A 41,663-nucleotide genomic window follows, 5' to 3' on the forward strand; every position below is an offset into this window, starting at 1 on the left:
GGGCAGGGTTCCATTCGACCTGGCGGTCGATTCCGAACAAAGGCACGGTCGACCCGGGACCGATATCGACCGGCACCACGGCCTTGCCGACCTGTTCGACCAGCCAATCCTGCTGTTCGCTCGCCCAGCGCAGCGCCTTGGCGGCGCTGCCGCGGCGCGGCAGGGTGAGGCGCAGTTCGGCGCGCGCGGCATCGAAAACGAGGCGATAGCGGCGCGAGCGGGCGTGGTGGACAAGGCGCACCGGCCAGGCGTCATCGCCGACGAAAATCAACGGCGCTTCGGTCGTCGGCGGCGCGGCGAATTTAAACAACACGTTCGACAAGATGATTTTCCAGCGGACCCGCCACCTGTTCGCCGACGGTCCAGCCGACGATCGACTGGCCTGCACGGTGGACGGCATCGCGGTCGCCGCTGACGAGATAATGCCAGTCGGGAAGCGGCCGGTCCTCGGCGCGCAAGCGATAGGCGCAAGTTTGCGGCAGCCACTCGATCGTGTCGAGCTTGCCCTTGGTCAGCGTCAGGCAGTCGGGGACATGGCGCCGGCGGTGTTTATAGTCGCCGCAGCGCGCGGTTTTCAGGTCGAGCAGCCGGCACGCGACATTGGTCGGATAGATGCGGCCGGTATCTTCATCCTCGATCTTGTGCAGGCAGCATTTGCCGCAGCCGTCGCACAAGGCCTCCCATTCACCGGCGTCGAGGCTGGCCAGCGGGGCTTCCCAGAAATGGCGCGGCGCGGTCACTTCACCCATTTCGCAAGGTCGGCGACGACCTTGTCGGGGACACCCTCGTCAGCTTCGGTCGAGGGATCGTCGAGCGGCAGCAAGGCCAACGGCTTGCCCGCTGGGTCCATCAGGAAGGCGAGCTGGGTGTGCGCCATCAGATAGCGATCGGGCGCCGACCCCTCGACCTTGTTATACGACACCACATAGGCCTTGGCGGCCGCCGCGATCTGGTCGGGGGTGCCGGTCAGGCCGAGCAGGCGCGGATGGTAGCGCGCCACAAACGGCTTCAGCGCCGCCGGGGTGTCGCGCGCCGGGTCGATGGTGATGAACATCGGCACGATATTCGCGCCGCGCGCCGGGTCGGTCTTTTCGAATTGCGCAAGCCCGAGCATCAGTTTCTGGATATCGACGGGGCAGATGTCGGGACAGAAGCTATAACCGAAATAGACGAGGCGATATTGGCCCGCGAAATCGCTGTCGCGGACCGTCTTGCCATCCTGGTCGGTGAGGGTGAAGGGGCCGCCGATCCGCGCGCCTTCGAGCGGGGGCCGCGCATCGGGGGCCGGGCCCGCCGGACCGCCGCAGCCGGCCAGCATCGCGCTCGCGCACAGGAGCAGACTTGCGCGAAGCAGCTTTTCGCCCATATTCATGCTATTCATCATGGCGCCAGCCTTGCTGGGCTAGGCGCCGAAAATCAACCTTTGTCGTCATCGCCTGTCCAAACGGGCGGATGGCGATCCGTCCACAGGGTCCCGCCACATGTTTCGTCGTGCCGCTTTTCGTCTCGCCTCGCTTTCGCTGGCCGCCACCGTCGTCGCGCTGGCGGTGGTGCCCGCCGTACAGGCGCAGTTCCGCGGCAGCTTTGCCTTTCTGCAGGCGGTCGACGGGCGCGACGGGGCCAAGGCGACCGATGCGCTCAAGGACGACCCGACGCTGATCAACGCCCGGCATCCCGACACCGGCGAAACCGCGCTGATCATCGTCACCAAGCGCCGCGATGCGGTGTGGGTGCGCTTCATGCTCGACAAGGACGCCGACCCGTCGATCGGCGACAAGCAGGGCATGACGCCGCTGATGCACGCCGCGCTGATCAATTTCACCGAGGCCGCCGACGAGTTGCTGAAGTATAAGGCGCCGGTCGACCAGACCAACCGCCGCGGCGAAACCGCGCTGATCCTGGCGGTGCAGGCGAAAAATGCCGCGATGGTGCGGCTGCTGGTGCGCAGCGGCGCCAATCCCGACAAGGCCGACCATATCGCAGGCATGTCGGCGCGCGCCTATGCCCAGCGCGACGACCGCAGCGGGCAGTTGCTGGCGCTGCTCGACGTCAAGGCCGACAAGCCGCTGCGCGACACGGGCGCGGTGTTCGGACCCAAGTGACGGTATCGCACCCTGGCGTAATGTGATCTCGATATTGACAATCACACCGTGATGTGATTTTGGTGCGACATGTCCACACAACTCATCGAGCGCCTCCGCGCCATCGTCGATGACGGCGCCATGTCCCGGTCGGGACTCGCACGCGCCGCCGGTCTTCACGCCAACAGCCTGCGCGACCTCGACTCGCCGGGGTGGAACCCCACCGCCGACACGTTGCGCAAGCTGGAACACTGGCTCGCGCATGGCAGCGACCTGTCGCCGATGGCGACTCCCGAAGAGATTATCGCCGAGGCGCGCAACGGTCGCATGTTCATCCTGGTCGACGATGAAGACCGCGAGAATGAGGGCGACCTGGTCATCCCCGCCCAGATGGCGACCCCTGACGCGGTCAATTTCATGGCGACCCACGGCCGCGGGCTGATCTGCCTGACGCTGACCAAGGCGCGCATCGACCAGCTCGGGCTCGAACTGATGAGCCGCCAGAACGGCACCCGCCACGAAACCGCCTTCACCACCTCGGTCGAGGCGCGCGAAGGCGTCACCACGGGCATTTCGGCCGCCGACCGCGCGCGCACCGTGTCGGTCGCGATCGACGCCTCCAAGGGCCGCGACGATATCGTCACCCCCGGCCATGTCTTTCCGCTGATCGCGCGCGACGGCGGGGTGCTCGTCCGCGCCGGCCACACCGAGGCGTCGGTCGATATCGCGCGGCTCGCCGGGCTCAACCCGTCGGGGGTGATCTGCGAGATTATGAACGACGACGGGTCGATGGCGCGGCTCGACGACCTGGTGCCCTTCGCGCGGCGGCACGGGCTGAAGATCGGCACGATCGCCGACCTGATCGCCTATCGCCACCGCAACGACCGGCTGGTCGAATGCGTGTCCGACGAGCCGTTCGAATCGGACTACGGCGGTGACTGGCGGCTCAAATCCTATCGCAACAAGATCGACGGCAGCATCAACATGGTGCTGCAAAAGGGCGCGGTCGACCCCGCCGGGGTGACGCTGGTGCGGATGCATCCGGTATCCCTGCTCGACGACCTGATGGGGCGGCCGGGCGCTAAAAAGCGCCGACTGCAGCGTTCGATGGATGCGATCGGCGAGGCTGGTTCGGGGGTCATCGTGATGCTGATGCGGCCGCTGCCCGGATCGGCCGAGGCCGATGCGACGCCGGCGCCGTCGGGCGGCATGGACCTGCGCACTTACGGCATCGGCGCGCAGATCCTGGCCGACCTTGGCGTCCATGCGATGGAATTGCTGACGCCGTCGCACAATAATCTGGTCGGGCTGGAGGGCTATGGGCTTTCCGTGATCGGCGAACGGTCCATTCCCGGGGAGGTTGCATAATGGCGCATGTCTTGATCGTCGAAGCCCGTTTTTATAGCCAGCTCAACGACATGCTGCTCGACGGCGTGCGCTCGGCGCTCGAGTCCGACGGGCATAGCCATGAAACGGTGACCGTGCCCGGCGCATTGGAAGTGCCCGCAGCGATTTCGCTCGCCGCCGACAGCGGGCGCTATGACGCCTTTGTCGCGCTCGGCGTGGTGATCCGCGGCGAAACCTATCATTTCGAGGTGGTGTCGAACGAGAGCGCGCGCGGCATCATGGCGCTGACCCTCGACGGCCTGGCGATCGGCAACGGCATATTGACCGTCGAAAATGAAGAACAGGCGCTTGCGCGCGCCGACAAGACGCGCAAGGATAAGGGCGGCGAGGCGGCGAAGGCCGCGATCGCCATGCTGGCCTTGAAGGAACAATTCGGCATTGGTTGATCGCCCGCCCCCCAGCCGATATTCCGTCGTCGAGCGCGGCGGCCGACTGGTGGTGATCGACAAGGAAACCGGCCAGACCCCGCCGACCGCCGCCGAACGCATGGACGTCCATGACCGCGCGCTGGGGGTCGAACCGATCCGTCCCGAACGATCGCGCGCCGCCCCCGACATATCGGCGGCAGCCCGCGCCGAATCGGGCTTGAGCGCCCGCCCCGCCCCGGCGCAGCCAGCAGCGCCCAAACCGGCGCCTGCCAAGGCGGCGGCCGCCGATCCGGGCAAGGCGCGGATGGCGGCCGCGATCGCCGAGATGCAGAAGCGGCCGTGGACGAAAGCGGCCAGCGACCGGCCGGCACCCAAGGCCGGCCCGGCCCCCGCGCGCATCCCCGATCGGCCGGCCCCCGCCGCCCGCGGGCGCAAGACGATCGTCACCGGCAAATGGTGGGACAGCAAGGGCCCGCGCACCATCGAGCTGGGCCCCAAGGGTCAGCAGGTACTGAGCAGCGGGTTCGTGACCTTGTTCTTCGTCGTGCTGATCGCGGCGATCGTGACGATGTTCATCGAGCCGATCATCCTGTTCGTCGGCGCCTTCCTGCTGTTCCGTTTCGGCGGCAACATATTGGGACCGATCGGCGCCGGCATCGTCGACAAGGCGGTTGCCGAGCGAAACTAGCCAGAAAATCCTCCCCCTGGCGCGGCCATGGGGAGGATCCTGGAACCGTCTTACGCTACCTGCAGCGCCGGATAGTCGATATAGCCCTCGGGTCCCGGGGCGTACCAGGTCTGCGGATTGTCCGCCGCCCATTCAGCGCCGTCGCGGATCCGCTCGACGAGGTCGGGGTTGCCGATATAGGGACGTCCGAAAGCGATCGCATCGGCGAGGCCGCTGGCGAGCGCGGCTTCGGCGAGGTCGACATTATAATCGCTGTTGAGGATCAGCGGCCCCTTGAACGCGGCGCGGATTGCGGGTGACTGTTTGGGCACGTCGGTGTTGCCGAAGGTGCCGTCGGGGCCGGGCTCGCGCAGTTCGAGGAAACCGATGCCGAGCGCATCGAGCGCCGATGCGGCGGCGGTGAACAGCGGCGCGGGGTTGCTGTCGTCGACGCCCTGCGAATTGCCGTTGGGCGACAGGCGGACCGACACGCGCCCGGCGCCCCAGACGGCGATCAGCGCCTCGGTGACTTCGCGCAGCAGGCGGATGCGGTTTTCGACCGGCCCGCCATAATCATCGTCGCGCAGGTTCGCATTGTCGCGCAGGAACTGGTCGATCAGATAGCCGTTGGCGCCGTGGAGCTGGACGCCGTCGAAGCCGGCCTTTTTCGCATTTTCGGCAGCCTTCGCATAATCGGCGATCAGACGCGGAATCTCGGCCAGCTCGAGCGGGCGCGCCACTTCGAGGTCGCGGCGGCCGACCGGGGTATGCGCGCGGCCTTCGCCCTGCGTCGCCGAGGCCGACACGGGCGGCTTGCCGTCGTTGAACACCGAATGGACGAGGCGGCCCATATGCCAGAGCTGCGCGACGATGCGGCCGCCGGCTTCGTGGACGGCGTCGGTCACCGGCTTCCAGCCTTCGACCTGCGCGTCGGTCCACAGGCCGGGCGCTGCGGGCCAGCCAAGGCCTTCCTGAGAAATGCCGGTCGCTTCCGAAATGATCAGCCCCGCCGAGGCGCGCTGGCGATAATATTCGCGCGCCAGTTCGTTCGGCACAAAGCCGGGACCGGCGCGGCCGCGGGTGAGCGGCGCCATGATGATGCGGTTCGGCGCCTCGATGGCGCCCAGCTTGATCGGATCGAACAGCAATACGGACATGGGTTTCTCCTCGGTATCTTTTGGGGAAAACTTTTTTAGAGCGACGCCCTTATGGGCCATCGCTATGGGCAGCGAAGCTATGGACGGACGGCGACCGACGCAAGCATCGTAGCAAAAGAAAATCTAACGACGAGGCAAGGGTGAACGACGCAGGCAGAGCAGAGACGCCGGGACGCTGGGCCTTTGCCGCGCTGCTCGCCGGCAATATCGCGCTGTCGATCGGCGCGATGCTCGTGCGGCTCGCCGACACCGGGCCCACCGCCTCGGCCTTCTGGCGGATGATGCTGGCCGCACCGGTGCTGCTGTTTCTCGCCTGGCGCGAAACCGGCGGGCGCCTGCCGCCTCGCCCCGCGATGCTGATCGCCGCCGCAGCGGGCATTTTTTTCGCGTTCGACCTCGCCGCCTGGCATATCGGAATCCTGCAGACCAAGGTCGCCAACGCGACCCTGTTCGGCAATTGCGCCAGCCTGCTGCTGGTGATCTGGGGCATTTTCCTGACCCGCACCCTCCCGCGCGGGTGGCAGGCGCTGGCGATCGCGCTCGCCTTTGCCGGGTCGGCGCTGCTCATGGGGCAAAGTTACGAACTGTCGCCCGATTATCTGGTCGGCGACCTGCTCAGCCTGCTCGCCGGGGTCCTCTACACCGGTTATGTCATCCTGATGCAGCGAGTGCGCGGGACGATCGGGCCGTGGTCGGCGCTGTCGATCGCGTCGCTGGTCTGCCCGCCGATCCTGCTCACCACCGCGCTGGTGCTGGGCGAGACGGTGATGCCGCAGAACTGGACGCCACTGATCCTGCTCGCGCTGACCAGCCAGATCATCGGCCAGGGGCTGATGATCTGGTCGTTGCCGCGCTTCACCCCACTCGTCATCGGGCTGACGCTGCTGATCCAGCCGGCCATCGCCGCGCTCGCCGGGTGGCTGATGTTCGGCGAACTGCTGGGGCCGGTCGACCTGCTCGGCGGATTGATGGTCGGCGCGGCGCTGGTGCTGATTAGGTTGCCGAGCCGCCGCGCGCAGCCTATCTGATCCTGATGGCCTCGATCCTGCCCGACGACCCCACCCTCGAAGAGATTCGCGCCGCGCTCGCGCCGCTGATCGCGCAGGGCGCCGCCTTCGACGGGTTCGGCGACGCGGCGCTGGTCGATGCCGCAACCCGCGTCCGCATCGACGTCGATGTCGCGCGGCTCGCCTTTCCGGGCGGCGGGCGCGACATGGTCGATGCGTGGTTCGGCTTCATCGATGCGCAAATGGCCGTCAAATGGCCGGCCGAGACACTCGCGGCGCTGAAGATTCGCGAACGGATCATGACTTTGGTCGAGGCGCGGATCGACCTGCTGGCGCCGAATCGCGAGGCGCTGCGCCGCGCGCTGGCGCTGCTCGCGCTGCCGACCAACATGCCCTTTGCCGCCAAGCTCGGCTGGCGCGCCGCCGACCTGATGTGGCAGCTCGCGGGCGACACGGCGACCGATTACAATCATTACAGCAAGCGCGCGATCCTCGGCAGCGTCTATGGCGCGACGATGGCGGTGTTTTTGAACGACGAAAGCGACGGCCACGCCGACACCCGCGCCTTCCTGTCGCGGCGGATCGACCAGGTGATGCGCTTCGAAGGCTGGAAACATCGCCGCGCCGCGAGCAAGATCGAACGCCCGAGCCTGGCGCGCTTTGTCGGGCGGCTGCGTTACCCGGGGCGATAAATAGCTGGCGCTTCGTTGTTGGTATTGATAATCGCTCGCAAATGAACGCTTTGCTCGATAGCGCGCCGCTGGGCGTTGCGGTGCGGATCGCCGGGATCGACTGGACCGCGATGTCCGAGGACGAAGGCCGGCGGCTGCGCGAATTCGGGTTGATGGAGGGGGTCGAGATCACCCCCCTGCATCGCGGCAGCCTGTTCTCACGCGATCCGCTCGCGCTGGCGGTCGGGCGGATGCAGGTGATCATCCGCGCGCGGCAGGCGGCGATGATCGCGGTCGAAGCCGTCGCGAGCGAGCCCAGGTCCGCATGACCGGCGCCATCCCCACCATCGCGCTGACCGGCAATCCCAACGCCGGCAAATCGAGCCTGTTCAACGCGCTGACCGGCGCACGGCAGAAGATCGCCAATTATCCGGGGGTGACCGTCGAGCGCAAGGCGGGACATGCGAGCTTTGCCGATGGGCGGCCGATGTCGCTGATCGACCTGCCCGGCACCTATAGCCTGATCCCCGCGAGCCCCGACGAGGCGGTCACCCGCGACGTGATCCTTGGGCGTCAGGACGGCGAGCGCCAGCCCGATGCGCTGGTCATCGTGCTCGATGCCGCGAACCTCGACAATCATCTGTGCTTCGCGCTCGAACTGATCGCGCTCGGGCTGCCGACGGTGGTCGCGCTCAACATGCTCGACCTCGCGACCCGCGACGGATTGACGCTCGACCCCGCGCGGCTGGCGGAGGAACTGGGCGTGCCGGTGGTGCCGACGGTCGCGGTGCGCAAGCGCGGGCTGGCCGAATTGCTGGCGGCGGTCGACGAAACGATCCGGACAGCGGGGCCCGTCGCGCCGATCTCAAAGATCCCGACTCCCAGCGACGCCGCGTTGCACCGCCGCGCGCGCGCGATTTCGCGCGCCGCGACGCTGTCCGAAACCCCGGTGCGCCGCTGGACTGCACGCGTCGATGCGGTGGTGCTGCATCCGGTCGCGGGCTTCGCCATACTGCTCGCGCTGATGTTCATCATGTTCCAGGCGGTCTATGCCGCCGCCGAGGCACCGGCAGACTTCCTCGAAGGCGGGATCGGCGTGCTGCAGCAATGGGTAGTGGCGACCTTCCCCGAAAATTTCCTGCGCGACCTGGTCGTCGAGGGGTTGCTTGCCGGCGTCGGCGCGGTCGTCGTCTTCCTGCCGCAAATCCTGATTCTCTTCCTGTTCATCCTGCTGCTCGAAGCGTCGGGTTATATGACGCGCGCGGCCTTCCTGATGGACGGGCTGATGGCCAAGGTCGGCCTGTCGGGGCGCGGCTTCATCCCGCTGTTGTCGAGCTTCGCCTGTGCGGTGCCCGGCATCATGGCGACGCGCGCGATCCCCGACGAGAAGGACCGGCTGACGACGATCCTGATCGCGCCACTGATGACCTGTTCGGCGCGCCTTCCCGTCTATGCGCTGATCATCGCCGCCTTCATCCCCGATCGCGCGGTCGGCGGAACACCCGTGGGGCTGCAGGGGCTCGTGCTCTTCGGCCTCTATCTGTCGGGAATCCTCGGCGCGCTCGTCGTCGCCTATGTCCTGCGGCGGACCGTGGCCAAAGGCCGCGCGGCGGGCTTTATGATGGAAATGCCGCGGTACCAGATGCCGCAGTGGCGCGACATCGCGCTTGGCCTGTGGCAGCGCGCGTGGATCTTCCTGCGCCGCGCCGGCACGATCATCGCGATGACCACCGTCATCCTGTGGCTTTTGCTGAGCTTTCCCAAAGCGCCGACCGGTGAAAGCCAGGTCGAATATAGCGTCGCCGGGCGGATCGCGAGCGGGCTGGAGGTCGTCGTCGCGCCGATCGGGTTCAACCATGATATCGCGCTCGCACTGATCCCCGCGATGGCGGCGCGCGAGGTCGCGGTGTCGGCGATGGCGACCGCCAATGCGATCGACGCCAATGGCGACGAGGACGCGATGGCGCAAACGCTGGGCGAACGGTTGCAGGGCAAATGGTCGCTCGCCACCGCGCTCGCCTTCCTCGCCTGGTTCGTGTTTGCGCCGCAGTGCATTTCGACGATCGCGATCACCCGCCGCGAGACCAATGGTTGGAAATGGCCGCTCTTCATGGTTGGCTATTTGTTCCTACTCGCCTATGCCGCAGCAGGTATCACTTATTGGACGGCCGTCGCCTTCGGACTCGGCTGATCCTTCCACATTCTGAGCGGGAGCGGAGCGGCGATGGCTGGCAGCGTCAACAAGGTTATTTTGATCGGCAATCTGGGCGCGGACCCCGAAATCAAGTCGTTCCAGAACGGCGGCAAGATCGCCAATATCCGCATCGCGACCAGCGAACAGTGGAAGGACCGGATGTCGGGCGAGCGCAAGGAGCGCACCGAATGGCACAATGTCGTCATCAACGGCGAAGGCTTGGTCGGCGTGGTCGAGCGCTATCTGAAAAAAGGCTCGAAGGTTTATATCGAAGGCTCGCTGCGCACCCGCAAATGGCAGGATCGCGACGGCAATGACCGTTATACGACCGAGGTCACGGTGGCGGGCATGGGCGGCACGCTGACCATGCTCGACGGCGCGCCGGGCGGCGGCGGGTCGCGCGGCGGCGGCGGCGGCGACTGGGGCGGCGATTCGGGTGGCAGCTCGGGCGGCGGCTGGAACCAGGGCGGCGGCGGTTCGAGCGGTGGCTCGGGTGGCTTCGGCGGCGGTTCGGGCGGCGGTGGCGGCGGACGCCCGCCGTTCGACGACGACCTGGACGACGACGTTCCGTTCTGAGCCCAGGCTGAGCCATGGCCAATGACCCGCTGATCGCCGCCGATGTCGCGCGCGGCGTGTGCCGGTTGTTTGCGCAGGCCGGGCTGGTCGCGATCCCCGAAGTGCCTTTGCCCAACGGGCGGCGCACCGACCTGACCGCGATCGACGCCAGGGGCCGGATCACCATCGTCGAGATCAAGGTCAGCCGCGCCGACCTGCACGGCGACGGCAAATGGCCCGATTATTGCGACTGGTGCGACCATTTTTACTGGGCGCTGGCGGCGGGGCTCGACCCCGCGATCCTCGATACGCCCGACTATCGCCCCGAGACGTCGGGGCTGATCGTCGCCGACCGCTATGGCGCGGCGGTGGTGCGCGAGGCGGTCAGCTGTGACCTCGCCCCCGCGCGGCGCAAGGCCGAACTGCTGCGCATCGGGCGGCTGGCGATGCGGCGGTCGATGATCGCGAGCGATCCCGAACTGGGGCTGGGTTGGGGCGAGGGTTAGAGCGGCTCAGTGCGTTCGTAGAAGTGAACCCAGGCGAAGCCAGCCGCCGAGAAGCCGCCCCACAGAATCAGACCAACGGCGAACCCCGACCCCATCACCAGCGGCGCGGCCACCAGCACAAGACCGAGCACCGTCGACATCAGGGCGGCGCGCAGATAGTTTCGGCGCGGACGTACCGTGCGTGTTTCGACATATTGGACCGCAAAGCCCAAAGCGACGAGGGTCGGGATCAGCGCGAGCGAAAAGACGTCAAAGCCCTGACGGAGCAAATGTACGGCGGCGACGACAGCGACGGTTAGCCAAATCAACTGTCGTATGCGCGACAGCGCCGGGCGCGAAGAGCCCTCCACGCTCATCCGCGCGCCTGCATCCGCGCGAGGTAGCGCGCGAGAATATCGATTTCGAGATTGACCGGCCGCCCGGCCGCCGCCTCGTCGAGCGTCGTCATCGCGCGGGTGTGGGGGATGATGTTGAGGGTGAAATGGGCGCTGCCGTCGGCCTGGTCGGTCACCTCGTTGACGGTCAGCGACACGCCCTCGACGGTGATCGAGCCCTTGGCGGCGATATGCGGCGCGAGGCTGGCGGGGGCGGCGATGACGAGGCCCCAGCTGTCGCCGACCGGGGTGACCGAGACAATCTGCCCCACGGCATCGACATGGCCGGTGACGATATGGCCGCCGAGTTCGTCGCCGACCTTCAGCGCGCGTTCGAGGTTGAGGCGGCGGCCCGCTTCCCACATGCCAGCTGCGGTGCGCGCGATGGTTTCGGCGCTGGCATCGATCGCGAACCAGTCGCCGTCGGCATCGCGTCCCTTGTCGACGACGGTCAGGCAGGCGCCCGAACAGGCGATCGAAGCGCCGAGGTCGATCGTGTCGGTGTCATAATCGGTGCCGATGACGAGCCGGATATCGCCGCGATCCTCGCGCGCGCGGACGGTGCCGATGTCGGTGATGATGCCGGTGAACATGGGGTCTAAAGTCCTTCTCTGACCCGCTCGTAGACGTCGAGCCGGTCGCTGCCAAGCAGGCGGCTGTCGGCCAGGCGCCAGCGGCCATGGGCATCGGCGAGATCGGCAAGCCCGATGTCGCCGAGCGCGGCGCGGCCCGCGCCGATCACGATCGGGGCGCGATAGAGCAGCAGCCGGTCGACGCGGTCGGCGGCCAAAAACGCGGAGGCCGCCCCGGCGCCGCCCTCGACCAGCAGCAAATCGACGCCGACGATCGATTCGGGCGAGGCGATGGCGGTCCAGCCGGCGGGCGCGACGCCGTGCGTGAGCAGCAGGCGCTGCGGGCTTCGGTCTTCGAGACCGGGTAGCCGCACGTCGAGCGCCGGCGAATCGGCCTCGAGGGTGCCGCGTCCGACGAGGATGGCCTGATGGCGCGCGCGTTCGAGATGGCCGTGGGCGCGGGCGCGGGCGCCGGTGATCCAGCGGCTCGCCCCGTCGGCACGCGCGATACAGCCATCGAGCGAGGTCGCGAGCTTGAGGGTGACGAAGGGCCGGCCCTGGCCTTGCCGGGTCCACCACGGCGCCATCGCCGCCCGCGCTTCGGGCGCCAATATATTGAGGACGACCTCGATGCCCGCATCCCGCAGCCGCGCGATACCCTGGCCGTTGGTGCGCGCATCCGGATCCTGCGCCGCGATCACGACGCGCGCCACGCCCGCCGCGATCAGCGCGTCGGTGCAGCAGGGACCGCGTGGGCTGGCATGGGCGCAGGGTTCGAGGCTGACATAGGCGGTCGCGTCCCGCGCCGCGTCGCCCGCAGCAACCAGCGCCATCGCCTCGGCATGGGGACGGCCGCCCGCCTGGGTCCAGCCGCGCCCGACGACACGGCCCGCGTTGACGAGGATGCAGCCGACATTGGGATTGGGCGCCGAGGCCGGGCGTCCGCGCAGCGACAGCGCGATCGCCGCCGCCATCCAGTCGGCATCGGCGGGGCCGCTCCGCATGTCTAGCGGGCGGTCGGAGCGGGAGGTGCGGGGGTGGTCGGCTCCGCCTTGGGCCCGCGCGCGGCGCGGTCGGCGAGGGTCGAATGTTGGGGCGGTTCGGACTTTTTCACGATCGTGTCGGCCTCGGTGCCCAGCGTTTCGCGCGTTTCCTTGTCGGCCTCGCTCGAATCATAGTCGACCCCCATGCGGTCGGCGAGCTTCTGATATTCGGCGCGGCGCAGCGCGTTGGCGCGATTTACTTCCTTGGCGCGTTCGATCCAGCCGGCGCCGACCTCGTCGGCGGTGCGTCCGGCGGTCCAGCTTTCGAAATAGATGATCTGCGCCTTGGGCTCTTCGGTACGGACGATATTTTCGGCGATGCCGTAAAAGATCGCCAGCGTCGCCGCGATCGTCGCGACCCAGAAGGCCCAGCGATGCGGACGCGGGGCGCGGATATAGGCCCAGAAGTCGGAGACGCCGCCACGAACGTCCCAATTGTTCATCATCACTCTCATCACGCCAATTTAGGGGACGCGCGCGCAATTTGCGAGAGGATAGCGATGGCGGCTGTTTTTGGCGCTTCCGGCGTCCACCGGTGTCACGATTGCAAAAAATGCAATTGCGGATGCTCATTTCGCAGTTGCAACATTTTTTGTGCGCTGCAATATGAGCATGCCTTTTAGGCATCCTCTCCCAAAACTTTCACGGGCCACCTTCGGGTGGCCCTTTTTTTTGGCCTGGAACGGACCTTTTCTCGACTTTTCCAGTCGAGAAATGCGATTCGGTTCGAATCACCGGGAGCGAATCAGTCCTGCGCCGGCGTTCGCGATTCGAATCGCCGCACTTCGGCGATGAAGCTGCCCGGCAGCGCCGTCGGCTGCCCGCTGTCGCTATCGATATGCGCATAGCTGATTTCGATGTCGGTAAGCCGCTCCGAACCCCGAAAAATTCCGCAATGAAGCGTAAAGCTCGTACGCCCGAAGGCGCTGATTCGCGCGGCGATGGTAATCAGCTCGTCGAGCCGCGCGGGAGCATGATAGTCGATCTCGCAATGCGTCTCACGGATATCTGTACCATATTGGTGAAAATAGAGTCCCGGCTGCCCCTCGCCGAGCGCGCGGAAATATTCGGTCACCCCGATATCGGCGTAGGCGAGATAATGGGCGTTGAAGACGATATTCTGCCCGTCGATCTCGTTGAACCGCACGCGCACCGTCTCGGTCACGCGAAAATCGGCGAGCGGAACCTGTTCCATCAAAGCCTCAGGCCGCGAGCGCGGCGGGGGTGCGGTCGAGCGGCGCGCACGCCGATTCGAGCCAGGCCCGGTCATCGCCGTCCATGCCCGGCGCGAGCTTATCGAACACCTGGGCATGATAGGCGTCGAGCCAGTCGGCCTCAGCGGGCGACAGCAGCGCTGTGTCGACGAGATTCTGCGCGATCGGCGCGAAGGTGATCGTCTCGAACCCCAGCATATCCTCCTCGGCGCCATCGATGCTCTGCGGGGTGACGATGACGAGATTTTCGATGCGGATGCCGAAATGGCCGGCCTTGTAATAGCCGGGCTCGTTCGAGAGAATCATGCCCGCGTGCAGCGGTTCCTCGGTCCCCGCCTGCCCGCCGGCCGGCTTGGCGATGCGCTGCGGCCCTTCGTGCACCGCGAGATAGGCGCCGACGCCATGGCCGGTGCCATGCGCATAATCGACCCCGTCGGCCCAGAGATATTGGCGCGCGAGGATGTCGAGCTGGCTGCCGCGCGTGCCCTTGGGGAAGCGCGCCATGGCGAGCGCGATATGGCCCTTCAGCACCTGGGTGAAGCGGCGGCGCATTTCGGCGGTCGGCGTGCCGATCGCGATCGTGCGCGTGATGTCGGTAGTGCCGTCGGCATATTGCCCGCCCGAATCGACGAGGTAGAGCGTGCCGGTCTCGATCGCGCGGTTGGTGCTCTCGTCGACCTTGTAATGCGGCAGCGCGCCATTGGGGCCGGCCGCCGAGATGGTGTCGAAGCTCAAATCGACGAGCCCGCCATTCGCTTCGCGGAAGTCACGCAGCTTGGCGGCGGCGGCGAGTTCGTCGAGGCCGCCCTTCGGCGCGACATCCTCCATCCATTGCAGGAAGCGCGCAACCGCGACGCCGTCGCGGACATGCGCGGCGCGGGTGCCGCCCAGTTCGACTTCGTTCTTGATCGCCTTGGGCAGCACGGCGGGGTCGCGGTGGCGCTCGATCTTCGCGCCCGCCTTTTCGAGCGCGGTGAAGATCGCCGCAACTGCCGAGCCCGGATCGACCGCGACCTTCCTGTCCTTGAGCGCCGCGAGCGCCGCCTCGAAGGCGCTGCGATCATGGATACGGACGCTGTTGCCGAGGTGCGCGCGCACCGCGTCGGTCATCTTTTCGGGCGCGATGAACAGGTCGGCGGTGGCGTCGGCGTGGAGCAGCGCGAAGGCCAGCCCCACCGGCGTGTGGCTGACGTCCTGCCCCCGGATGTTGAAGGTCCAGGCGATCGAATCGAGCGCGGTCATCACGCTGGTGTCGAGGCCCTTGTCCTTGAGCCAGTCGGCGATGATCGCCCGCTTGTCGATCGCGCTCTTCCCGGCGAGCTTGACGTCATGCACCGCGACCGGCGCGTCGCTCGGCGCCGGCTGGTCGTCCCACACCGCATCGATCGGGTTGCCGTCGACCGCGACAAGGCTGGCGCCCTTGGCCGCGAGCGCCTTCGCGGTAGCGTTCGCCCAGTCGATACCGTGCAGCCAGGGGTCGTAACCGACCTTCTGCCCCGCGCTGATATTGGCGCCGAGCCATTCGGCGACGCTCGACTGCGGCACGCCGACATAGTCGAACAGCGCGCCATCGACCTGGTCGCGCACCTGCACCGTGTAACGGCCGTCGATGAACACCGCCGCCTTCGCCGGCAATACCGCCGCCGTCCCAGCCGAACCGCCGAAGCCGGTGAGCCACGCCATGCGCTGCGCATAGGCGCCGACATATTCGCTCATATGCTCGTCGCTGATCGGCACGACAAAACCGTCGAGACCGCGCGCGGCGAGGGTGGCGCGGACGCGGGCGAGCCGCTCGGCGTAGGGCAATCCGGGGACGGGGCTGGACATGGCGGCTTCCTTGTTCCTACATCGCGGCCGATCCGGCCCATCGGGGGCGGCACCGCGGAGTTTCCTGATGCGCGCTATTTGGATGGTTATGGCGGCAATTGCCACCCCGCTTGTCGCGGCCCCGGGCGCTTTCGCCGAAGAGAAAGAGACAGCATTGACCGACAAGACCCCTGCCCCGTCCGTCGCCCCCGTCGCGGACAAGCGACCGCACGAAATGACGCTGCACGGCAAGACGCTGTCCGATCCCTATCATTGGCTGAAGGATGACAGCTATCCGGTCGTCAATGACAAGGATGTGCTCGATTATGTGAAGGCGGAGAATGCCTATTTCGACGCCGCAATGAAGCCGCATGCGGCGCTGGTCGAAACCCTGTTCCAGGAGATGAAGGGCCGCATCAAGGAGGCCGATTCCTCCGTGCCGCAGAAGGACGGCGACTGGATTTACTGGGTCGAGTATGAGGAAGGCGCCGAGTATAAGAAATGGTACCGCAAGCCCGCCGCAGGCAATGGCGCGGCGGCGCTGATCCTCGACGAGGTCGCGATGGCGAAGGACAAGGAGTATTTCCGCCTCGCCGAGCTGTCGATCAGCCCGAACGGCAAGTTGATGGCCTATTCGTTCGACGACAATGGCTCCGAACGCTTCGAGTTGCGTATCCGCAACCTCGAAACCGGCGAGATGCTGCCCGACGTCATCCCCGGCACCCTGTCGTCGCTCGTCTGGACCTCGGGCAATGACGCGATCCTCTATGGCCTCGCCAACGAGAATTGGCGCACCGACAATGTCCGGCTGCACAAGCTGGGCACGCCGATCACGCAAGATAAATTGCTCTACAAGGAGCCCGACATCGGTTTCGGGGTCGGCATCGGGAAAACCGCCGCCGACAATTATATCGTCATCGCGACGGGCGACAACGAGACGAGCGAAGTCTATCTGCTCCCCGCCGACAATCCGGAGGCGCCGATGCAGCTTGTTTCGGCGCGGAAAAAGGGCCGCGAGTATAGCGTCGATGAACGCGACGGTACGCTCTATATCCACACCAACGACGAGCATCCCAATTTCCGCGTCGCCACCGCGAGCATCAAGACGCCGGACGCATGGAAGACGCTCATCCCCGGCAGCGATCACAGCTACATCACCGGTTTCTCGGTGTTCCGCGACTATTTCGTGATCGAGGCGCGCGAGGACGGGCTCGACCAGGTCGATGTCCGCACATATGACGCGCCGCTGACCCCGGGACGGATTCGGTTCCCCGCCGCCACCTATGTCGCGGGGCTCGGCGACAATCCCGAATATCATCAGGACAAGCTCCGCCTCGATTATGAATCGATGGTCACCCCCGACACCGTCTATGATTACGACCTTGCGAGCGGCAAGCTCGAGACGCTGAAGGTGCAGGAGATCCCGTCAGGTTATGACGCAACGCAATATGTAACCGAACGGGTTAGTCTGCCGAGCCGCGACGGCAAGACGATGATCCCCGCCTCGCTCGTCTACAAGAAAGGCACCAAGCTCGACGGCAGCGCGCCGATGCATCTCTATGCCTATGGCAGCTATGGTTATCGCGTCCCGCCGGGTTTCTCGACGACGCGGCTCAGCCTGGTCGATCGCGGCATGGTCTATGCGATCGCGCATGTCCGCGGCGGCGACGACCTCGGGCGCGAATGGTATCTGGAGGGCAAGACTGACCAGCGCAAAAACACCTTCAACGATTTCATCGACGTCGCGAAAGGTCTGATCGCCAAGAAATACACCAGCGCGGGCAAGATCTCCGTGGAAGGCCGCTCGGCCGGCGGACAGGTGATGGGGGTGATCTACAATGAGGCCCCTGAGCTTTGGGGCGCGGTGCTCGCGGGGGTGCCCTTTGTCGATGTGATCAACACGATGGTCGACGAAACGCTGCCGCTGACCCCCGGCGAATGGCCCGAATGGGGTAATCCGATCACCGACAAGGCCGCGTTCGACTATATGCTGAGCTACAGCCCCTATGATAATGTGACCGCCAAGGCCTATCCGCCGATGCTGGTGTCGGCGGGGCTCAACGACCCGCGCGTGACCTATTGGGAGCCGGCCAAATGGGTCGCGAAACTGCGCGCGACGCGGACCAACGACGCCACGTTGCTGCTGCGCACCAACATGGGCGCGGGCCACGCGGGCAAATCGGGCCGCTGGGGCGCGCTGCGCGAGGACGCCGAGGAGTTTGCCTTTGTGCTGACGCAGCTGGGGGTGGAGAAATAGCCTTCACACCTCTGTCGGCTCGGTCAGATCGCCTTGCCCAGTCGCAGCAACCAAGCCTTCGCCTGTTTTGGCTCGCCGGGTGCGTTGGAAGCGACGGGGCCGCGCGACGCCTCAAACTCTTCGTGCAACGAAAAGGGCTGCAACCCCAGCTGATCGCGAAGCACGTCGATTTCTTCGCCCCGATCGCGCAAGTCCGCGATTATCGGCGCCCACTTTTTCGCAGTCCAACGATCCCCATTATGACCGAATAGCCCCCAAGACCCTGAGGCGACGTCATGCAATGCTGCAAGCAGACGCTCTTCATACTCCGCCTCAAGCTCGGCGCGGCGTCCATCGAGACGCTCAAGGCGATCTGCCCGGCTCATGGGTTCAGGTAAGCCCGAGCGACCAACTCGCGCTCCAGCGTCGCCGCGTCGCGAAACACATGCCCCGCGATGCCCACCGATTCGGCGCCCGCGACATTCGCGGCGACATCGTCGATGAAGAAAGCCCCCGCCGGATCGATGCCGAATCGCTCGATCGCGAGGGCGTAAATCGCGGGGTCGGGCTTCATCATCTTCTCGGTGCCCGAGACGATGATATCGCGGAAGCGGTCGAAGACCGGCTGGGTCGGGCGGAAGCCGTGCCAGAAATCATGCCCGAAATTGGTGATCGCGAACAGCGGTACACCCGCAGCGTCGAGCCGCTCGACCAGTTCGAGGCTGCCCGGCACCGGGCCGGGGATCGATTCGTTGAAGCGTGTCGCATAGGCATGGATCAACGCGCTGTGCTGCGGATATTCGGCCTTCCGCTCGGCGACCATGTCGGCAATCGGGCGACCGGCGTCGTGCTGGAAATGCCAGCCGGGCGTGACGATATTTCCGACGAAATGGTCGAGCTCGGCCGGGTCGGCAATGAGCTTGGCGAACAGGTGCCGCAAATCCCATTCGAACAGGACGCGGCCGACGTCGAAGATGACGCAGCGGTCGATCATGCGGCGCCCGGACACGCGAAAGCGCCGCCGGAGGGGTCCGACGGCGTTACGCGGTTCAGCAAAAGCAAACGGGGCAAAATTGCCCCGCGCAGGGGCATCAGCCCTGGCGCGCCTTAAAGCGACGGTTGGTCTTGTTGATCACATAGGTCCGGCCGCGACGGCGGATCACGCGGTTGTCCCGGTGGCGGTCCTTCAGCGACTTCAGGCTGTTGCGAATCTTCATGGCTCTGATTTCCGTAAAACTTGGCGTTGCACGCGAAGCGGCGCAACTATGGGGATGAACGATAAAAGTCAACCGCCCTTGGCGCGGAAATCAGGCCGCGAGGCGGCGTTCCTGCAAAGCGCGTTCCCAGGCCAGCGCATGGGCGACGATCGTGTCGAGGTCGGCATGGCGCGGCTGCCAGCCGAGGATGCTGCGAATCGCGCCATTGTCCGCGATCAGCGCGTCGGGATCGCCCGCGCGGCGGTCGCCCATGCGGCGATCGATCTTGCGATTCGTGGCGCGGTCGACGGCATCGAGCACTTCGAGCACCGAAAAACCGCGGCCATAGCCGGCGTTGAGCCGGTGACTGACGTTGGGCGCGGCGATCAGCGCGTCGAGCGCGAGCAGATGCGCGGCGGCGAGGTCGCTGACATGGATATAGTCGCGCACCCCGGTGCCGTCGGGGGTCGCGAAGTCGGTGCCGAAGACGTCCACATGAGGGCGGCGGCCGAGCGCGGCCTCGACCGCGACCTTGATCAGATGCGTCGCGCCGGCGGTCGACTGGCCGCTGCGCGCCGTGGGATCGGCGCCCGCGACGTTGAAATAGCGCAGCGCGGCATAGTTGAAATCGTGCGCGGCGGCGACGTCGGCGAGCATCGCCTCGGTCATCAGTTTCGACATGCCATAGGGGTTGATCGGCCGCTGCGGCGCATCCTCGCGCACCGGGATGACGTCGGGAATCCCGTATGTCGCGGCGGTCGAGGAGAAGATGAAGTGGCGCACCCCGGCATGGACCGCCGTGTCGATCAAAGTGCGGCTGCGCGCGCTGTTATTGTCATAATATTTGAGCGGGTTGGTCACCGATTCGGGAACCACGACCGACCCCGCGAAATGCATGATCGCGCCGACGTCCTTTTCCGCGATGATCCGCGTCACCAGCGCCGCGTCGGCGACGTCGCCCTCATAAAAGGCCGCGCCCTTGGGCACTGCCCAGCGAAAACCGGTCACCAGATTATCGAGCACCGCGACGGACCAGCCGGCATCGAGCAGCGCCAGCACCGCATGGCTGCCGATATAACCGGCGCCGCCGGTCACGAGGACGGTGAAGGGATGGGCGGTGGCTGACGTCACGGGCTTTCGGCTCCTTTGGCCGGAAAGCTAGCCGCGACGTGGTTAGGATATGGTTAGCGGATGGTCAGCCGCCCCCGTTCCGTTCGTGTCGAGCGAAGTCGAGACACCTGCCGGAGCGCGTGCCTTCACGTATCTCGACTTCGCTCGATACGAACGGGTTTAGGGGTCAGTGCGCTGGATCAGCCCGCCAGCGCTTTCTGCCGCCGCCGTTGCACCGACGAGCCATAACCCATCGCCTCGCGATATTTCACCACCGTGCGGCGCGCGATGTCATGGCCCTCGGCCGACAATTTCTGCGCGATCGTCTCGTCGGAGAGGATCGCTTTGGCATCCTCGCCCTCGATCATCGCCTTGATCCGGCTCTTGATCGATTCGGACGATACCGCGCCGTCGCCCTCGGTCGCCGAAATGCCGCTCGAAAAGAAATATTTAAGCTCGAACAATCCGCGCGCACAGCTGAGGTACTTGTTACTCGTCACCCGGCTGACGGTCGATTCGTGCATGCCGATCTCCTCGGCGACCTGGCGCAGCGTCAGCGGGCGCATATGCGCGACGCCGTGCAGGAAAAAGCCCTCCTGTTGCTTGACGATCGCGCTGGCGACCTTGACGATCGTGCGCTGGCGCTGGTCGAGCGCGCGGACCAGCCAATTGGCCCCCGCAAGCTGTTCGGAGAGCCACGCCTTGCTCTTCGCCGCCGCGCCGGTCGCGAGTTCGGTGTAATAGCGACGGTTGACGAGCAGGCGCGGCAGCGTACCGCCGTTGATCTCGACCGCCCAGCCCTTCGCGACCTGCCGCACATAGAGGTCGGGGACGACCGCCTGCGTCGGCGAGCCGCCGAAGCGCAGCCCGGGCTTGGGATCGTAACCGCGCAATTCGCGAATCATGTCGGCGAGATCCTCGTCATCGACGCCGCAGATGCGCTTCAATTGCGGAAAGGCGCCCTTGGCGACGAGGTCGAGATGCGCGATCATCGTCGCCATCGCGGGGTCGTAGCGATCGGCCTCGCGCGCCTGGATCGCGATACATTCGGCAAGGTCGCGCCCGCCGACCCCCGAGGGGTCGAAGCATTGCACACCGCCGAGCACGGTTTCGACGAGCGCGAGCGGCACGCCGAGGCGCTGCGCGAGGTCGGCGAGGTCGGCGCGCAGATATCCCGCCTCGTCGATCATCGCGACCAGCTGCTCGGCGATGAGCGCCTCCAGCCCCGAGAAGCGCTCGCCGACCTGCGCCAGCAGATGCTCGTAGAGGCTGTCGGCCTCGCCGGCGAAGCTGTCGAAGTCGATGCCTTCGCTGTCGCCGGACAGGCCGACGCTGTCGCTCGCGCTGTCGTGGTGGAAGCTTTCGGCGCCGAGGTCGACGTCGAGATCGTCGGTCGCGCCGCTGTCGGACGATAAGGCCTGATCGGCGTCGAGCGTCGCAGCCTCGACCGGCACGGCGTCGCCCTCCGGCGTGTCATCACCGGCACCCTCGCTGTCGGGCGAGGCGGTGTCGAGCAAGGGATTGCCTTCGAGCGCCTCGGCCAGATAGGCGTCGAGTTCGAGGTTCGACAGCGCCAGCAGCTTGATCGCTTGCTGCAGCTGCGGCGTCATCACCAGCGATTGCGACTGGCGTAAATCGAGGCGCGGACCCAACGCCATCAGCGTGTCACCACATCACAGGGAGAAACCCTCGCCGAGGTAGAGGCGACGCACCTCGGGATCGGCGACGAGTTCGGCGGGCGAGCCGGCGAGCAGCACCTTGCCGTCGTAAATGATGCAGGCGCGGTCGACGAGGTCGAGCGTTTCGCGGACATTGTGATCGGTGATCAGCACCCCGATGCCGCGCGTCTTGAGGTCGGCGACAAGGTCGCGGATATCCGAAATCGACAAGGGGTCGATACCCGCGAAAGGTTCGTCGAGCAGCATGATGGACGGGTTTGCGGCAAGCGCGCGAGCGATTTCGGCGCGGCGGCGTTCGCCGCCCGACAGCGCCATCGCGGCGGCGCCGCGCAACCGGGTCAGGCCGAATTCGTCGAGCAGCTCCTCGAGCCGGCGTTCGCGCGCGAGCTTGTCGGGCTCGCTGAGTTCGAGCACCGCACTGATATTCTGTTCGACGGTCATGCCGCGAAAGATCGAGGTTTCCTGCGGCAGGTAGCCGAGGCCGAGGATCGCGCGGCGGTACATCGGCAGCGCGGTGATGTCGGCACCGTCGAGCATGATGCGCCCGGCGTCGGGCTTCACCAGCCCCATGATCGAATAGAAACAGGTGGTCTTGCCCGCGCCGTTCGGACCGAGCAGGCCGAGCACCTCGCCCTTCGCCACCGACAGCGAGACGTCGGAGAGGACGACGCGCTTGTCATAGCTTTTGGCGATCGACACGACCGCGAGCCCGTTGCCCGCCGCCGCTTCCTCCTGGACATGCGCCCGATGTTCGGAAACGCCATGGTCGCCGCTGGCCGGCGGGGACGCGAGGGAGGTGTCGTCGGTCATATCGTCGTCGCTGTCCGTTCAAAACTTGGGCTGCGTTACCCGAGGAGCGGCGCCAAGGTCAATCTGGCAAGATTTTTGCAGGGAGAGATATCGACGATCAGTGCCCCGCCTGCTCGCCGCGCACGACGCCCGACAATGCCAGCTGTTCGTCGATTGCCGCCATCAGCCGCTCGAGCGCGGCCTCGTCCTTCGCCTCGGCGCGCGCAACGAGCACATCCTGTGTGTTCGACGCGCGGAGCAGCCACCAGCCGTCATCGGTGAGCACGCGCGCGCCGTCGGTGCGGTCGACCTGTGCTCCCGATGCCGCAAGGCGAGCGAGAACCTCGTCCACAATGGCGAATTTGCGCACCTCGTCGACCTGGAAGCGCAGTTCGGGAGTGTTGACCATCGGCGCCATGCTGCCGCGCAATTCGGTTACGCTCTGCCCGAGCTTGGTCGCCGCCTCGATCAGCCGGATCGCCGCGTAAGGCGCGTCGTCATAACCATAATAGCGGTCGGCGAAGAAGATGTGGCCGCTCATCTCACCCGCGAGCGGGCTGCCGGTTTCCTTCATCTTCGCCTTGATCAGGCTATGGCCGGTCTTCCACATCATCGGCTGGCCACCCAATTCGGCGACGCGGTCGAACAAGGCCTGGCTGGCCTTGACGTCGGCGATCACCGTCGCACCCGGGATTTCTCGGAGTACCGCCGCGGCATAGATTTGCAACAGCTGGTCGCCCCAGATCACGCGGCCCTGACCGTCGATCGCGCCGATGCGGTCGCCATCTCCATCGAAAGCGACGCCGAAATCGAGGCTCCTTTCGGCGACGAGCTTGCGCAAGTCCGCCAGATTCTTTTCCTCGGTGGGATCGGGATGGTGGTTCGGGAAATGACCGTCGATGTCGGTAAACAGCAGGAAATGTTCGCCAGGAAGCCGCGCCGTCAATTTCTCGATGACGGTGCCCGCCGCGCCGTTGCCGGCGTCCCAGCCGATCCGGTACGCGCCGCCGGCGAAACCCTCGACCAGCCGGTCGACATAGGCGTCGACGATGTCGAGGCTCTGCGCCGATCCGTTGCCGCTGTCCCAGTCGCCCGCCGCCGCCATCGCACCGATGCCCGCGATGTCGGCGCCGTAAAAGGGACGCCCCTGAAACACCATTTTGAAGCCGTTATAATCGGGGGGATTGTGGCTGCCGGTTATCTGTATGCCGCCGTCCACCTCTTCGGTTGACGCCGCATAATAGAGCATCGGGGTCGGGCCGAGTCCGACGTTGAGCGCATCGATCCCGGCGGCGTTGATCCCTTCGATCAGCGCCTCAGCGAGCATCGGCGAGGACAGGCGGCCGTCATAGCCGACCGCAACCGACTTGCCGCCGGCGCGGCGGATCAAGGTCGCGAAGCTGCGGCCGATCGCATAGGCGTCGGCGGCCGACAGCGTGTCGCCGACGACGCCGCGGATATCATATTCGCGCAGCATCGTCGGATGAAAGGCATGGCTCGTGATGGCGGTCATGGGTCGCTCGCTTTCGGGGGAGAAGAGAGGTCAGGCGGCGGCGAAGAGATCGCCGTCGGGATGCAGCCGTTCGCGCGCCGGCAGGTTCAGTCCCGCCATCGCTTCGCGCAATTCCTGCCGCGCGACGACATGACCGATGCCCATGCCGCCGAGATGCGCCTTGTCGAGCAGGGTGAGACCAGCCGGGAACAGCTCGCGATAGATGACGCGCTCGCCGAGGCCCGGGATGACGCGGAAACCGACGCGGCGCGACAATTGGGTCAACGCTTCGCCGACGCGGCGCATATTGTGCGCGTCGACATGCTGGAGGCGGTTGCGCAGGATGATCCAGTCGATCGTGCGCCCGTCGGTCTTGGCGCGCGCCTTGCGCGTGTCCCAGATCAGCTCGGAATAGAAGCTCGGGCGGGTGACCTGAAACGTCTCCGGATCGACCTGCCCGATCAGGTCGAAGTCGATGAAGCTGTCGTTGATCGGGGTGACGAGCGTGTCGGCGCTGGTCGCCAGATGGCGTGCGAAGATATCGTCGCGGCCCGGCGTGTCGGCGACAAAATAGTCGGCGCCTTCGGACAGGCGCGCGACCTGCGCGTCGAGTTCCTCGATCGTCGATCCCTCGAACACCTCGAAATCGGGGATCGGCAGCGTGATCTCGCGGCGCTTTTCGGTCTGGACACGATTTTCCAGATAGCGGTGGAAGGTGCGCTGGCGCGGGTCGAGGTCGAGCCCCGCGACCTTCCAGCCCTGGCTCGCGAGCGCGACCGCGAAATGCACGGCGCAGGTCGATTTACCCGTCCCCCCCTTTTCATTGGCAAAGATGATGCGGTGCGGCGCGGGATGCGAAGCTTGGAGTGACATGGGGCGTTGCGAATTTCCTGTCGGCGGCGCATGGGGGCCGCATGGGGTGGCGTCTCAGCCGCCATTATCGGAGGCGGGGCAGCCGTGCAAATCATCCGTGACATCGCCACGCTGCATCGCGCCGTCGATGCCCTGAAACGAGACGGCAAGAGCGTCGCGCTGGTGCCAACGATGGGCGCGCTGCACGATGGCCATCTGTCGCTGGTCCGCATGGGCAAGCGCGTCGCCGACCATGTGATCGTGTCGATCTTCGTCAATCCGACGCAGTTCGGCCCGAACGAGGATTTCGCCGCCTATCCACGCGACGAGGCACGCGATGCCGCGTTGCTCGCGGACGAAGGCGTTGCGTTGCTGTGGGCGCCCTATGTGGCGGTGATGTATCCCGCCGGGCACAGCACGCATATCGAAGTTGCCGAACTCGGCGCCGATTATTGCGGCGCTGCCCGCCCCGGCCATTTCGACGGGGTCGCGACCGTCGTCGCCAAATTGTTCAACCAGGCGCGCGCCGATATCGCGATTTTCGGCGAGAAGGACTGGCAGCAGCTGGCGATCATTCGCCGCATGGCGCGCGACCTCGATTTCAAGCTCGACATATTGGGTGCGCCGATCGCGCGCGACACCGACGGGCTCGCGCTGTCGTCGCGCAACGCCTATCTGTCGGAGGCGCAGCGCGCGGCGGCGACCGCCTTGCCCACCGCGCTGAAAGCTGCAGCGGTGGCGATTGCCGGCGGCGCCGACGTCGGCGAAAGCCTCGCCGTCGCCGAGAAGGCGATCATCGCCGGCGGGTTCGACAGCATCGACTATGTCGCGCTCGCCGATGCCGACAGCCTGGAAAGGCTGAGCATTTTTCGTACCCCCGCGCGGCTGCTGGCGGCGGCACGAATCGGAAAAACCCGGCTGATCGACAATCTGGCGGTCGGTTGATAAACTCCGGAAACGTCGGATTTCTGACGGTTTCAGTCATAATCCCCGAAAAAGTCCGATCATCGTTAACGCTTTGTTGACCATGATCCGCAAGGTTGGCCCACGAAGCTTCCTGTGGGGGGAGGCGACAGGGGGTACTCATGGCCAACAGTCTGAAGTCCGCACAATATCTGATCGAAAGCCGGTTGCTCGATGCCGCGCGCGGCGACGCCAACGCCTATTTCGACCTGGGGATCGCCTTTTCGACCGGCACCGGCGGGGTCGATGTCGACCTGATCCAGGCGCATAAATGGTTCAACCTCGCGGCGCTCGGCGGCAACCGGGAAGGCCAGCAATGCCGCGCCGACCTGTCCGATGAAATGACCCGCGACGAAATCGCCGAAGCGCAGCGCCAGGCGCGCGCCTGGCTCGACGAAACCGCGCGCCGTCCGGCCGCACGGCGGTTTGCGGCCTGAACGGAGCATTTCCCGCAGCGGCGTGAATTTTGTTTCACGCGAAGACGCGAAGGCGCGAAGAAGTTGGCTCGGGGCCGACAGGCCCATTTCTCCATCACCGCGCAGTTTGTCGCGACGCTGAAGGAAGAAGGCCGCTTCGCGGCGAACACGACCTGTTCGCGCCTTCGCGTCTTCGCGTGAAATTCTTTCCAGGGCTGCGGTTCAATCCGCCCGCCTGAAGGGCATATGCCCCTCGAGCCAGTCCATTTCGGCTTCCTCGGCGCGGCGTTCCTGTTCCAGATAGTCGGCGACCGCGCGCCGGAAGCCCGGATCGGCGATAAAATGCGCCGACCAGGTCGCGACCGGCCCATAGCCGCGCGCCAGCTTGTGCCCGCCCTGCGCGCCCGCCTCGACCCGCGCGAGGCCGCGCGCGATCGCGATGTCGATCGCGCGATAATAGCAAAGCTCGAAATGGAGATAGGGGATGTCGGTGAGGCAGCCCCAGTAACGCCCATAGAGCGTATCGGCGCCGATGAAATGCATCGCGCCCGCGAGCGGCCGATCACCGTCATACGCAAGGACGAGGATGATATCGTCCGCCATCGTCGCGCCCATCAGGTCGAACGCTTCGCGCGTGAGGTAAGGCTGCCCCCATTTGCGCGCGCCGGTGTCCTGATAGAAGAGCCACATCGCATCCCAATGTTCGGGACGGATCGCAGCGCCGGTGAGATCCTCGATCCGCAAGCCTTCGACAGCGCGGGCGCGCTCCTTGCGCAACTGCTTGCGCTTCGCAGAGGTGAGCGTCGCGAGGAAATCGTCGAAGCTGGCGTAGCCGGCGTTGGCGAAATGAAACTGGATATCGCGGCGGACGAGCCAGCCGGCATCCTCGAACAGCCCCATCTGATCGGGCGCCACGAAAGTCGCGTGCGCCGACGACAGGCCGTTCTGCCGCACCACCGCCTCGGCGGCGCGGATCAGCAGGGCCGCGTCGTCCCGATCGGGCGCGAGCAGGCGCGGGCCGGGCACCGGGGTGAAGGGCGCGGCAATCTGGAGCTTGGGATAATAATCGCCGCCGGCGCGCGCCCAGGCGTCGGCCCACGCATGGTCGAAGACATATTCGCCCTGGCTGTGGGTCTTGAGATAGGCGGGCGCGGCGGCGAGCAGCGTCCCCGCTTCATCTTCGACGAGCAGCGGCGCGGCCTGCCAGCCGGTGCCCGGCCCGACGCTGTTCGATCGTTCGAGCAGGGACAGGAAGGCGTGGCCGACAAAGGGGTTGCCGCCATCGTGCAAGCCGTCCCACGCCGCAGCATCGATCGCATCGACACCGGTGCCGAGCGAGATGCTGCGCGCGGGCGGATCGGCCTCGGCCATCGGGTCCTTAGGCCGGCCGCACCGCGACGATCGCGTCGGCCTCGACCGCAGCGCCGAGCGGCAGCACGGCGACTCCGACGGCTGCCCGCGCATGGCGCCCGGCATCGCCGAACAGCGATTCGAACAGTTCGGACGCGCCGTTGGCGACCTTCGCCTGGTCGGTGAAATCGGTGGTCGAATTGACGAAGACGCCGAGCTTCACGACCTTTTCGATCCGCGACCAGTCGCCGTCCAGCGCGTTGCCGATCTGCGCGAGCAGCATCAGCGCGCAGCGCCGCGCCGCGTCATAGCCGCCGGCGACATCGACATCGGCGCCGAGGCGGCCGGTGACGACCTTGCCATCGTTGAACGGAAGCTGGCCGCTGACATAGAGTAGGCCGCCCTGCTCGACGACGGGCACATAGGCGGCGACCGGCGCGGCGGCCTTCGGAAGTTCGAGGCCGAGGGTGGCGAGTTTGGCGGCAATATCCATGAATTTGTCCTTATACGGCGACGGGTGCGGGAGCGGGAATATTTTCGGTGAGGCGCGCGAGGATCCAGTCCTGCGCCTCGGTCCAGTCATCGATGCGCGCATGGGCGTGTCTCGACGGCGCGATCTTGTCGGCGATCGCGGGTTCGCCGACGAGGTGGAGGCGCCATACGTCGGGCGCGACCTCCGCCACCGATGTGTGATGCCCGCCGAGGTCGTCGATGAACACCGCGACCGACGGCCGATATTCCTCGATCAGGCGGCGCACCGGTTCGCCCTTGCCGCCGCGGCTGCCGATGACAGGCGCGTGAAAGTCATGGAGCGCGAGCTGGTCGATACGGCGCTGCTGATGGTCGGGACCGACGTTGGTGAGCACGACGATGTCGGCGTGCCGCGCGATCTCCGCCATCGCGGCGAGCGCGCCGGGGATCGGCGTTTGGCGCGTCATTTCGGTGGTGAAAAAACCGTCGAGCAAAGGCCAGACCTCGGCGGCCTCCAGCGGCGTGCCGCATTCCTTGCGCTTCAGGGCCCCGGCGAAACTGGCGTCCTCGATGCGGAAGATCACGCCATGTTCCTGATCGACCCACTGGGCGAAGGGCACGACCATGTGCATCAGCACCTCGTCGCAGTCGGTGATGACGAGGGGGCGGTTCATGTTTCGATCCTTTCGTCGCCGGACAGGCGGTGGGCAGCGGCGGCGATCTCTTCGGGTTTCCGGTCGAGCCCCACCGCACAGGCGACAAGGTCGGCCTCATGCGCGGTCAGGAAGGACAGGATCGCGGCGAGCGTCGACCGTTCGCCGAGCGATTCGCGCAGCTCATGGGGCGCGAGGCCGGTGAGCGCGAGCAGCCGTTCGGCGCGCGGTTCGTCGGTCAGGATCCAGCCCAGCGCCTGGAGCGCCAGCGCCTCGTCGGCGTCGTGCACGTCGCTTTTCCCTTTCGCGCGAGGCAATTGTATCGCCGCGCCGATTCGCCTAAACCGGCGCCGAACGCAAGGTGGGGACGCGAAATATCATGGGCAAGACCATATTGGTCGTCGAGGATAATGAACTCAACCTGCGCCTGTTCTGCGACCTGCTCAACGCCCATGGCTATAGCGCCCACCCGGTGCGCGACGGGCGCGACGCGCTGGCGAAGGCGCACGAGGTGTCGCCCGACCTGATCATCATGGACATCCAGTTGCCGCATGTCAGCGGGCTCGAACTGATCGGCCAGATGAAGGCCGACCTGACGCTGCGCGCGGTGCCGATCATGGCAGTGACCGCTTATGCCGGGAAGGGCGACGAGGACCAGATTCGCGCCGCCGGGGCCGAAGCCTATGTCTCGAAGCCGATTTCGGTGATCAAGTTCATCGAGAGCGTCGGAGCCTTTGCTTGAGCCCAATCGCCCGATCATAGGCCTGCATAGAATCGATAGGAGCATCACCATTCCGACGAACGGGCCAATCGATTATCGCTGGGCATCCGACATAGATTTCGATGGCCTTCGGTTGGAAGCCCTGTCGCACCACCACGAGGTCCTGTTTGACATTAGCGTGCCCGACGATGGCCAGATGACGATCAATACGTTCGGCAACGAGATCGCTGCGGAGCAGGTTCTCGCTGCCTTGCAGATCGTGCAGCAGCGCCATTAGCACACACCCTTCCTTTTCATTGGGGAGGCAGCGAGACTAACGAACTTGTTCTTCAGTCGCAGCGGTGGGGTGCACTCTCGGCCTGAGGCGGGGGTCGAAGCACGCACCATCACCCCCAACCAACTCCGCCTAGGCCGCTTCGCGGCCAAGGCTTCATATCCTTCCCCCATCTAGGGGGAAGGACGGGTGCTCAACGAAATGTCAGGCGTTGGAACCGGTGCGCTTGCCCTGCGGCCGGTTCCACGGCGCGGCATAATGGACCGCAACGGCGGTCGCCGAGGTCTCGATCACGGCCGCCAACAGCCGGTTGATCCAGTTCGATTCGTTGGTGAAGTGCGTCATATCATGTCTCCTGCGTCCGGGCCGGCAAGGGAGGGGAGAGCGGCCCGAACGCGATTCTTCTACGCCCGGGCGCCTGACGATTGGCGCCGAAATTGACCATATGAACGACCAATTTTCGCGCTATATGGAAAATCATGCGAAAAATGATCGACCTGGACGTTTTCGACCGCCGCCTGCTGGCTCTGGTGCGCGAGGATAATCTTCAGCCCGCGCGCATCCTTGCGGACAAGGTCGGGCTGTCGCTGTCGGCGGTGCTGCGTCGCCTGCGGCGGCTGCGCGACGAGAAGGTGATCGTCGCCGATATCGCGGTCGTCCATCCGGCGCTGACCGGATCGGCGCTGACCATGCATGTGCTCGTCCAAATGCAGCAGGCGGGGCCGCAGACGATGGACAATTTTGCGCGCGATATCGCCCGGCACCCCGAGATTACCGCTGCGTGGGACGTCACCGGCGATGACGACTTCCTGCTGAAGGTTCAGGTCGGGACGATGGAGGAATATGACCTCTTCACCCGCCGCGCGCTCGGCGAGGACAAAGGGGTGCATTCGTTCACGACGATGATCGCGATCCGCAACATCATCGAGAATGAGGTGGCGCGGCGCCCTTTGCGCGAGGGGTGAAGTCGGGAGGCTGCTTCGCGCGGGAGCGGACAAGCCGCCTTTCACGCACGAAAAAGGGCGGCGCAAAGGCCGCCCCTTGATCCCCGCTTTCGCAGGGATGGTGCATCGTCCTTCCGTTCAGCGGCGCCGAACGGGTCGATGCATCACTTGATCTTGGCTTCCTTAAACTCGACATGCTTGCGCACGACGGGGTCATATTTGCGCTGCGCCATCTTCTCGGTCATCGTGCGCGGGTTCTTCTTGGTGACATAGAAGAAGCCGGTGTCGGCGGTGCTCACGAGCTTGATCTTGACGGTCGTCGGCTTGGCCATGGCCCTGTTCCTCGAAATTTTGACGCAGCAACCGGCGATCGGTCGATACGGCGGGGCGGTGAGCCCCGGCTGATGGTGTGAAAAACAACAGGGCAGCGCGCAAGCACACCGCCCCCGATAAGCGCGCGCCTCTGACCGGATTCGGCGCTTATGTCAAGCGAAACGAACGAACGACGACCAGTGTCAGGAGCCCGGCCGCCGCCCGCCCGGGAGAGTCAGGCGTTGCGGATTTCGAAGCGCACCGTCATCTCTTTCCAGCTTTCCTCGGCCACCCCGCCGCGCGTGGCGGGCTTGAAGCGCCATTTGGCCAGCGCGCGTTTCTTGGTCGCCTCGAAAAAGCCGGGGCTGTCGGTGCTGACCAGTTCGACCTGTTTCACTTTGCCATCGGTGCCGATCAGGACGCGAACCTTCGCGACACCCTCGATCTCTTCGCGCTGTTCGCGCAGCGGATAATCGGGCTGGAAACCCGCAAGATAGCGCTGGTCGAGCTGCGCGAGCACGAGTTTGGGGGCCGGCGGCGGGGCGGGCGGATCGACCGTAATCGTCGTGCCGGTGCCCGCGCCGACCGGCGGGACATAGGGTTCCGGTATGAAGATGGGCGGGTCTTGCGTCGTGGGCGGGAACGGCGTCGGCACCGTCGTTACCGCCTGTTGCTGCTGCTTCTGCTGCGGCTTCGCTTCCGGCGACGGCGGGAGCGGTTTTTCGATCGGAATCGACTCGACGATGGTCGGTCCGGGCTTATCGACGATCACCGAAAGCATCGGAGTCAGCGCGACGACGGTAAGCAGCGCGATCGGTACGCCGACCGCAAAAACCGCAGCGAACGGACGGTGCCCGGCGCCGGGAGTATAGCTGCCGCGCTGCAGCAGCGAGCCACCGGCGGATGCCGCCGTCGCCGAGCGCGGCGACAGGGCGGCGGAAATCATCGGTATCAGGGTCATGGCCTCTCTCCTTGCCTTCCCGACCCGGGGCCGCCGCGCTTGTGCTGCTATCCGGCCTGGTCGCAATCATGTGATATTATAACATACCTGTGATTGTCAAGCGCAGAGGTCGGCAAGCGGACCATCGCGGGATACCAGGGGGTTCAGGTGGCGGAGAGCCGCGCGATCGCCTGATCCTTTGCGATCAGCGGCAACAGTTCGCCCATATCGGGGCCATGGTCGCGTCCTGTGAGCGCACGGCGCAGCGGCAGGAACAAGGCGCGGCCCTTGGCGCCAGTCGCGTCCTTCACCGCATTCGTCAGCGCGTGCCAGGGATCGGCACCCCAATCGACGGCGGGCGCGGCGGCGGCGGCGGCGGCAAGCACGGGGCGATCGGCCTCGTCAGCGGGCGCGACGGTCAGCGGCCCGTCGAACACCGGCACCCAGTCGGCCGCCTCCGCGATCGTCATCAGGTTCGGGCGAATCGCGTGCCAGCGCGGCGCGTCGATCGCGGCGGGCAAGCGATCCGCCACCGCCGCATGATCGAGCTGGTGGACGATCTTCTGGTTGACCAGCGCCAGTTCAGCCTCGTCGAAGCGCGCCGGGGCGCGGCCGAAATGGGCGAAGTCGATCGTTCCGACCAGCGGCGCGGCGTCGGTGACCGGTTCGACCGGATCGCTGGTGCCGAGCCGCGCGAGCAGGGCGACGAGCGCAACCGGTTCGATGCCCTGTTCGCGCAGCGCGTCCATGCCGAGCGAACCGAGGCGTTTCGACAATTTGCCTTCGGTGCCGACGAGCAGCGCCTCATGCGCAAAGGCGGGCGGGGCGGCGCCGAGCGCCGCGAACATCTGCATCTGCGTGGCGGTGTTCGACACATGGTCCTCGCCGCGCACGACGTGCGAAATGTCCATCGCGATATCGTCGATCACGCTGGGCAGGAGGTACAGCCAGCTGCCGTCGGCGCGCCGCACCACCGGATCGGACATGGATTTCGGGTCGAAATGCTGATCGCCCCGGATCATGTCGGTCCAGACGATCGGCGCATCATGGTCGAGCCGGAAGCGCCAGTGCGGCGCGACGCCCTCAGGAACCGGCGCATCGGCGGGCTTGCGTTCGTAGACCGGCGGCAGACCGCGCGACAGCAGCACCTTGCGGCGGATGTCGAGTTCTTCGGGAGTCTCGTAACAGGCGTATACACGCCCGGCCGCCTTCAGCCTGGCAAATTCGGCCTCATAGAGAGCGAAGCGTGCCGACTGCCTTTCTTCGCCGTCGCTATCGAGCCCGAGCCACGCGAGGTCGGCGCGGATGCCCTCGACATACTCCTCTTTCGACCGCTCGCGGTCGGTGTCGTCGATGCGGAGCAGGAAGCGCCCGCCATGTTTCCGCGCCCACATCCAGTTGTGGAGCGCGGTGCGGACGTTGCCGACATGGAGGTTGCCGGTCGGCGAGGGGGCAAAACGGGTGGTCACGGTCATCCGCGCGCCTATAGCCCCGCTTGGCGCCCGATGGCGACCATAAGTTGGCGCGGCGCGGGGGTCCGGACTTAACCGCTTCTTTTCCCTTTGCAGCGTAGCAAGGCGCCATGGAGGGTCGAGCAACAGGTTGGCGGTCGCGGCTGTGGCCGCAGGTGCCGGCGGCGATTGCCGACGAGCTGGCGCTCGCCCGCGTCGCCCGGCTTCGGGTGCTCGCTCCGATGCTCTATTCGACGATGATCGCCGTGATCCTCACCGCGATGGCCGCGACGGCTGGCGACGCGCCGGCGCTGGCGGCCGGTGACGACGCCCCCTGGCTGATCCGTTATGGCATGCCGCTGGCGATCGTCGGCATCGCGGCGATCCGGCTGTTCCACTGGCTGCGCCGCCGCAACGCCCCGACCAGCGCCGCCGCCGCGCACCGCCTGATCGGGCGGATGGTCCTGATCGCCATACCGATCGCGGCGCTGTGCAGCATCTGGGCGGCATCGAGCTGGTGGCTGTCGGTGCCCGGGCAGCGCTCCTATTATCCGATGTTCGTGGTGATGGGCACGCTCACCACGGCCTTTTGCGTGGCCTCGGTGCGCGGCGCGACGCTCGCGGCGCTCGCGGCGGGGCTGACTCCCGTGATCGCCACCTTGCTGATCGCGGGCAATTGGATGGACCGATCACGCTGCTCGCGGCGGCCTTCCTGACGCGGCTGGTGCTCGATCAGCACGACCAGCAGGTCGAGATGCTGATGCTGCGCCACCGCCTGCAGCGCCAGGCGCTGACCGATCCGCTGACCGGGCTTGCCAACCGCCGCGCGCTGCACATCGCGGCCGAGGATTGTTTTGCGGCGGACGGTGCCGGGCCGGCGCTGATCCTGATCGACCTCGACGGCTTCAAGCCGGTCAACGACCGCTACGGCCATGCCGCCGGCGACCTGTTGCTGATCGCGATCGGTGGACGACTCAGCGCGCAGGCGGGCGAGGCCACGACCGTGGCGCGCATCGGCGGCGACGAATTTGCGATATGGCTGCCGCACTGCGACGCCGAGAGGCTCGACATCTGCGCGAGCGCGCTGCTCGCGGCGCTGGCCGCGCCCTTCCCGATCGATGGCCAGCCGATTCGCATCGGCGCCAGCGCCGGGCTGGCCCGCGCGCCCGAGGACGGCGACTCGCTGCTCGACCTGATGCGCCGCGCCGATGCCGCGCTCTACGCCGCCAAGCCGCGGCGCGATGCGGCGGAAACCAGCGCCGTCAGCCCGCTGGCCCCGCTCGCTGCGGCCACCAGGCCCAGGCGATCGCGAGCAGCGCGGCGATAAGCAGCACGCTATATTCGACACCGTTGCGCCCGGCGCCGACAACGAACCAGCCGAAGGGCAGATGGACGAGGACGAGCCCGAGCGACAGGATCGCGGCATGACCCAGCGCGGCAAGGCTGGTCCAGCGGCGCGCCAGCATCAGGACGGGGCCGGCGATTTCATAGAGCGTCACCGCGAGCGCCCAGCCATAGCCAAAGGGAAAGCCCAGGCTCTCGAGCCAGACGCCGAAGGGAGCGACGCCGCCCATCGTCAAGCGATAGACGCCGTGGATCAGGATCAGCAGCGCGACGACGATCCGCAGCAGGTCCAGCGCCCGCGTCGCGCGCGCCGGCGGCGCGCCTTTGCCCATCAAGCCCATGTCGCCCTCCCTGTCTGGCGTCACCCCGTGCGAAAACCGTGGGTGATCGGATAGCGGCGGTCGCGCCCGAAATTGCGCGTCGAGAGCTTCACCCCGGGCGGCGCCTGACGACGCTTATATTCGGCGATCGCCAGCAACCGCTCGATGCGGACCACGGCGTCGCGATCGAAGCCATAGCGCGCCACGACATCGTCGACGCTCGCCTCCTCCTCGACGAGCATATGGAGCATGCGGTCGAGGTCGGGATAGGCGGGCAGGCTGTCCTCGTCCTTCTGGTCCGGGCGCAGTTCGGCGCTCGGCGGCTTGGTGATGATGGTGTCGGGCATCACCGGGATCACCGGGTTGCGCGACAGGCGCGGGACATTCGCGTTGCGCCATTTCGCCGCTGCGAAGACCGTCATCTTATAGGCGTCCTTCAGCGGATTATAGCCGCCCGCCATGTCGCCATAGATGGTCGCATAACCGACGCTCATCTCGCTCTTGTTGCCGGTGGTCAGCAACATCGGGCCGAACTTGTTGCTGAGCGCCATCAGCGTCACGCCGCGAATGCGCGACTGGACATTTTCCTCGGTGGTATCGACCGCCGCGTCGGTGAAACTGTCCGACAGCATCATATCGAAGGCATCGACCGCCGGCACGATCGAGATGGTGTCGAGGCGGCAGCCGATCATCGCCGCGCAGCCCGCCGCATCGTCGAGGCTTTGCTGGCTGGTGAAACGGCTGGGCATCATCACGCACCACACTTTGTCGGGACCGAGCGCGTCAGCGGCGATCGCGGCGCAGATCGCCGAATCGATGCCGCCCGACAGGCCGAGCACGACCCCGGGAAAGCGATTGCGTTCGACATAGTCGCGCAAGCTGAGGATCATCGCGCTGTAGATGTCGGCGGGATGCGCCTCCCACTCGGCGATCGCGCCTGCGTCGCACGTCCAGCCATCGTCGTCCTTCGCCCAGTGGGTGACGCGCTCCTCGGCCTCCCAGTCGGTCAGCCGATGCGCGGTCGTCCCGTCGGCGTTCAGCACGAAGGAACAGCCGTCGAACACCAGCTCGTCCTGCCCGCCGATACGATTGAGGAAGATGAGCGGCAGGCCGGTTTCGGCGACGCGGCCCGCAAAAACCTGGGTCAGGCGCCGGTCGTCCTTGTCGATCTCATAGGGGCTGCCGTTGACCGAAATGAGGATTTCGGCGCCCTGCGCGGCGAGATGCGCCGAGACCTTGGGCAACCAGCCGTCCTCGCAGATCGGCAGCCCCAGCTTGACCCCGCGCCATAGGACGACATCGGGCAGCGGGCCGGGGGCGAAGACGCGCTTCTCGTCGAAGGTGCCGTAATTGGGCAGCTCATGTTTGCGCCGCGTCGCGACGACGCGGCCGCCGTCGAGCAGCGCGACGATATTGTAGAGCGCATCGCCGTCCCTCTCCACCGAGCCGACGAGCATCGCGGGACCGCCGTCGGCGGTCTCGGCGGCGAGCGTGGCGAGGAGGGTCGCCGCGCGCGCCGCGAGCGCGGGCTTGAGCACCAGATCCTCGGGCGGATAACCGATCAGCTGGAGCTCGGGATAGAGGATCAGGTCGGCGTTGGGATGCCGGGCCCGCACGGCGCGCATCGCATCGGCGTTGGCGGCAAGGTCGCCGACCACCTGGGTCATCTGCGACAGGACGATGCTAAGCTTCTGGGTCATGCCAGCGGTTTAGGCCGAACCGTTCCGATTTCAACCGAAGACGAGCATCCACAATGTCCGGCCCGGCGCCATCGCGAAAAAGCCCGCCGCGAGCAGCCCGAAATAGACGCCGCGCATCGTCGTCAGATGGCGATCGATCTGGCCGTTGCGCGCGAACCAGATCGCGCGCGGCAGCTGGACGAGCGTCAGCACCGAGAAGAGATGGATCGGGCCGATGCCGCCGGTGATGGTGCGGATCCAGAAACTGTCGATCGCGGTGACGATCATCAGCAGCGCCCAGACACGCCCGCCGATGCGGTGCGCGGGGTCGCCCTTGACCGGCCGCCAGAGCAGCCAGGCACCGAGCGGCAGCGCGGGAATGACCGTCGCGAGGTGGAGCTGGACCGCCCAGGCGGGGGTGCGATAGTCCGACGCCCCGGTGAAGGAGCGGACGAGCAGGGTCGCGACGATCAGGACCAGAACGATGAGCGCCGTCGAGGCGAGGCGACGCAGATGGGCGGTGCGGGCGGGCTGGGCGGCGAGGATGGTCATGGTGAAATCCCTGTTGATCGATGCGATGCCCCTTCCCTGCCCCGGCGCCGTTCGCCGGCAAGCGACCCTGCGCAAATGCGGCCGATTTCTTCGCAAAACGGGGCACTTCGCCGATTGACGCTTCGTGAAATGGCACGCACAAGCGCGGCATGGCGAAGCGGCTGACGATCGAATTGCTGGTGATGGTGGCGCTCGGGCTGTTGATCGGGCTGCTCGGGCCGTTCGGCACCTTTGGCGCGCCGCCGGCGCAGCGGATGCTCAGCTGGGTGATCTGGCTGCTCGCCGGCTATGGGCTGTTTCGCCCGACCGGGGTGGTCGCCAGCTGGCTGTGCGAGGCGACGGGAATGCCGCGCTTCGCCGGCACGTTGCTCGCGCTCGTCGTCGCGAGCGTGCCGCTGACCCTGATCATCACGATGATGGCGATGCGCATGGATTTCGCCGCAGCGCTCCGCTGGCCGGGCTTCTGGACGATGTATCTCTATATCTTGATCATCGCGGCGGTCGTTTCGATCGCGATGGGGGCGGTCTTCGGGCGCGCCGCCCCGCCGGCCGAGGCGGCGACGTCCGTGCCCACGGTGCCGTCGGCTCCCGAACCGGCGGCGGTAAAACCCGAGCAAGAAGCCCCTACCCTGTCCCTGCCGCCCGGATTCGGCCCGGTGTGGGCGCTGAAGGGCGAGGATCATTATGTCCGCGTGATCGGCGAAGGCCGCGAGGAACTGATCCTGATGCGGATGCGCGACGCGATCGAGCGGCTGGGCGATGCCGGGGGACTGCGTGTCCATCGCAGCTGGTGGGTGGCGAAAAATGCCGTCGAAAGCGTGCGCCGCGAGGGCCGCACGGCGGTGATCGTGCTGAAAGACGGCCATGAAGCGCCCGTGGCGCGCGACATGATGCCCGCGCTGCGCGCGGCGGGGTGGCTTTAGGCCTTCCCCTTCGCGCCCGCGCTGGCTAAGGGGCGCGCATCATTCCCGCGCGAAAGGGCGTCGCACGCCATGAAACTGATCTCCGGCAACAGCAACCTGCCGCTGGCCCGCGCCATCGCCGACTATCTGGAACTGCCGCTGACCGACACCAGCGTCCGCCGCTTCGCCGACGAGGAAGTCTTCGTCGAGATCCATGAAAATGTTCGCGGCCAGGATGTCTTCGTTGTCCAGCCGACCAATTTCCCGGCGAACGACAATCTGATGGAACTCCTCATCATCAACGACGCGCTGCGCCGCGCCTCGGCGAAGCGCATCACCGCCGTCGTCCCCTATTTCGGCTATGCCCGCCAGGACCGCAAACCCGGCCCGCGCACGCCGATCTCGGCCAAGCTCGTCGCCAACCTGATCACCACCTCGGGCGCCGACCGCGTGCTCGCGATCGACCTGCACGCCGGGCAGATCCAGGGCTTCTTCGATATCCCGACCGACAATCTTTATGCCGCCCCGGTGATGAGCGCCGACATCCAGGCGCGCTTTGCCGGCAAGAATCTGATGGTCGTGTCGCCCGACGTCGGCGGCGTGGTCCGCGCCCGCGCGCTCGCCAAGCGGCTCGACAACGCCCCGCTGGCGATCGTCGACAAGCGCCGCGAGCGCGCCGGCGAATCCGAAGTGATGAACATCATCGGCGACGTGTCCGGCCGTTTCTGCATCCTGATCGACGATATCGTCGATTCGGCGGGCACCCTCTGCAACGCCGCCGGCGCGCTGAAAGCCGCGGGAGCCGAGGGCGTCGTCGCTTATTGCACCCATGGCGTGCTGTCGGGCGGCGCGGTCGCGCGCGTCGAGGCGAGCGAGCTGACCGAGCTGGTCATCACCGATTCGATCCAGCCGACCGACGCGGTCAACGACAGCAAGAAGGTCCGCGCGCTGACCGTCGCGCCGTTGCTGGGCGAAGCGATCAAGCGCATCGCCGACGAATCGAGCGTTTCGAGCCTGTTCGACTAAATGGTGCGCGAACCCGATCTCGCCCTCGCCCATCGCCTGGCCGATGCGGCGGGAGCCGTCATTCGCCCGTTGTTCCGCGCGGCCTACCAGTCCGAAGCCAAGGCCGACGCCTCGCCGGTGACCGAAGCCGACCGCAGCGCCGAGGCCGTCATGCGCAGCCTGCTCACCGCCGAAGCGCCGCGCGATGGCATCATCGGCGAAGAATATGGCAGCGAACGTCCCGAAGCCGCGCGCCAATGGGTGCTCGACCCGATCGACGGCACGGTGAGCTTCATGGCGGGGCGCCCGATCTTCGGCACGCTGATCGCGCTGCTGCAGGACGGCTGGCCGGTCCTGGGGATCATCGACCAGCCGATTGCGGGCGAACGCTGGGTCGGGGCCTTGGGTCGGCCGACCCTGTTCAACAACGCGCCCGCGCGCACGCGCCCCTGCCGCTCCCTGGCCGACGCCGTGCTCGCGACGAGCGGCCCGCAATATTTCAGCGACCATGACGGCGAACATTTCATGGGGCTGGCCGCCCAGACCTCGCACAGGCGCATGCTCTTCGGCGGTGACTGTTATAATTATGGCCTGCTGGCGAGCGGCCATATCGACCTGGTGGTCGAGGCGGGGTTGAAGCTCCACGATTTTGCCGCGCTGGTGCCGATCGTCGAGGGCGCGGGCGGAACGATGTGCGACTGGAATGGCGATCCGCTGAACGCCGACAGCGCCAAAGACGGGGGGGGCCATGTGATCGCACTCGGCGATCCGGCGCGGCTTGAGGATGTCGTCGAAGGGCTCGCCTGCCACCATTGAGGGCGAACCGCGCCGCGGCGCGAACACGGCCCCGGCCGGGCACGCGGATCACCGATCGCTTTACACCGACTGCCAAGCTGGTAACGGCGCCCCCGGCGCTGGACCCAGCGCCGTGTTAACAGGGGATATTTTGTGAAAAAACTGATTACGGTCGCCGTTCTTGCGGCCGGCTTTGCGACGCCTGCTTTCGCGCAGGAAGAGGCCCAGGGACATGACAAGGCGGGTTTCCGCGTCGAAGCGCGCGCCGTCTATGAAACGCCGACGGTCAGCAGCATCGCCCAGAACAACGACGTCTACAAGGTCGGCAGCGCCGTGGCGTTCGGCGGCGAGGCGGGTTTCGACATCGCGGTGGGACCGTCGGTCGTCGTCGGCCCCTATGTTACCTTTGAAAAATCGTCGGTCGAGGCGTCCGATGGCGTCGATACGCTGAAGGTGAAGGACAATCTCGGCGCCGGGCTGCACGTCGGTTATGCAATCGGCTCCAAGGGCCTGATCTATGGCAAGGTCGGCTATGCCAAGCTGCGCGTCGAGGCGCGGAGCGGCAACCTCAGCGCGACCGAGAGCGGCTCGGGCTTCCAGGGCGCCGTCGGCTATGAGCATGGCTTCGGCGAGATGTTCTACGGCCGCGTCGAATTCGGCTATGGCGACAATGGCCGCATCGGCGGAATCAATTTCCAGCGCCGGCACGCCGGCGTCGCGCTTGGCGTGCGTTTCTGAACGACACGGCCCGGCGGAATAGAGACGGGGGTCCGGCGACGGGCCCCCGTTTCCATTTCCGGCCCGCAACGCTTGCAATTCCGCGCGAATCCGTCTAGGCGCGCGCCTTCCGATTGTAACGGCTGGCTGAAAGGGCTGCCATGCCGCTACGCAAACGGACTTCCAAAGGAGACCAAAATGCCCAAACTGAAGACCAAGAGCGGTGTGAAGAAACGCTTCAAATTCACCGCCTCGGGCAAGGTGAAGCACGGCGTTGCCGGCAAGCGCCACCGCCTGATCAACCACAATGCCAAATATATCCGCACCAACCGCGGCACCAGCGTGCTGAGCGATGCGGATGTGGCCCATGTGCGCCTCTGGGCGCCGTACGGCCTGAAGTAAGGAGCGCAGGGAATGTCACGCATCAAACGCGGCGTCACCACGCGCGCCAAGCACAAACGCGTATTGGAACAGGCGAAGGGCTATTATGGCCGTCGCAAGAACACCATTCGTGTCGCCAAGCAGGCGGTCGAAAAGGCCGGCCAATATGCCTATCGCGACCGCAAGGTTAAGAAGCGCAGCTTCCGCGCCCTGTGGATCCAGCGCATCAACGCGGCGGTTCGCGCCGAAGGCCTGACCTATTCGCAGTTCATGCATGGCGTGAAGCTGGCCGGTATCGACCTTGACCGGAAGGTCATGGCCGATCTGGCGATGAACGAAGGCGGCGTGTTCGCGGCGGTCATCGCGCAGGCGAAGGCGGCGCTGCCCAAGGCGGCCTGAGCCTTCCAGCATCGCTGAACGAATTAAGGGCGGTCCCGCGAGGGGCCGCCCTTTTTCGTGTCGATCGTATGGAGAGCCGGACGCCCGAAAACAGAAAC

General features: G+C 66.3%; 52 protein-coding genes and 1 pseudogene. 23 read left to right on the top strand and 30 right to left on the bottom strand.

All coding sequences use genetic code 11. The features are described 5' to 3' along the window. From ACREB7_RS09190 to ACREB7_RS09200, 3 genes and pseudogenes are all read right to left on the bottom strand, one after another. Positions 1–313, bottom strand: a pseudogene (locus ACREB7_RS09190) (hypothetical protein); the annotation flags it as partial. Beyond that, positions 303–749, bottom strand: a complete 447-nt coding sequence (locus tag ACREB7_RS09195) for a YcgN family cysteine cluster protein (protein ID WP_431591970.1) — start codon at positions 747–749, stop codon at positions 303–305. The gene ACREB7_RS09195 and the pseudogene ACREB7_RS09190, both read right to left, overlap by 11 nt. After that, positions 737–1,384, bottom strand: coding sequence for an SCO family protein (locus tag ACREB7_RS09200; protein ID WP_431591971.1), 648 nt, complete (start codon positions 1,382–1,384; stop codon positions 737–739). The genes ACREB7_RS09195 and ACREB7_RS09200 overlap by 13 nt, the downstream gene beginning before the upstream one ends. A gap of 97 nt (positions 1,385–1,481) precedes the next feature. Between ACREB7_RS09200 and ACREB7_RS09205 the strand changes: the two genes are divergently transcribed. From ACREB7_RS09205 to ACREB7_RS09220, 4 genes are all read left to right on the top strand, one after another. Next, positions 1,482–2,102 carry an ankyrin repeat domain-containing protein gene (locus tag ACREB7_RS09205; RefSeq protein WP_431591972.1) on the top strand — a complete coding sequence of 207 codons (621 nt, stop codon included), beginning with the start codon at positions 1,482–1,484 and terminating at the stop codon, positions 2,100–2,102. A 69-nt stretch (positions 2,103–2,171) separates the two neighbouring features. Then, positions 2,172–3,449, top strand: coding sequence for a 3,4-dihydroxy-2-butanone-4-phosphate synthase (ribB, locus tag ACREB7_RS09210; RefSeq protein WP_431591973.1), 1,278 nt, complete (start codon positions 2,172–2,174; stop codon positions 3,447–3,449). Then, positions 3,449–3,874, top strand: coding sequence for a 6,7-dimethyl-8-ribityllumazine synthase (gene ribH / locus ACREB7_RS09215; protein ID WP_431591974.1), 426 nt, complete (start codon positions 3,449–3,451; stop codon positions 3,872–3,874). Before ribB ends, ribH begins: the two co-directional genes overlap by 1 nt. Continuing rightward, complete coding sequence (locus tag ACREB7_RS09220) at positions 3,867–4,544, top strand: hypothetical protein (protein ID WP_431591975.1); 678 nt, start codon at positions 3,867–3,869, stop codon at positions 4,542–4,544. Before ribH ends, ACREB7_RS09220 begins: the two co-directional genes overlap by 8 nt. 50 nt (positions 4,545–4,594) lie before the next feature. Here ACREB7_RS09220 and ACREB7_RS09225 read toward each other — a convergent pair whose 3' ends face one another. Continuing rightward, positions 4,595–5,680, bottom strand: a complete 1,086-nt coding sequence (locus ACREB7_RS09225; RefSeq protein ID WP_431591976.1) for an alkene reductase — start codon at positions 5,678–5,680, stop codon at positions 4,595–4,597. A 140-nt stretch (positions 5,681–5,820) separates the two neighbouring features. Between ACREB7_RS09225 and ACREB7_RS09230 the strand changes: the two genes are divergently transcribed. Genes ACREB7_RS09230 through ACREB7_RS09255 form a run of 6 tightly spaced genes read left to right on the top strand, consistent with a single transcriptional unit; the run spans position 5,821 to position 10,613 of the window. Beyond that, positions 5,821–6,708 (top strand): DMT family transporter, encoded by an 888-nt coding sequence (locus ACREB7_RS09230; RefSeq protein WP_431591977.1) that lies wholly within the window; start codon positions 5,821–5,823, stop codon positions 6,706–6,708. 5 nt (positions 6,709–6,713) lie between these two features. Continuing rightward, on the top strand, positions 6,714–7,379 hold the full coding sequence (locus ACREB7_RS09235; RefSeq protein ID WP_431591978.1) for a COQ9 family protein: 666 nt from the start codon (positions 6,714–6,716) through the stop codon (positions 7,377–7,379). 41 nt (positions 7,380–7,420) lie between these two features. Then, positions 7,421–7,687: a FeoA family protein gene (locus ACREB7_RS09240; RefSeq protein ID WP_431591979.1), complete on the top strand. Its 267-nt coding sequence runs from the start codon at positions 7,421–7,423 to the stop codon at positions 7,685–7,687. Next, a complete protein-coding gene (gene feoB / locus ACREB7_RS09245) occupies positions 7,684–9,549 on the top strand; it encodes a ferrous iron transporter B (RefSeq protein WP_431591980.1) in 1,866 nt (621 codons plus the stop codon). Before ACREB7_RS09240 ends, feoB begins: the two co-directional genes overlap by 4 nt. A 33-nt stretch (positions 9,550–9,582) precedes the next feature. Then, positions 9,583–10,128, top strand: coding sequence for a single-stranded DNA-binding protein (gene ssb / locus ACREB7_RS09250; protein WP_431591981.1), 546 nt, complete (start codon positions 9,583–9,585; stop codon positions 10,126–10,128). Positions 10,129–10,142: 14 nt separating this feature from the next. After that, positions 10,143–10,613 carry an MmcB family DNA repair protein gene (locus tag ACREB7_RS09255; protein ID WP_431591982.1) on the top strand — a complete coding sequence of 157 codons (471 nt, stop codon included), beginning with the start codon at positions 10,143–10,145 and terminating at the stop codon, positions 10,611–10,613. On the opposite strand, the gene ACREB7_RS09260 is transcribed toward ACREB7_RS09255, so the two are convergent. The 6 genes from ACREB7_RS09260 to ACREB7_RS09285 all read right to left on the bottom strand — a co-directional run bounded on the left by ACREB7_RS09260 (position 10,610) and on the right by ACREB7_RS09285 (position 15,643). Further along, entirely contained in the window at positions 10,610–10,969 is a 360-nt protein-coding gene (locus ACREB7_RS09260) for a hypothetical protein (protein WP_431591983.1), read from the bottom strand. The genes ACREB7_RS09255 and ACREB7_RS09260 overlap by 4 nt on opposite strands. Continuing rightward, a complete protein-coding gene (locus ACREB7_RS09265; protein WP_431591984.1) occupies positions 10,966–11,580 on the bottom strand; it encodes a riboflavin synthase in 615 nt (204 codons plus the stop codon). Before ACREB7_RS09265 ends, ACREB7_RS09260 begins: the two co-directional genes overlap by 4 nt. Before the next feature lie 5 nt (positions 11,581–11,585). Further along, complete coding sequence (gene ribD / locus ACREB7_RS09270) at positions 11,586–12,533, bottom strand: bifunctional diaminohydroxyphosphoribosylaminopyrimidine deaminase/5-amino-6-(5-phosphoribosylamino)uracil reductase RibD (RefSeq protein ID WP_431592017.1); 948 nt, start codon at positions 12,531–12,533, stop codon at positions 11,586–11,588. 32 nt (positions 12,534–12,565) lie between these two features. Next, a complete protein-coding gene (locus ACREB7_RS09275) occupies positions 12,566–13,045 on the bottom strand; it encodes a hypothetical protein (RefSeq protein ID WP_431591985.1) in 480 nt (159 codons plus the stop codon). A 302-nt stretch (positions 13,046–13,347) separates the two neighbouring features. Beyond that, complete coding sequence (locus tag ACREB7_RS09280; RefSeq protein WP_431591986.1) at positions 13,348–13,797, bottom strand: acyl-CoA thioesterase; 450 nt, start codon at positions 13,795–13,797, stop codon at positions 13,348–13,350. 7 nt (positions 13,798–13,804) lie between these two features. Beyond that, a complete protein-coding gene (locus ACREB7_RS09285; RefSeq protein WP_431591987.1) occupies positions 13,805–15,643 on the bottom strand; it encodes an aminopeptidase P family protein in 1,839 nt (612 codons plus the stop codon). Positions 15,644–15,725: 82 nt separating this feature from the next. On the opposite strand from ACREB7_RS09285, the gene ACREB7_RS09290 reads away from it, so the two are divergent. After that, on the top strand, positions 15,726–17,879 hold the full coding sequence (locus ACREB7_RS09290; protein WP_431592018.1) for a S9 family peptidase: 2,154 nt from the start codon (positions 15,726–15,728) through the stop codon (positions 17,877–17,879). 23 nt (positions 17,880–17,902) lie between these two features. Here the strand turns inward: ACREB7_RS09290 and ACREB7_RS09295 are convergent, their stop codons facing one another. The 8 genes from ACREB7_RS09295 to ACREB7_RS09330 all read right to left on the bottom strand — a co-directional run bounded on the left by ACREB7_RS09295 (position 17,903) and on the right by ACREB7_RS09330 (position 24,997). Beyond that, positions 17,903–18,244, bottom strand: coding sequence for a hypothetical protein (locus tag ACREB7_RS09295; protein WP_431591988.1), 342 nt, complete (start codon positions 18,242–18,244; stop codon positions 17,903–17,905). Further along, complete coding sequence (locus ACREB7_RS09300; protein WP_431592019.1) at positions 18,241–18,852, bottom strand: HAD family hydrolase; 612 nt, start codon at positions 18,850–18,852, stop codon at positions 18,241–18,243. Before ACREB7_RS09300 ends, ACREB7_RS09295 begins: the two co-directional genes overlap by 4 nt. 97 nt (positions 18,853–18,949) lie before the next feature. After that, the gene (gene ykgO, locus ACREB7_RS09305) at positions 18,950–19,075 is read right to left on the bottom strand and encodes a type B 50S ribosomal protein L36 (RefSeq protein WP_003046794.1); all 126 of its coding nucleotides are present in this window, start codon (positions 19,073–19,075) and stop codon (positions 18,950–18,952) included. Between the two features lie 90 nt (positions 19,076–19,165). After that, on the bottom strand, positions 19,166–20,185 hold the full coding sequence (gene galE / locus ACREB7_RS09310; protein WP_431591989.1) for a UDP-glucose 4-epimerase GalE: 1,020 nt from the start codon (positions 20,183–20,185) through the stop codon (positions 19,166–19,168). Between the two features lie 179 nt (positions 20,186–20,364). Then, a complete protein-coding gene (gene rpoN, locus ACREB7_RS09315; RefSeq protein ID WP_431591990.1) occupies positions 20,365–21,822 on the bottom strand; it encodes an RNA polymerase factor sigma-54 in 1,458 nt (485 codons plus the stop codon). A 15-nt stretch (positions 21,823–21,837) separates the two neighbouring features. Beyond that, a complete protein-coding gene (gene lptB, locus ACREB7_RS09320; RefSeq protein ID WP_431591991.1) occupies positions 21,838–22,653 on the bottom strand; it encodes an LPS export ABC transporter ATP-binding protein in 816 nt (271 codons plus the stop codon). Between the two features lie 97 nt (positions 22,654–22,750). Beyond that, the gene (gene pgmG, locus ACREB7_RS09325) at positions 22,751–24,145 is read right to left on the bottom strand and encodes a phosphoglucomutase/phosphomannomutase PgmG (protein WP_431591992.1); all 1,395 of its coding nucleotides are present in this window, start codon (positions 24,143–24,145) and stop codon (positions 22,751–22,753) included. 30 nt (positions 24,146–24,175) lie between these two features. Further along, on the bottom strand, positions 24,176–24,997 hold the full coding sequence (locus tag ACREB7_RS09330; RefSeq protein WP_431591993.1) for a division plane positioning ATPase MipZ: 822 nt from the start codon (positions 24,995–24,997) through the stop codon (positions 24,176–24,178). Positions 24,998–25,081: 84 nt separating this feature from the next. Between ACREB7_RS09330 and panC the strand changes: the two genes are divergently transcribed. Together panC and ACREB7_RS09340 are read left to right on the top strand one after the other, a co-directional pair. Continuing rightward, positions 25,082–25,921, top strand: a complete 840-nt coding sequence (gene panC / locus ACREB7_RS09335; RefSeq protein ID WP_431591994.1) for a pantoate--beta-alanine ligase — start codon at positions 25,082–25,084, stop codon at positions 25,919–25,921. Positions 25,922–26,061: 140 nt separating this feature from the next. Then, positions 26,062–26,376, top strand: a complete 315-nt coding sequence (locus ACREB7_RS09340) for a hypothetical protein (protein ID WP_431591995.1) — start codon at positions 26,062–26,064, stop codon at positions 26,374–26,376. 201 nt (positions 26,377–26,577) lie between these two features. On the opposite strand, the gene ACREB7_RS09345 is transcribed toward ACREB7_RS09340, so the two are convergent. The 4 genes from ACREB7_RS09345 to ACREB7_RS09360 are packed head-to-tail and all read right to left on the bottom strand — an operon-like array spanning position 26,578 to position 29,119. Next, entirely contained in the window at positions 26,578–27,726 is a 1,149-nt protein-coding gene (locus ACREB7_RS09345) for a GNAT family N-acetyltransferase (RefSeq protein WP_431591996.1), read from the bottom strand. Between the two features lie 7 nt (positions 27,727–27,733). Beyond that, the gene (locus ACREB7_RS09350; RefSeq protein WP_431591997.1) at positions 27,734–28,198 is read right to left on the bottom strand and encodes a RidA family protein; all 465 of its coding nucleotides are present in this window, start codon (positions 28,196–28,198) and stop codon (positions 27,734–27,736) included. A gap of 10 nt (positions 28,199–28,208) precedes the next feature. Beyond that, positions 28,209–28,850, bottom strand: a complete 642-nt coding sequence (locus tag ACREB7_RS09355; protein ID WP_431591998.1) for an HAD family hydrolase — start codon at positions 28,848–28,850, stop codon at positions 28,209–28,211. Then, positions 28,847–29,119: a DUF3572 domain-containing protein gene (locus tag ACREB7_RS09360; RefSeq protein WP_431591999.1), complete on the bottom strand. Its 273-nt coding sequence runs from the start codon at positions 29,117–29,119 to the stop codon at positions 28,847–28,849. The genes ACREB7_RS09355 and ACREB7_RS09360 overlap by 4 nt, the downstream gene beginning before the upstream one ends. Before the next feature lie 89 nt (positions 29,120–29,208). Here ACREB7_RS09360 and ACREB7_RS09365 point away from each other — a divergent pair, with 89 nt between their 5' ends. Continuing rightward, positions 29,209–29,571 carry a response regulator gene (locus tag ACREB7_RS09365; RefSeq protein WP_431592000.1) on the top strand — a complete coding sequence of 121 codons (363 nt, stop codon included), beginning with the start codon at positions 29,209–29,211 and terminating at the stop codon, positions 29,569–29,571. Here the strand turns inward: ACREB7_RS09365 and ACREB7_RS09370 are convergent. Together ACREB7_RS09370 and ACREB7_RS09375 are read right to left on the bottom strand one after the other, a co-directional pair. Then, a complete protein-coding gene (locus ACREB7_RS09370) occupies positions 29,543–29,824 on the bottom strand; it encodes a hypothetical protein (protein WP_431592001.1) in 282 nt (93 codons plus the stop codon). The genes ACREB7_RS09365 and ACREB7_RS09370 overlap by 29 nt on opposite strands. A 204-nt stretch (positions 29,825–30,028) precedes the next feature. Then, on the bottom strand, positions 30,029–30,169 hold the full coding sequence (locus ACREB7_RS09375; protein ID WP_431592002.1) for a hypothetical protein: 141 nt from the start codon (positions 30,167–30,169) through the stop codon (positions 30,029–30,031). 143 nt (positions 30,170–30,312) lie between these two features. Here ACREB7_RS09375 and ACREB7_RS09380 point away from each other — a divergent pair, with 143 nt between their 5' ends. Continuing rightward, entirely contained in the window at positions 30,313–30,789 is a 477-nt protein-coding gene (locus ACREB7_RS09380; protein WP_431592003.1) for an Lrp/AsnC family transcriptional regulator, read from the top strand. A 143-nt stretch (positions 30,790–30,932) separates the two neighbouring features. Here the strand turns inward: ACREB7_RS09380 and rpmG are convergent, their stop codons facing one another. From rpmG to ACREB7_RS09395, 3 genes are all read right to left on the bottom strand, one after another. Next, positions 30,933–31,100 (bottom strand): 50S ribosomal protein L33, encoded by a 168-nt coding sequence (gene rpmG / locus ACREB7_RS09385; protein WP_058810591.1) that lies wholly within the window; start codon positions 31,098–31,100, stop codon positions 30,933–30,935. 215 nt (positions 31,101–31,315) lie between these two features. Next, the gene (locus ACREB7_RS09390) at positions 31,316–32,041 is read right to left on the bottom strand and encodes an energy transducer TonB (RefSeq protein ID WP_431592004.1); all 726 of its coding nucleotides are present in this window, start codon (positions 32,039–32,041) and stop codon (positions 31,316–31,318) included. Positions 32,042–32,184: 143 nt separating this feature from the next. After that, a complete protein-coding gene (locus ACREB7_RS09395; protein ID WP_431592005.1) occupies positions 32,185–33,495 on the bottom strand; it encodes a glutamate--tRNA ligase in 1,311 nt (436 codons plus the stop codon). 107 nt (positions 33,496–33,602) lie between these two features. Between ACREB7_RS09395 and ACREB7_RS09400 the strand changes: the two genes are divergently transcribed. Together ACREB7_RS09400 and ACREB7_RS09405 are read left to right on the top strand one after the other, a co-directional pair. Continuing rightward, entirely contained in the window at positions 33,603–34,187 is a 585-nt protein-coding gene (locus tag ACREB7_RS09400; protein WP_431592006.1) for a hypothetical protein, read from the top strand. After that, complete coding sequence (locus ACREB7_RS09405; protein WP_431592007.1) at positions 34,148–34,798, top strand: GGDEF domain-containing protein; 651 nt, start codon at positions 34,148–34,150, stop codon at positions 34,796–34,798. The genes ACREB7_RS09400 and ACREB7_RS09405 overlap by 40 nt, the downstream gene beginning before the upstream one ends. Here the strand turns inward: ACREB7_RS09405 and ACREB7_RS09410 are convergent. The 3 genes from ACREB7_RS09410 to ACREB7_RS09420 are packed head-to-tail and all read right to left on the bottom strand — an operon-like array spanning position 34,734 to position 37,366. After that, the gene (locus ACREB7_RS09410) at positions 34,734–35,156 is read right to left on the bottom strand and encodes a DoxX family protein (RefSeq protein ID WP_431592008.1); all 423 of its coding nucleotides are present in this window, start codon (positions 35,154–35,156) and stop codon (positions 34,734–34,736) included. The genes ACREB7_RS09405 and ACREB7_RS09410 overlap by 65 nt on opposite strands. A 20-nt stretch (positions 35,157–35,176) precedes the next feature. After that, complete coding sequence (locus ACREB7_RS09415) at positions 35,177–36,835, bottom strand: NAD+ synthase (RefSeq protein WP_431592009.1); 1,659 nt, start codon at positions 36,833–36,835, stop codon at positions 35,177–35,179. A gap of 30 nt (positions 36,836–36,865) precedes the next feature. Continuing rightward, positions 36,866–37,366 carry a DUF2306 domain-containing protein gene (locus tag ACREB7_RS09420; RefSeq protein ID WP_431592010.1) on the bottom strand — a complete coding sequence of 167 codons (501 nt, stop codon included), beginning with the start codon at positions 37,364–37,366 and terminating at the stop codon, positions 36,866–36,868. Positions 37,367–37,515: 149 nt separating this feature from the next. On the opposite strand from ACREB7_RS09420, the gene ACREB7_RS09425 reads away from it, so the two are divergent. From ACREB7_RS09425 to rplT, 6 genes are all read left to right on the top strand, one after another. Continuing rightward, positions 37,516–38,289, top strand: a complete 774-nt coding sequence (locus ACREB7_RS09425) for a LytTR family DNA-binding domain-containing protein (protein WP_431592011.1) — start codon at positions 37,516–37,518, stop codon at positions 38,287–38,289. A 69-nt stretch (positions 38,290–38,358) separates the two neighbouring features. Beyond that, the gene (locus ACREB7_RS09430; RefSeq protein WP_431592012.1) at positions 38,359–39,294 is read left to right on the top strand and encodes a ribose-phosphate pyrophosphokinase; all 936 of its coding nucleotides are present in this window, start codon (positions 38,359–38,361) and stop codon (positions 39,292–39,294) included. After that, positions 39,295–40,089, top strand: a complete 795-nt coding sequence (locus ACREB7_RS09435; RefSeq protein WP_431592013.1) for an inositol monophosphatase family protein — start codon at positions 39,295–39,297, stop codon at positions 40,087–40,089. 132 nt (positions 40,090–40,221) lie between these two features. Further along, the gene (locus ACREB7_RS09440) at positions 40,222–40,806 is read left to right on the top strand and encodes an outer membrane beta-barrel protein (protein ID WP_431592014.1); all 585 of its coding nucleotides are present in this window, start codon (positions 40,222–40,224) and stop codon (positions 40,804–40,806) included. A 177-nt stretch (positions 40,807–40,983) separates the two neighbouring features. Then, positions 40,984–41,187: a 50S ribosomal protein L35 gene (gene rpmI, locus ACREB7_RS09445; RefSeq protein WP_431592015.1), complete on the top strand. Its 204-nt coding sequence runs from the start codon at positions 40,984–40,986 to the stop codon at positions 41,185–41,187. A 12-nt stretch (positions 41,188–41,199) separates the two neighbouring features. Further along, positions 41,200–41,565, top strand: coding sequence for a 50S ribosomal protein L20 (gene rplT / locus ACREB7_RS09450; RefSeq protein ID WP_431592016.1), 366 nt, complete (start codon positions 41,200–41,202; stop codon positions 41,563–41,565). Positions 41,566–41,663 lie beyond the last annotated feature (98 nt).

Origin of the sequence: Sphingopyxis sp., assembly GCF_050725615.1 — a bacterium.
Lineage (GTDB): Bacteria > Pseudomonadota > Alphaproteobacteria > Sphingomonadales > Sphingomonadaceae > Sphingopyxis.

Coding starts and splice junctions, on each gene's coding strand:
- rpmG (WP_058810591.1), bottom strand. CDS start 31,100: ATGGCCAAGCCGACGACCGTCAAGATCAAGCTCGTGAGCACCGCCGAC.
- feoB (WP_431591980.1), top strand. CDS start 7,684: ATGACCGGCGCCATCCCCACCATCGCGCTGACCGGCAATCCCAACGCC.
- ACREB7_RS09390 (WP_431592004.1), bottom strand. CDS start 32,041: ATGACCCTGATACCGATGATTTCCGCCGCCCTGTCGCCGCGCTCGGCG.
- ykgO (WP_003046794.1), bottom strand. CDS start 19,075: ATGAAGATTCGCAACAGCCTGAAGTCGCTGAAGGACCGCCACCGGGAC.
- ACREB7_RS09330 (WP_431591993.1), bottom strand. CDS start 24,997: ATGTCACTCCAAGCTTCGCATCCCGCGCCGCACCGCATCATCTTTGCC.
- ACREB7_RS09375 (WP_431592002.1), bottom strand. CDS start 30,169: ATGACGCACTTCACCAACGAATCGAACTGGATCAACCGGCTGTTGGCG.
- rpmI (WP_431592015.1), top strand. CDS start 40,984: ATGCCCAAACTGAAGACCAAGAGCGGTGTGAAGAAACGCTTCAAATTC.
- rpoN (WP_431591990.1), bottom strand. CDS start 21,822: ATGGCGTTGGGTCCGCGCCTCGATTTACGCCAGTCGCAATCGCTGGTG.
- ACREB7_RS09275 (WP_431591985.1), bottom strand. CDS start 13,045: ATGAACAATTGGGACGTTCGTGGCGGCGTCTCCGACTTCTGGGCCTAT.
- ACREB7_RS09370 (WP_431592001.1), bottom strand. CDS start 29,824: ATGGCGCTGCTGCACGATCTGCAAGGCAGCGAGAACCTGCTCCGCAGC.
- ACREB7_RS09280 (WP_431591986.1), bottom strand. CDS start 13,797: ATGGAACAGGTTCCGCTCGCCGATTTTCGCGTGACCGAGACGGTGCGC.
- ssb (WP_431591981.1), top strand. CDS start 9,583: ATGGCTGGCAGCGTCAACAAGGTTATTTTGATCGGCAATCTGGGCGCG.
- ACREB7_RS09295 (WP_431591988.1), bottom strand. CDS start 18,244: ATGAGCCGGGCAGATCGCCTTGAGCGTCTCGATGGACGCCGCGCCGAG.
- ACREB7_RS09195 (WP_431591970.1), bottom strand. CDS start 749: ATGGGTGAAGTGACCGCGCCGCGCCATTTCTGGGAAGCCCCGCTGGCC.
- ribB (WP_431591973.1), top strand. CDS start 2,172: ATGTCCACACAACTCATCGAGCGCCTCCGCGCCATCGTCGATGACGGC.
- ACREB7_RS09395 (WP_431592005.1), bottom strand. CDS start 33,495: ATGACCGTGACCACCCGTTTTGCCCCCTCGCCGACCGGCAACCTCCAT.
- ACREB7_RS09265 (WP_431591984.1), bottom strand. CDS start 11,580: ATGTTCACCGGCATCATCACCGACATCGGCACCGTCCGCGCGCGCGAG.
- ACREB7_RS09365 (WP_431592000.1), top strand. CDS start 29,209: ATGGGCAAGACCATATTGGTCGTCGAGGATAATGAACTCAACCTGCGC.
- ACREB7_RS09410 (WP_431592008.1), bottom strand. CDS start 35,156: ATGGGCTTGATGGGCAAAGGCGCGCCGCCGGCGCGCGCGACGCGGGCG.
- ribH (WP_431591974.1), top strand. CDS start 3,449: ATGGCGCATGTCTTGATCGTCGAAGCCCGTTTTTATAGCCAGCTCAAC.
- ACREB7_RS09415 (WP_431592009.1), bottom strand. CDS start 36,835: ATGACCCAGAAGCTTAGCATCGTCCTGTCGCAGATGACCCAGGTGGTC.
- ACREB7_RS09350 (WP_431591997.1), bottom strand. CDS start 28,198: ATGGATATTGCCGCCAAACTCGCCACCCTCGGCCTCGAACTTCCGAAG.
- ACREB7_RS09340 (WP_431591995.1), top strand. CDS start 26,062: ATGGCCAACAGTCTGAAGTCCGCACAATATCTGATCGAAAGCCGGTTG.
- ACREB7_RS09255 (WP_431591982.1), top strand. CDS start 10,143: ATGGCCAATGACCCGCTGATCGCCGCCGATGTCGCGCGCGGCGTGTGC.
- ACREB7_RS09345 (WP_431591996.1), bottom strand. CDS start 27,726: ATGGCCGAGGCCGATCCGCCCGCGCGCAGCATCTCGCTCGGCACCGGT.
- ACREB7_RS09380 (WP_431592003.1), top strand. CDS start 30,313: ATGATCGACCTGGACGTTTTCGACCGCCGCCTGCTGGCTCTGGTGCGC.
- ACREB7_RS09235 (WP_431591978.1), top strand. CDS start 6,714: ATGGCCTCGATCCTGCCCGACGACCCCACCCTCGAAGAGATTCGCGCC.
- ACREB7_RS09205 (WP_431591972.1), top strand. CDS start 1,482: ATGTTTCGTCGTGCCGCTTTTCGTCTCGCCTCGCTTTCGCTGGCCGCC.
- ACREB7_RS09355 (WP_431591998.1), bottom strand. CDS start 28,850: ATGAACCGCCCCCTCGTCATCACCGACTGCGACGAGGTGCTGATGCAC.
- ACREB7_RS09240 (WP_431591979.1), top strand. CDS start 7,421: ATGAACGCTTTGCTCGATAGCGCGCCGCTGGGCGTTGCGGTGCGGATC.
- rplT (WP_431592016.1), top strand. CDS start 41,200: ATGTCACGCATCAAACGCGGCGTCACCACGCGCGCCAAGCACAAACGC.
- ACREB7_RS09200 (WP_431591971.1), bottom strand. CDS start 1,384: ATGATGAATAGCATGAATATGGGCGAAAAGCTGCTTCGCGCAAGTCTG.
- ACREB7_RS09430 (WP_431592012.1), top strand. CDS start 38,359: ATGAAACTGATCTCCGGCAACAGCAACCTGCCGCTGGCCCGCGCCATC.
- ACREB7_RS09290 (WP_431592018.1), top strand. CDS start 15,726: ATGGTTATGGCGGCAATTGCCACCCCGCTTGTCGCGGCCCCGGGCGCT.
- ACREB7_RS09260 (WP_431591983.1), bottom strand. CDS start 10,969: ATGAGCGTGGAGGGCTCTTCGCGCCCGGCGCTGTCGCGCATACGACAG.
- ACREB7_RS09420 (WP_431592010.1), bottom strand. CDS start 37,366: ATGACCATCCTCGCCGCCCAGCCCGCCCGCACCGCCCATCTGCGTCGC.
- ACREB7_RS09300 (WP_431592019.1), bottom strand. CDS start 18,852: ATGATCGACCGCTGCGTCATCTTCGACGTCGGCCGCGTCCTGTTCGAA.
- ribD (WP_431592017.1), bottom strand. CDS start 12,533: ATGGCGGCGGCGATCGCGCTGTCGCTGCGCGGACGCCCGGCCTCGGCG.
- ACREB7_RS09435 (WP_431592013.1), top strand. CDS start 39,295: ATGGTGCGCGAACCCGATCTCGCCCTCGCCCATCGCCTGGCCGATGCG.
- ACREB7_RS09225 (WP_431591976.1), bottom strand. CDS start 5,680: ATGTCCGTATTGCTGTTCGATCCGATCAAGCTGGGCGCCATCGAGGCG.
- ACREB7_RS09425 (WP_431592011.1), top strand. CDS start 37,516: ATGGCGAAGCGGCTGACGATCGAATTGCTGGTGATGGTGGCGCTCGGG.
- pgmG (WP_431591992.1), bottom strand. CDS start 24,145: ATGACCGCCATCACGAGCCATGCCTTTCATCCGACGATGCTGCGCGAA.
- lptB (WP_431591991.1), bottom strand. CDS start 22,653: ATGACCGACGACACCTCCCTCGCGTCCCCGCCGGCCAGCGGCGACCAT.
- ACREB7_RS09285 (WP_431591987.1), bottom strand. CDS start 15,643: ATGTCCAGCCCCGTCCCCGGATTGCCCTACGCCGAGCGGCTCGCCCGC.
- ACREB7_RS09400 (WP_431592006.1), top strand. CDS start 33,603: ATGGAGGGTCGAGCAACAGGTTGGCGGTCGCGGCTGTGGCCGCAGGTG.